General features: G+C 64.0%; 58 protein-coding genes and 2 tRNA genes (2 of these 60 cut by a window edge). 48 read left to right on the top strand and 12 right to left on the bottom strand.

Features of this window, described 5'->3' with window-relative positions; genetic code table 11:
* The 9 genes from DUGA2_RS11805 to DUGA2_RS11765 form a co-directional block, all read left to right on the top strand.
* A protein-coding gene (locus tag DUGA2_RS11805) for a DUF3472 domain-containing protein (protein WP_229214668.1) crosses the window boundary here: on the top strand, positions 1-672 show its 3' portion. Its footprint begins 651 nt before the window's first position; 672 of the gene's 1323 nt are visible here — the last part of the coding sequence; its start codon lies off the left edge, out of view; it ends in the stop codon at positions 670-672.
* A 22-nt stretch (positions 673-694) separates the two neighbouring features.
* Complete coding sequence (locus tag DUGA2_RS11800) at positions 695-2047, top strand: Gfo/Idh/MocA family protein (protein WP_070269465.1); 1353 nt, start codon at positions 695-697, stop codon at positions 2045-2047.
* Between the two features lie 107 nt (positions 2048-2154).
* A complete protein-coding gene (locus DUGA2_RS11795; protein WP_141753241.1) occupies positions 2155-3210 on the top strand; it encodes a hypothetical protein in 1056 nt (351 codons plus the stop codon).
* 69 nt (positions 3211-3279) lie between these two features.
* Positions 3280-4203, top strand: a complete 924-nt coding sequence (locus tag DUGA2_RS11790; protein ID WP_070269463.1) for a patatin-like phospholipase family protein — start codon at positions 3280-3282, stop codon at positions 4201-4203.
* Positions 4204-4239: 36 nt separating this feature from the next.
* The gene (locus DUGA2_RS11785) at positions 4240-4650 is read left to right on the top strand and encodes a heme-binding protein (RefSeq protein WP_008447352.1); all 411 of its coding nucleotides are present in this window, start codon (positions 4240-4242) and stop codon (positions 4648-4650) included.
* Between the two features lie 252 nt (positions 4651-4902).
* Positions 4903-6066 carry a glutamine-hydrolyzing carbamoyl-phosphate synthase small subunit gene (gene carA / locus DUGA2_RS11780; protein WP_070269462.1) on the top strand — a complete coding sequence of 388 codons (1164 nt, stop codon included), beginning with the start codon at positions 4903-4905 and terminating at the stop codon, positions 6064-6066.
* Position 6067: 1 nt separating this feature from the next.
* Positions 6068-9298, top strand: coding sequence for a carbamoyl-phosphate synthase large subunit (carB, locus tag DUGA2_RS11775; RefSeq protein ID WP_008447357.1), 3231 nt, complete (start codon positions 6068-6070; stop codon positions 9296-9298).
* Between the two features lie 113 nt (positions 9299-9411).
* Complete coding sequence (greA, locus tag DUGA2_RS11770; RefSeq protein WP_008447358.1) at positions 9412-9888, top strand: transcription elongation factor GreA; 477 nt, start codon at positions 9412-9414, stop codon at positions 9886-9888.
* Positions 9888-10370, top strand: coding sequence for a DUF4149 domain-containing protein (locus DUGA2_RS11765; protein WP_070269461.1), 483 nt, complete (start codon positions 9888-9890; stop codon positions 10368-10370). Before greA ends, DUGA2_RS11765 begins: the two co-directional genes overlap by 1 nt.
* Positions 10371-10433: 63 nt before the next feature.
* Here DUGA2_RS11765 and DUGA2_RS11760 read toward each other — a convergent pair whose 3' ends face one another.
* Positions 10434-10904: a YhbY family RNA-binding protein gene (locus DUGA2_RS11760; RefSeq protein WP_070269460.1), complete on the bottom strand. Its 471-nt coding sequence runs from the start codon at positions 10902-10904 to the stop codon at positions 10434-10436.
* A gap of 43 nt (positions 10905-10947) precedes the next feature.
* Between DUGA2_RS11760 and DUGA2_RS11755 the strand changes: the two genes are divergently transcribed.
* From DUGA2_RS11755 to DUGA2_RS33440, 7 genes are all read left to right on the top strand, one after another.
* Complete coding sequence (locus tag DUGA2_RS11755; protein ID WP_070269459.1) at positions 10948-11649, top strand: RlmE family RNA methyltransferase; 702 nt, start codon at positions 10948-10950, stop codon at positions 11647-11649.
* Positions 11650-11859: 210 nt separating this feature from the next.
* A complete protein-coding gene (gene ftsH / locus DUGA2_RS11750) occupies positions 11860-13734 on the top strand; it encodes an ATP-dependent zinc metalloprotease FtsH (protein WP_083296293.1) in 1875 nt (624 codons plus the stop codon).
* Between the two features lie 73 nt (positions 13735-13807).
* Positions 13808-14659 (top strand): dihydropteroate synthase, encoded by an 852-nt coding sequence (gene folP / locus DUGA2_RS11745; RefSeq protein ID WP_070269457.1) that lies wholly within the window; start codon positions 13808-13810, stop codon positions 14657-14659.
* A gap of 12 nt (positions 14660-14671) precedes the next feature.
* Positions 14672-16021: a phosphoglucosamine mutase gene (gene glmM, locus DUGA2_RS11740; RefSeq protein WP_070269456.1), complete on the top strand. Its 1350-nt coding sequence runs from the start codon at positions 14672-14674 to the stop codon at positions 16019-16021.
* Positions 16022-16092: 71 nt separating this feature from the next.
* Positions 16093-16169: transfer RNA gene (locus tag DUGA2_RS11735), tRNA-Pro, on the top strand.
* A gap of 72 nt (positions 16170-16241) precedes the next feature.
* A tRNA-Arg gene (locus DUGA2_RS11730) sits at positions 16242-16318 on the top strand.
* Positions 16319-16389: 71 nt separating this feature from the next.
* On the top strand, positions 16390-16821 hold the full coding sequence (locus tag DUGA2_RS33440; protein WP_141753240.1) for a hypothetical protein: 432 nt from the start codon (positions 16390-16392) through the stop codon (positions 16819-16821).
* A 201-nt stretch (positions 16822-17022) separates the two neighbouring features.
* Here the strand turns inward: DUGA2_RS33440 and DUGA2_RS34455 are convergent, their stop codons facing one another.
* Positions 17023-17766 (bottom strand): LexA family transcriptional regulator, encoded by a 744-nt coding sequence (locus DUGA2_RS34455; protein ID WP_141753239.1) that lies wholly within the window; start codon positions 17764-17766, stop codon positions 17023-17025.
* A gap of 42 nt (positions 17767-17808) precedes the next feature.
* Between DUGA2_RS34455 and DUGA2_RS11715 the strand changes: the two genes are divergently transcribed.
* From DUGA2_RS11715 to DUGA2_RS11595, 26 genes are all read left to right on the top strand, one after another.
* Entirely contained in the window at positions 17809-18759 is a 951-nt protein-coding gene (locus DUGA2_RS11715) for a DUF1376 domain-containing protein (RefSeq protein WP_070269453.1), read from the top strand.
* On the top strand, positions 18686-19306 hold the full coding sequence (locus DUGA2_RS11710; RefSeq protein ID WP_229214667.1) for a hypothetical protein: 621 nt from the start codon (positions 18686-18688) through the stop codon (positions 19304-19306). Before DUGA2_RS11715 ends, DUGA2_RS11710 begins: the two co-directional genes overlap by 74 nt.
* Positions 19307-19319: 13 nt before the next feature.
* Positions 19320-19922, top strand: coding sequence for a DNA-binding protein (locus tag DUGA2_RS11705; RefSeq protein ID WP_229212287.1), 603 nt, complete (start codon positions 19320-19322; stop codon positions 19920-19922).
* A gap of 154 nt (positions 19923-20076) precedes the next feature.
* Entirely contained in the window at positions 20077-20916 is an 840-nt protein-coding gene (locus DUGA2_RS11700) for a hypothetical protein (RefSeq protein ID WP_070269451.1), read from the top strand.
* A gap of 64 nt (positions 20917-20980) precedes the next feature.
* Positions 20981-22849 (top strand): phage tail sheath C-terminal domain-containing protein, encoded by a 1869-nt coding sequence (locus DUGA2_RS34195; protein ID WP_071658894.1) that lies wholly within the window; start codon positions 20981-20983, stop codon positions 22847-22849.
* A gap of 58 nt (positions 22850-22907) precedes the next feature.
* On the top strand, positions 22908-23345 hold the full coding sequence (locus DUGA2_RS11690) for a hypothetical protein (protein WP_008447387.1): 438 nt from the start codon (positions 22908-22910) through the stop codon (positions 23343-23345).
* Between the two features lie 64 nt (positions 23346-23409).
* Positions 23410-23769 (top strand): hypothetical protein, encoded by a 360-nt coding sequence (locus tag DUGA2_RS11685; protein WP_070269450.1) that lies wholly within the window; start codon positions 23410-23412, stop codon positions 23767-23769.
* A gap of 35 nt (positions 23770-23804) precedes the next feature.
* Complete coding sequence (locus DUGA2_RS34790) at positions 23805-23939, top strand: hypothetical protein (RefSeq protein ID WP_268878369.1); 135 nt, start codon at positions 23805-23807, stop codon at positions 23937-23939.
* A 23-nt stretch (positions 23940-23962) separates the two neighbouring features.
* Entirely contained in the window at positions 23963-25780 is a 1818-nt protein-coding gene (locus DUGA2_RS11680; RefSeq protein WP_141753238.1) for a hypothetical protein, read from the top strand.
* A gap of 5 nt (positions 25781-25785) precedes the next feature.
* Positions 25786-26757: a hypothetical protein gene (locus tag DUGA2_RS11675; RefSeq protein ID WP_070269448.1), complete on the top strand. Its 972-nt coding sequence runs from the start codon at positions 25786-25788 to the stop codon at positions 26755-26757.
* Positions 26754-27872: a phage late control D family protein gene (locus DUGA2_RS11670; protein WP_070269447.1), complete on the top strand. Its 1119-nt coding sequence runs from the start codon at positions 26754-26756 to the stop codon at positions 27870-27872. The genes DUGA2_RS11675 and DUGA2_RS11670 overlap by 4 nt, the downstream gene beginning before the upstream one ends.
* 14 nt (positions 27873-27886) lie before the next feature.
* Positions 27887-28561, top strand: a complete 675-nt coding sequence (locus DUGA2_RS11665; protein ID WP_070269446.1) for a phage baseplate assembly protein V — start codon at positions 27887-27889, stop codon at positions 28559-28561.
* On the top strand, positions 28558-28923 hold the full coding sequence (locus tag DUGA2_RS11660) for a phage tail protein (protein ID WP_070269445.1): 366 nt from the start codon (positions 28558-28560) through the stop codon (positions 28921-28923). Before DUGA2_RS11665 ends, DUGA2_RS11660 begins: the two co-directional genes overlap by 4 nt.
* A 3-nt stretch (positions 28924-28926) precedes the next feature.
* Complete coding sequence (locus DUGA2_RS11655; RefSeq protein ID WP_070269444.1) at positions 28927-30045, top strand: baseplate J/gp47 family protein; 1119 nt, start codon at positions 28927-28929, stop codon at positions 30043-30045.
* Complete coding sequence (locus DUGA2_RS11650; RefSeq protein ID WP_070269443.1) at positions 30045-30623, top strand: hypothetical protein; 579 nt, start codon at positions 30045-30047, stop codon at positions 30621-30623. Before DUGA2_RS11655 ends, DUGA2_RS11650 begins: the two co-directional genes overlap by 1 nt.
* 63 nt (positions 30624-30686) lie before the next feature.
* Positions 30687-31526, top strand: coding sequence for a hypothetical protein (locus DUGA2_RS11645; protein WP_070269442.1), 840 nt, complete (start codon positions 30687-30689; stop codon positions 31524-31526).
* 9 nt (positions 31527-31535) lie between these two features.
* Positions 31536-31850, top strand: coding sequence for a hypothetical protein (locus DUGA2_RS11640; protein WP_141753237.1), 315 nt, complete (start codon positions 31536-31538; stop codon positions 31848-31850).
* Positions 31851-31858: 8 nt separating this feature from the next.
* Positions 31859-33577, top strand: a complete 1719-nt coding sequence (locus tag DUGA2_RS11635) for a hypothetical protein (RefSeq protein WP_070269440.1) — start codon at positions 31859-31861, stop codon at positions 33575-33577.
* A 12-nt stretch (positions 33578-33589) separates the two neighbouring features.
* The gene (locus tag DUGA2_RS11630; RefSeq protein WP_070269439.1) at positions 33590-33844 is read left to right on the top strand and encodes a hypothetical protein; all 255 of its coding nucleotides are present in this window, start codon (positions 33590-33592) and stop codon (positions 33842-33844) included.
* Between the two features lie 2 nt (positions 33845-33846).
* Positions 33847-34299 carry a hypothetical protein gene (locus DUGA2_RS11625; protein ID WP_141753236.1) on the top strand — a complete coding sequence of 151 codons (453 nt, stop codon included), beginning with the start codon at positions 33847-33849 and terminating at the stop codon, positions 34297-34299.
* Between the two features lie 63 nt (positions 34300-34362).
* Complete coding sequence (locus DUGA2_RS11620) at positions 34363-34584, top strand: hypothetical protein (RefSeq protein WP_168167780.1); 222 nt, start codon at positions 34363-34365, stop codon at positions 34582-34584.
* Complete coding sequence (locus tag DUGA2_RS11615; protein WP_070269436.1) at positions 34581-35048, top strand: glycoside hydrolase family 73 protein; 468 nt, start codon at positions 34581-34583, stop codon at positions 35046-35048. Before DUGA2_RS11620 ends, DUGA2_RS11615 begins: the two co-directional genes overlap by 4 nt.
* On the top strand, positions 35045-35437 hold the full coding sequence (locus DUGA2_RS11610) for a DUF1353 domain-containing protein (RefSeq protein ID WP_083296292.1): 393 nt from the start codon (positions 35045-35047) through the stop codon (positions 35435-35437). Before DUGA2_RS11615 ends, DUGA2_RS11610 begins: the two co-directional genes overlap by 4 nt.
* Before the next feature lie 52 nt (positions 35438-35489).
* Positions 35490-36194, top strand: a complete 705-nt coding sequence (locus DUGA2_RS11605; protein WP_070269435.1) for a hypothetical protein — start codon at positions 35490-35492, stop codon at positions 36192-36194.
* Between the two features lie 61 nt (positions 36195-36255).
* On the top strand, positions 36256-36681 hold the full coding sequence (locus tag DUGA2_RS11600; RefSeq protein WP_070269434.1) for a YeeE/YedE family protein: 426 nt from the start codon (positions 36256-36258) through the stop codon (positions 36679-36681).
* Positions 36681-37094 (top strand): DUF6691 family protein, encoded by a 414-nt coding sequence (locus tag DUGA2_RS11595; protein WP_070269433.1) that lies wholly within the window; start codon positions 36681-36683, stop codon positions 37092-37094. Before DUGA2_RS11600 ends, DUGA2_RS11595 begins: the two co-directional genes overlap by 1 nt.
* Positions 37095-37220: 126 nt before the next feature.
* Here the strand turns inward: DUGA2_RS11595 and DUGA2_RS11590 are convergent, their stop codons facing one another.
* Positions 37221-39158, bottom strand: a complete 1938-nt coding sequence (locus tag DUGA2_RS11590; protein ID WP_070269432.1) for a CocE/NonD family hydrolase — start codon at positions 39156-39158, stop codon at positions 37221-37223.
* Positions 39159-39475: 317 nt separating this feature from the next.
* On the opposite strand from DUGA2_RS11590, the gene DUGA2_RS11585 reads away from it, so the two are divergent.
* On the top strand, positions 39476-40057 hold the full coding sequence (locus tag DUGA2_RS11585; RefSeq protein ID WP_070269431.1) for an FxDxF family PEP-CTERM protein: 582 nt from the start codon (positions 39476-39478) through the stop codon (positions 40055-40057).
* Between the two features lie 59 nt (positions 40058-40116).
* Here DUGA2_RS11585 and DUGA2_RS11580 read toward each other — a convergent pair whose 3' ends face one another.
* Positions 40117-41574 (bottom strand): aldehyde dehydrogenase family protein, encoded by a 1458-nt coding sequence (locus tag DUGA2_RS11580; RefSeq protein ID WP_286162306.1) that lies wholly within the window; start codon positions 41572-41574, stop codon positions 40117-40119.
* Positions 41575-41623: 49 nt separating this feature from the next.
* The gene (locus DUGA2_RS11575) at positions 41624-42529 is read right to left on the bottom strand and encodes a LysR family transcriptional regulator (RefSeq protein WP_070269429.1); all 906 of its coding nucleotides are present in this window, start codon (positions 42527-42529) and stop codon (positions 41624-41626) included.
* Between the two features lie 102 nt (positions 42530-42631).
* Here DUGA2_RS11575 and DUGA2_RS11570 point away from each other — a divergent pair, with 102 nt between their 5' ends.
* Entirely contained in the window at positions 42632-43477 is an 846-nt protein-coding gene (locus DUGA2_RS11570) for a type 1 glutamine amidotransferase domain-containing protein (protein WP_070269428.1), read from the top strand.
* A 6-nt stretch (positions 43478-43483) separates the two neighbouring features.
* On the opposite strand, the gene DUGA2_RS11565 is transcribed toward DUGA2_RS11570, so the two are convergent.
* Positions 43484-44212, bottom strand: a complete 729-nt coding sequence (locus tag DUGA2_RS11565) for an ABC transporter substrate-binding protein (protein ID WP_070269427.1) — start codon at positions 44210-44212, stop codon at positions 43484-43486.
* An 86-nt stretch (positions 44213-44298) separates the two neighbouring features.
* Here DUGA2_RS11565 and DUGA2_RS11560 point away from each other — a divergent pair, with 86 nt between their 5' ends.
* On the top strand, positions 44299-44934 hold the full coding sequence (locus DUGA2_RS11560; RefSeq protein WP_070269665.1) for a flavin reductase family protein: 636 nt from the start codon (positions 44299-44301) through the stop codon (positions 44932-44934).
* Here the strand turns inward: DUGA2_RS11560 and DUGA2_RS11555 are convergent.
* Positions 44928-46016 (bottom strand): type II asparaginase, encoded by a 1089-nt coding sequence (locus DUGA2_RS11555; protein ID WP_070269426.1) that lies wholly within the window; start codon positions 46014-46016, stop codon positions 44928-44930. The genes DUGA2_RS11560 and DUGA2_RS11555 overlap by 7 nt on opposite strands.
* Positions 46017-46161: 145 nt before the next feature.
* On the opposite strand from DUGA2_RS11555, the gene DUGA2_RS11550 reads away from it, so the two are divergent.
* Together DUGA2_RS11550 and DUGA2_RS11545 are read left to right on the top strand one after the other, a co-directional pair.
* Positions 46162-46509, top strand: a complete 348-nt coding sequence (locus tag DUGA2_RS11550; protein ID WP_008447435.1) for a hypothetical protein — start codon at positions 46162-46164, stop codon at positions 46507-46509.
* 66 nt (positions 46510-46575) lie between these two features.
* Positions 46576-48264 carry a cyclic nucleotide-binding domain-containing thioredoxin-disulfide reductase gene (locus DUGA2_RS11545; protein ID WP_070269425.1) on the top strand — a complete coding sequence of 563 codons (1689 nt, stop codon included), beginning with the start codon at positions 46576-46578 and terminating at the stop codon, positions 48262-48264.
* Positions 48265-48272: 8 nt separating this feature from the next.
* Here the strand turns inward: DUGA2_RS11545 and DUGA2_RS11540 are convergent, their stop codons facing one another.
* Positions 48273-49337, bottom strand: a complete 1065-nt coding sequence (locus DUGA2_RS11540) for a patatin-like phospholipase family protein (protein WP_070269424.1) — start codon at positions 49335-49337, stop codon at positions 48273-48275.
* A gap of 164 nt (positions 49338-49501) precedes the next feature.
* Here DUGA2_RS11540 and DUGA2_RS11535 point away from each other — a divergent pair, with 164 nt between their 5' ends.
* Complete coding sequence (locus DUGA2_RS11535; protein WP_070269423.1) at positions 49502-49807, top strand: hypothetical protein; 306 nt, start codon at positions 49502-49504, stop codon at positions 49805-49807.
* Here DUGA2_RS11535 and DUGA2_RS11530 read toward each other — a convergent pair.
* From DUGA2_RS11530 to DUGA2_RS11515, 4 genes are all read right to left on the bottom strand, one after another.
* Positions 49785-50897 (bottom strand): acyltransferase, encoded by a 1113-nt coding sequence (locus DUGA2_RS11530; protein WP_070269422.1) that lies wholly within the window; start codon positions 50895-50897, stop codon positions 49785-49787. The two genes, DUGA2_RS11535 and DUGA2_RS11530, sit on opposite strands and share 23 nt — an antisense overlap.
* A 17-nt stretch (positions 50898-50914) precedes the next feature.
* A complete protein-coding gene (locus tag DUGA2_RS11525; protein WP_070269421.1) occupies positions 50915-53047 on the bottom strand; it encodes a TonB-dependent siderophore receptor in 2133 nt (710 codons plus the stop codon).
* 91 nt (positions 53048-53138) lie between these two features.
* Positions 53139-54773 (bottom strand): M23/M56 family metallopeptidase, encoded by a 1635-nt coding sequence (locus DUGA2_RS11520; protein ID WP_070269420.1) that lies wholly within the window; start codon positions 54771-54773, stop codon positions 53139-53141.
* Positions 54770-55018, bottom strand: the 3' portion of a protein-coding gene (locus DUGA2_RS11515) for a BlaI/MecI/CopY family transcriptional regulator (RefSeq protein WP_070269419.1). 147 nt of this gene lie beyond the right edge of the window; only the last 249 of its 396 coding nucleotides appear in the window; its start codon lies off the right edge, out of view; the stop codon is at positions 54770-54772. The genes DUGA2_RS11520 and DUGA2_RS11515 overlap by 4 nt, the downstream gene beginning before the upstream one ends.

The raw sequence follows: 55018 nt of genomic DNA, 5'->3' as shown, positions 1-55018 counted from the left end.
GACCCGGAAGGCTCCTACTACATGGCCAACGGCTTCGGCCAGGGCTACTTCGGCATCCAGGTAAAGTCGCCGAGCGAGCGCTGGGTGCTGTTCTCGGTGTGGGATCCTGATGGCGGCGGCAAGACCTCGCTGGTCAAGAAGGGCGCGGGCGTGGTGGACAACAGCTTCGGAGGCGAAGGCACCGGCGGCCAGTCCTACCTGAGCTACAACTGGATCACCGGGAACACCTACCGCTTCATCACCCGCGCGCGGCCGGACGGCGCCGGCGCCACCGACTACTCGGCGTGGTTCTACGCTCCGGAGCTGGGCGTGTGGCGCTTCATCGCCACCTGGAAGCGTCCCGCCACGACCACGTATCTGACCGGAGCCTACTCCTTCCTGGAGAACTTCATCGATACCAAGGGCTATACTGGACGGCGTGTATCGTTCGGCAACCAGTGGGCGCGCAATGTATCGGGCGCCTGGACCGAAGTGACGAAGGCCCGCTTCACCGGCGACGCCACCGTCACCAACGTCCAGCGCATGGACTACGCCGGCGGCCTGGATAAAGGCCAGTTCTACCTGCGTAACGGCGGCTTCTTCGGCGACTACGTGCCGGTGAACCAGAACTTCACCCGCGCCGCCACCGGCCAGCAACCGGCCGTGGACGTTGCCACGCTGCCGCAGCAATAAAAAGAATTTTAAAAGGAGCACCATGAAATCAGCTTTTAATCGACGAGACTTCCTCACCGCCGGCGCGGCTTTCGCCGGCAGCCTGATGCTGCCCACGGCCTTTGCCGCCACCCGCGAGCGGGTACGCATCGGCATGATCGGCACCGGCATGCGCGGCCAGGTGCTGTTGCAGGAACTGCTGCGCCGCGACGACGTGGAAGTCGTCGCGCTGTGCGACATCGAACCTATCATGCTGGGCCGCGCGCTCAAGCAGGTGGAGAAGTTCGGCAAGGCCAAGCCGAAGACCTTCGGCGAGGACCGCGATCCGCAAGCCTACAAGCGCATGCTGGACGCCGGCACGCTGGACGGCGTGATCATCGCCACGCCGTGGGAATGGCATGCGCAGATGGCCATCGCCGCCATGCAGGCCAAGGTGCCTGTCGGTTGCGAGGTGGTGGCCGGCGTGACGCTGCAGGACCACTGGGATGTGCTCAACACGCAGCTCAAGACCGGCACGCCGTATATGCTGCTGGAGAACGTGTGCTTCCGCCGCGACGTGATGGCGGTGCTGCAGATGGTGCGTTCCGGCTTGTTCGGAGAGCTGATCCACCTGCAGGGCGGCTACCAGCACGACCTGCGCGCGGTGAAGTTCAACAGCGGCGATCCGGCCAAGCCGTATGGCGGCGGCGTGGAGTTCGGCGCCAAGGGCTGGTCGGAGGCCAAGTGGCGCACCGAGCATTCGGTGCAGCGCAACGGCGAGCTGTATCCAAGCCACGGCATCGGCCCGTGCGCGATGTACACCAACATCAACCGCGGCAACCGCTTCACGCGCATCAACAGCTTCGCCACCAAGGCGCGCGGCCTGCACGACTACATCGTCAAGCAGCCGGGCGGCGCGGCCAGCCCGAATGCGAAGACGCAGTTCAAGCTGGGCGACGTCGTCACCACCACGCTGGCCTGCGAGAACGGCGAGACCATCCTGCTGCAGCACGATACCTCGCTGCCGCGCCCTTATTCATTGGGCTTCCGCGTGCAAGGCACCGACGGCCTGTGGATGGACGTGAACAATTCCATCCACATCGAAGGCAAGAGCAAGCCGCACCAGTGGGAGGACTTCCAGGCCTACCAGGACAAGTACGACCATCCGCTGTGGCGCAAATACGCCAAGGACGCTGAGGGCGCGGGCCACGGCGGCATGGACTTCTTCGTCATCCAGTCCTTCATCGAAGCGCTGAAGGCGAGGGCGCCGATGCCGATCGATATCTACGACGCGGTGACGTGGAGCGCCATCACGCCGCTGTCGGAGCAGTCGATCGCGCAGAACTTCCAGACGCTGGACTTCCCCGACTTTACGGCCGGGGCCTGGAAGACGCGCAAGCCGATCTTCGCGCTATAGGCGAGCCCGGCGATTAAGTCGCCGCAAATTGTTTTAAAAGAATGCTTTCCATTAGGAAATTTCAAAATGATATAATGTTTTGATAATTATCTTTTGGAAAGTAATGCATGCGTTCTCTGGTAGTAATCTTCTTTAGTTCCCTGGCATTGGCTGCTTGCGGAGGAGGTGGCGGCACCGCTGTCGGCGCCGCCACTCAAACCTCGCCTGCGGTTACACCTTCGCCGCAAATCGTACAAACGAGTACAGTCCCCATGCCCTCGCAGGGCGACTATTACACATACCGCACCAACTTCGGCAGGACTCTGGCCGGAAAGACCCGCACCGACGCCACCGGCCTTTACACCAAAAGTTATTCGGACTTCGATCTTTCTGGAAATATGATCACCACCTTCGGCGATTCGGAGTTCCACTATGAGGTGAGCGCGGTCGTTGCCGGCGCTGGCATTAATGGCGGCAACGAGGTGGGCGCACAGGGTTGTGAGTATCGTTACTCACCAACCTGGTATGAGATTCCAGCCACCGTTACGGTAGGCATGGCGTGGCAAAATGCCGCGTCCAAAGCCAACGCGAATTCCAGTTGCGCGCAGAGTAACCTGCCGGTAACGGTCAGCGTCAAGGGGAGTGCAGTGGGCACCGAAACCATCGATGTGGCGGCCGGCAGATTCGATACGATCAAGCTGGTCTATCAGACGATCTGGGTGCTAAAAAAATCCACGCAGGTCAACGATGTTAGCTGCTGGCGGGATGTCGTCTCCGGCATGAACGTCAAGTGCGTCGCCGATATCAGCACTACGCCGAGCGGTGCTAACGGCGCGACGACTAAAGCCACGCGTACTGACGAATTGCTGGGCTACGCCACTGCCGCCACTGGCCGAAGAAAGGATGTTGTTGAGCGTTTTGCGGGGACCTGGACCGATGTTATGTTGCAAAGCACGACCGCTAACGACTGCGTTTTCGATATCGGTGCCACTGGAAAGTTCAACGCCACTTGTTCGTCGATTGTCAGCGGCAACATTACGGTTCCGATCAGCGGCAGTGTGAACGCGTCAGGAGAGCTTAGCCTGACGATAGATGGTCAGGACTTCTCTGGCAAGGGAGCGGACGGGCTTCAATTTTCCGGTCAGTCCAAGGCCGGAAACAGGGTGAACTTCTCGCATCGTTAGCTCTTGCCGCTGAATAGGGCTCCATTAAGTTACAATCTGCTGCGCCATAACCCAGCAGATTGACCCTACATGCCATCACGCCGCCTTTCCCTTGTCGCTTTAACCATCTTTGCCGCAGCCGCAGTCGTCGGCTGCAAGACCAATCCGGTGATCGAAACGCCGGCGCCGCCGCCGCTGGCGGTGCCGGAGCCTCTTCCTCCCAAGAAGATCAAGATCGGCCTGGCGCTGGGCGGCGGGGCGGCGCGCGGCTTCGCGCACATCGGCGTGATCAAGGCGCTGGAGGCGCAGGGCATCTACGCGGACATCGTGGTCGGCACCAGTGCCGGCTCGGTGGTCGGCGCGCTGTACGCGGCCGGGAACACCGGCTTCCAGTTGCAGAAGCTGGCGATGGACATGGACGAAGCGGCGATCTCCGACTGGGCCGTGCCGCTGTTCGGCAAGAGCTCCGGCGTGCTCAAAGGCGAGGCGCTGCAAACCTACGTCAACAAGGCGGTCAACAACCAGCCGATGGAAAAGCTGAAGATACCGTTCGGCGCCGTGGCCTCGGACTTGAAGACCGGCCAGCCGATCCTGTTCCAGCGCGGGAATACGGGGATGGCGGTGCGGGCGTCGTCGTCGGTGCCTGGCGTGTTCCAGCCGGTGGTGATCAACAACCGTTCGTATGTGGATGGCGGCCTGGTGGCGCCGGTGCCGGTGCGCTTCGCGCGCGACATGGGCGCGGACTTTGTCATCGCCGTCAACATCTCGACCCAGGCCGATGTGCAGGCCACCGTCAGCTCGCTCGACGTCATCATGCAGACCTTCAGCATCATGGGCCAGCGCATCAACCAGTATGAGTTGAAGGATGCGGACGTGGTGATCGCGCCTAGCCTGGGCAAGATGGCGGGCAACGACTTCGCCGGCCGCAACCAGGCCATCCTGGCGGGCGAGCAGGCCGCCGCGCAGGTGATGGCGCAGATCAAACAGAAACTGGAAGCCAAGCGCAGACCGTAGCAGTACAATATCCGGTCCAATAATAAGGAAGAGCACATGCAAACCAAACCTTACCTGTCGCTTGCCGACATCAAGAAAATCGCCGCCGGCGCCGAAGCCGAGGCTGTGGCCAACAACTGGCCTGTGGTGATCGCCATCGTCGACGACGGCGGCCACCTGCTGTGGTTGCAGCGCCAGGACGGCGCCGCACCGCTGTCGTCGCACATCGCTCCCGCCAAGGCGCGCGTATCGGCGCTGGGCCGCCGCGAATCGAAGATCTACGAAGACATGATCAACAACGGCCGCACCGCCTTCCTGAGCGCCCCGGCGCCGATGGCCGACGGCCTGCTGGAAGGCGGCGTGCCCATCATCGTTGACGGCCACGTCATCGGCGCCGTCGGCGTCTCGGGCGTCAAGTCGGCCGAAGATGTGCAGGTCGCCAAAGCCGGTATCGCCGCGCTGAATTAATTTACAACGTTTCTCCGAAGTGCCGCCCGACTCGCGTCCGGCGGCATTTTTTTCGTCGCAGATGCGCCAGCTGGCATTGCCAAGAGAGGGGGATTTGGTTATAATTCAAAGGTTTAGCCAATCTCACCTCTACCGTAGCGACTACCACTCACTCCATCATCAATTGACCTTCCACCCTGGCCTGCGACGGCGGGGGATACACGACGGTCGTCTGACGTGGCGCAGCTACGGTAACTTTATCAGGAGTTGCCCTTGCCGCCATTTTTTTCTGGCCCTGCCGTTCCAGCCATACTGGCCCTCGCTGACGGTACCATTTTCAAAGGTTTTTCGATCGGCGCCGCCGGTCATACAACCGGCGAAGTGGTCTTCAATACGTCCATGACCGGCTATCAGGAAATCCTGACCGATCCTTCCTACAGCCGTCAGATCGTCACCCTGACGTATCCGCATATCGGCAATACCGGCGTCAATCCGGAAGACGTCGAATCCACCAAAGTCCACACGGCCGGTTTAATCATCCGTGACCTGCCGCTGATGGCGTCGAATTTCCGCTCCACCCAATCGCTGTCCGATTACCTGAAGGCCGAGAACATCGTCGGCATCGCCGGTATCGACACCCGCAAGCTGACCCGCATCCTGCGCGAGAAGGGCGCCCAGTCCGGCGCCATCCTGGTCGGCACGCAAGGCAACGAGCCGTCGGCGTCGCAAGCGCTGGACCTGGCCCGCTCCTTCCCCGGCATCGCCGGCATGGACCTGGCCAAGGTCGTCACCGTCAAGGCGGCCTACGACTTCACCGAAACCGAATGGACGCTGGGCGAAGGCTACGGCAAACTGACGGATCCTAAGTTCCACGTGGTGGCCTACGACTTCGGCGTCAAGCGCAACATCCTGCGCGTGCTGACCGCGCGCGGCTGCAAAGTCACCGTCGTGCCGGCGCAAACCACCGCCGACGAAGTGCTGGCGCTGAACCCGGACGGCGTGTTCCTGTCGAACGGCCCAGGCGACCCTGAGCCATGCGACTACGCGATCGCCGCCGCCAAGGTCTTCATGGCCAAGAAGCTGCCGCTGTTCGGCATCTGCCTCGGCCACCAGATCATGGGCCTGGCCTCGGGCGCGAAAACCCTGAAGATGAAATTCGGCCACCACGGCGCCAACCACCCGGTGCAGGACCTGGACAGCAAACAAGTGCTGATCACGTCCCAGAACCACGGCTTCGCCGTCGACCCGGACACCTTGCCGGCCAACTGCCGCGTAACCCACAAATCGCTGTTCGACGGTTCGCTGCAGGGCTTCGCCCGCACCGACACGCCGGCCTTCTGCTTCCAGGGCCACCCTGAAGCATCGCCCGGCCCGACTGACGTCGCTTACCTGTTTGACCGCTTCATCGGCATGATGGAAGCAACGGAGAAAAAATAAGATGCCTAAACGTACAGACATTAAAAGTATTCTGATTATTGGCGCTGGCCCGATCATCATCGGCCAGGCTTGCGAGTTCGATTATTCCGGCGCACAGGCCTGCAAGGCCCTGCGCGAAGAGGGCTATAAAGTCATCCTGGTCAACAGCAATCCAGCGACCATCATGACCGACCCGGAAATGGCCGACGTCACCTACGTCGAGCCGATCACCTGGCAGGTCGTGGAACGCATCATCGCCAAGGAAAAGCCGGACGCGATCCTGCCGACCATGGGCGGCCAGACCGCGCTGAACTGCGCGCTGGACCTGCATCGCCACGGCATCCTCGACAAGTACAAAGTCGAGCTGATCGGCGCCACGCCGGAAGCCATCGACAAGGCCGAAGACCGTTCCAAGTTCAAGGACGCGATGACCAAGATCGGCCTGGGTTCGGCCAAGTCGGGCGTCTCGCACACCATGGAAGAATCGTGGGCCGTGCAGCGCACGCTGGGCTTCCCGGTCATCATCCGTCCGTCGTTCACGATGGGCGGCACCGGCGGCGGCATCGCCTACAACGAAGAAGAATTCGAGACCATCTGCAAACGCGGCCTGGAAGCTTCGCCGACCTCCGAACTGCTGATCGAAGAATCGCTGATCGGCTGGAAAGAGTACGAGATGGAAGTGGTGCGCGACAAGGCGGACAACTGCATCATCATCTGCTCGATCGAAAACCTGGATCCGATGGGCGTGCACACCGGCGACTCGATCACCGTGGCGCCGGCACAGACGCTGACCGACAAGGAATACCAGATCATGCGCAACGCCTCGCTGGCGGTGCTGCGTGAGATCGGCGTCGACACCGGCGGCTCCAACGTGCAGTTCTCGATCAACCCGGCCGACGGCCGCATGATCGTCATCGAAATGAATCCGCGCGTATCGCGTTCGTCGGCACTGGCGTCGAAAGCCACCGGCTTCCCGATCGCGAAAGTGGCGGCCAAGCTGGCCGTGGGCTTCACGCTGGACGAGCTGCGCAACGAGATCACCGGCGGCGCGACCCCGGCCTCGTTCGAACCGTCGATCGACTACGTCGTCACCAAGATCCCGCGCTTCACGTTCGAGAAGTTCCCGACCGCCGACCACCACCTCACCACGCAAATGAAATCGGTCGGCGAAGTGATGGCGATCGGCCGCACCTTCCAGGAATCGTTCCAGAAAGCGCTGCGCGGCCTGGAAGTCGGCGTCGACGGCCTGAACGAAAAAACCAAGGACCGCGAGAAGATCGAAGAAGAACTGGGCGAGCCTGGTCCTGAACGCATCTGGTACGTGGGCGATGCGTTCGCCCAGGGCTTCACGCTGGAAGAGGTGCACAACCTGACCAAGATCGATCCGTGGTTCCTGATCCAGATTAAGGAGATCGTGGACCTGGAACTGTGGATGGACACGCAGAAGCTGGACCAGATCGACAAGCCTACGCTGTACAAGCTGAAGCAAAAAGGCTTCTCGGACCGCCGCCTGGCCTTCCTGCTGCAGACCGATGCCAAGGCCGTGCGCGCCAAGCGCCACGAACTGAACATCCGTCCGGTGTACAAGCGCGTGGACACCTGCGCCGCGGAGTTCTCGACCAACACCGCCTACATGTATTCGACCTACGATGAAGAGTGCGAGTCCAACCCGACCGACAAGAAAAAGATCATGGTGCTGGGCGGTGGCCCTAACCGTATCGGCCAGGGTATCGAATTCGACTACTGCTGCGTACACGCGGCGCTGGCGATGCGCGAAGACGGCTACGAGACCATCATGGTCAACTGCAATCCGGAGACCGTGTCGACCGACTACGATACCTCGGACCGCCTGTACTTCGAATCGCTGACGCTGGAAGACGTGCTGGAAATCGTCGACCTGGAAAAGCCGGTCGGCGTGATCGTCCAGTACGGCGGCCAGACCCCGTTGAAACTGGCGCTGGACCTGGAAGCCAATGGCGTGCCTATCGTCGGCACCTCGCCGGACATGATCGACGCCGCCGAAGACCGCGAGCGTTTCCAGCAGATGCTGCACAAGCTGAATCTGCGCCAGCCGCCTAACCGCACCGCGCGCACCGAAGCCGACGCCCTGGCGCTGGCGCAGGAAATCGGCTACCCGCTGGTGGTGCGTCCTTCCTACGTGCTGGGCGGCCGCGCGATGGAAATCGTCCACGAGCAGCGCGACCTGGAGCGCTACATGCGCGAAGCGGTCAAGGTATCGCACGATTCGCCGGTGCTGCTGGACCGCTTCCTGAACGACGCCATCGAGTGCGACGTCGATTGCATCTCCGACGGCGAAACCACCTTCATCGGCGGCGTGATGGAACACATCGAGCAGGCCGGCGTGCACTCGGGCGACTCCGCCTGCTCGCTGCCGCCTTACTCGCTCGCGCAAGAGACCATCGATGAACTGAAGCGCCAGACTTCGCTGATGGCCAAGGGCCTGAACGTGGTCGGCCTGATGAACGTGCAGTTCGCGATCCAGAAGCAGGAACGCGACGGCGAACTGCGCGACGTGGTCTACGTGCTGGAAGTGAACCCGCGCGCATCGCGTACCGTGCCGTTCGTGTCGAAGGCCACCGGCCTGCAACTGGCGAAGATCGCCGCGCGTTGCATGGTCGGCCAGACCTTGGCACAACAAGGCATCACCAAGGAAGTCGTGCCACCTTACTTCAGCGTCAAGGAAGCCGTGTTCCCGTTCGTGAAATTCCCGGGCGTCGACACCATCCTCGGACCCGAGATGAAATCGACCGGTGAAGTCATGGGTGTCGGCAAGACCTTCGGCGAAGCCTTCGTCAAGTCGCAGCTGGGCGCGGGCATCAAGCTGCCGAAATCGGGCAAGGTGTTCCTGTCGGTGAAATCGTCGGACAAGCCGCGCGCCGTGAAAGTGGCGCGCGACCTGGTGGACATCGGCTTCACGCTGGTGGCGACCAAGGGCACCGCCGCCGTCATCGCGGCGGCCGGCATTCCGGTCACGCCGGTGAACAAGGTGGTCGAAGGCCGTCCGCACGTGGTCGACATGATCAAGAACCACGAAATCGTCCTGGTCATCAACACGGTGGAAGAGAAGCGCAGCGCCATCACGGACTCGCGCCAGATCCGCACCTCGTCGCTGGCTTCGCGCGTGACGACCTACACCACCATCGCCGGCGCGGAAGCGGCGGTCGAGGGCATCCGTCATTTGGACGAGTTGCAAGTGTACGATTTACAAGGGCTGCATAAAACCTTACACTAAGGTTCTTTCGTCGCCTCGGTGACGGGAAACAGTACCTTTTAACCACAGAGCTCGCGCTGCAGGTTGGCGTGGCCTCTGTGGTTTTCCATTGTAACAACAGAGTAAATATAAACATGACTTCAGTTCCACTTACCAAGTTCGGCGCAGAACTCCTGAAAGAAGAGTTGCACCAGTTGAAGACCAAAGAACGCCGTATCGTGATCGACGCGATTGCTGAAGCGCGTTCGCATGGCGATCTGTCGGAAAACGCCGAGTACGATGCCGCCAAGGAGCGCCAGGCGTTCGTCGAAGGCCGCATCGCGGAACTGGAAGGTAAGCTGAGCGCAGCACAAATCATCGACCCGACCACGCTGGACGCCGATGGCCGCGTGGTGTTCGCCTCGACCGTGGACCTGGAAGACCTGGATTCGGGCGCGAAAGTGACCTACCAGATCGTCGGCCTGGACGAAGCGGACCTGAAACTGAGCAAGGTATCGGTGACGTCGCCGATCGCCCGCGCGCTGATCGGCAAGTCGGCCGGCGACGTGGTGGAAGTGCAGGCGCCGTCCGGCCCGCGCGAATACGAAATCCTGGAAGTGCGTTATATCTGATGCTGCTCGCGCGTACACGTTTGCTGGTCGCGACGCTGTGGGCGGGCAGTTTGTGGGCAGTCGGCTATCTGGCCGCGCCGACGCTGTTCGCCACGCTGAGCGACCGGGTGCTGGCAGGCACGATAGCCGCCAGCCTGTTCAAGAATCAAGCCTGGCTGTCGATCGCCTGCGCACTGGTGATGCTGGTGCTGCTGTGGGTGAGCAAAGGCGCCGAGACGGGCGGCATCTTCGCCGGTTCGGCCGCGAACTCGGCCGCCAAGACGCGCCGCACGCTGCTGGTGGTGGTCATCGCCATGCTGGGGTGCACGCTGGTGTCGCACTTCGGCCTGCAGCCGATGATGGCCGCATTGCGTGCCGCGGCGGGGCCGGGCGGTGTGATGGAAGGCGCCGCCAAGAATGAATTCGGCATGTTGCACGGCATTTCCAGCAGCATCTACCTGGTGCAGAGCTTGCTGGCCGCGTGGCTGGTGGTGAAACAGTAATACAGTAATAACGGTAATAACAGTTTCGTCCTTTCCCAGGCGGGAAAGGACGATGCATCAGGCTTACTTCGAGCCCAGTGCGCTCTTCTTGGTCGACTTCTGCAGTGGCTTGGCGCGTTTGATATTGCCGCCTTGCGTCACGCGTTCATTTCCCTTGAGCAGTACCTTGGTAACAGACGGGCGCTTGGTGCCGCTTGGGCTAGGCTTGACGATGGTGACTTCGCGCAGGCCTTTGCCGGAGGACGAACGGACTTTTTCCGTTTCAACCTTCGGGCGGTACAGCACCAGCAGCTTGCCGATGTGTTGCACAGGAGCAGCATCCAGCTTTTCGCAGATGGTGTCGTACATGGCGGCACGGGCTTCGCGGTCGTCGCCGAAGACGCGGACCTTGATCAGGCCGTGCGAGTCCAGGCCCAGCGAGATTTCCTTGAGGACGTTGGCTGTCAGGCCGGCCTCGCCGATCAGGACGATAGGCTTGAGACCATGCGCTTCGGCGCGCAGAGCGCTGCGCTCAACAGGTGTAAGTTTTTGCATAATATATTTTTAGTGGTTCCCTTAAAGGCAGTATTCTACGCGAATGAAGAAGAAGAAATTAAACAAAAACTGGTTACACGACCACATTAACGACCCTTACGTGAAATTAGCGCAAAAAGAGGGCTACCGCGCCCGCGCCGCTTTCAAGCTCAAGGAGATCGATGAGGACGAGAACCTGATCAAGCCCGGCCAGGTCATCGTCGACCTCGGCTGCACTCCCGGCAGCTGGGGGCAATACGCGCGTCGCAAGCTGGCCGGCAAGGAGGGCGGGGGCATCAACGGCACGCTGATCGGCCTCGACCTGCTGCCGATGGAGCCTATCGCCGACTTCCACTTCATCCAGGGCGATTTCCGCGAGCCCGAGGTGCTGCAACTGCTGGAAGATCATGTCAAAGGTCAAAAAGTTGACCTGGTGTTATCGGATATGGCGCCCAATCTGTCCGGTATTCCGGATTCCGACGCCGCGCGCATGGAGCATCTGATCGATTTGGCAATTGAATTCTCCCAGGCCCATTTGAAACCGACCGGCTCGCTGCTGGTGAAGTGTTTTAAAGACATGGGTTTTAACGATATCGTGCTCAAATTCCGCCGCGAATTCAAAACTGTGATTCAGAAAAAGCCGAAAGCCAGCCGCGACAAGTCGTCCGAGATTTTCCTGCTGGGGCGCGGCCTGAAAAACCCGACCGACGGCATGTTGTCGGCGCAAGCGCTGGAATCTGACGAATTCCCCCCGGGACGCCCTTGATATTTGCCGCTCGGGCCGCACATCGGCACAGTGAGGATCAGTTTTGACTTGATCGCACCGGTATTTTGGTCAAATAATGTGTTTTTTAGGCTGGAGTTTGGCCGCACGCGTAAGCGGGCTTCTGGCACCGCCTGCTTATTGCGAGTAAAATCGGGTTTCTAGCTATAGGTAAAAGATGCGCCCTGCATCCAAGGAGTTTTCGTGAATAACATGTTTTCCAAATCAGCCATCTGGGTAGTTGTCGTACTGCTCCTGCTCATGCTGTACAAGCAGTTCGATAGCCATGGCGTCGCAGGTGGCAGCAAAACCATCGCTTATTCCGAGCTGCTGGATGAAGTCAAGGCCAAGCGGATTAAGGATGTGTTGATCGAAGGTACGGCCATCACCGCCACCCGCAGCGATGACACCAAGGTGCGCGCCACCGCCACCGGCCTCGATCGCGGCCTGGTCGGCGACCTGCGCGACAACGGCGTGCACTTCGACGTGCGTCCGCCTGAAGAGCCATCGTTCCTGCAGCAAGTGTTCGTTTCCTGGTTCCCGATGCTGTTGCTGATCGGCGTGTGGATTTTCTTCATGCGTCAGATGCAGGGCGGCGGCAAGGGCGGCGCTTTCTCCTTCGGTAAATCGAAGGCGCGCATGATGGACGAAACCAATAACACCGTCACCTTCGCCGACGTCGCCGGTTGCGACGAAGCGAAGGAAGAAGTCAACGAAATCGTCGACTTCCTCAAGGATCCAAGCAAATTCCAGAAACTGGGCGGCCGTATTCCACGCGGCGTGCTGATGGTTGGTCCTCCGGGCACGGGTAAGACCCTGCTGGCGCGCGCCATCGCCGGCGAAGCCAAGGTGCCGTTCTTCTCGATCTCCGGTTCGGACTTCGTTGAAATGTTCGTCGGCGTCGGCGCGTCCCGCGTGCGCGACATGTTCGAGAACGCCAAGAAGCATTCGCCTTGCATCATCTTCATCGACGAGATCGACGCGGTCGGTCGTCATCGCGGCGCCGGCATGGGCGGCGGCAACGACGAACGCGAACAGACGCTGAACCAGCTGCTGGTGGAAATGGACGGCTTCGAAGCCTCGTCCGGCGTGATCGTGGTGGCCGCCACCAACCGCGCCGACGTGCTGGACAAGGCGCTGCTGCGTCCGGGCCGTTTCGACCGTCAAGTCTCGGTCGGCCTGCCGGACATCCGCGGCCGTGAACAGATCCTGAACGTGCACATGCGCAAAGTGCCTATCGGCACCGACGTCAAGGCCGACATCCTGGCCCGCGGCACGCCTGGCTTCTCGGGCGCCGACCTGGCCAACCTGGTCAACGAGGCTGCGCTGTTCGCCGCGCGCCGCAGCAAGCGCCTGGTCGACATGATCGACTTCGAAGATGCCAAGGACAAGATCTTCATGGGCCCTGAGCGCAAGTCGATGGTCATCCGCGAGGAAGAACGCCGCAACACCGCGTATCACGAGTCCGGCCACGCCGTGGTCGCCAAGCTGCTGCCCAAGGCCGATCCGGTCCACAAAGTGACCATCATGCCGCGCGGCTGGGCACTGGGCCTGACCTGGCAGCTGCCTGAGCACGACAATATCTCGGGCTACAAGGACAAGATGCTGGAAGAAATTTCCATCCTGTTCGGCGGCCGCATCGCCGAAGAGATCTTCGTCGGCCAGATGTCGACCGGCGCCTCGAACGACTTCTCGCGCGCCACCAAGCTGGCCCGCTCGATGGTGACGCGCTTCGGCATGTCCGACAGCATGGGCGTGATGGTCTACGAAGACAGCCAGAACGATGGCTTCTTCGGCGGCGCCTCGAAGACGATTTCCGAAGCGACCCAGCAAATGGTCGATGCCGAGATCCGCGCCATCCTGGATCAGCAATATCAACTGGCGCGCAAGCTGCTGGAAGAGAACCGCGACAAGGTCGAAGTGATGACCAAGGCGCTGATGGAGTGGGAAACCATCGATGCCGACCAGATCAACGACATCATGGCCGGCCTGGAGCCGCGCGCGCCGAAAGCCGGCGTGACCATCCGCAAGCAGCCGCCTAGCGACGGCGGTTCGGGCGTATCGCCCAGCGTGACCGCGCCAGCCTGATACGTGGCTGGGCAGTAGCATAGAGGGGTGGGGAGCAATCCTCGCCCTTTTTTTATTTTTCTTCCGGTTACACATGCGATCCACATTACAGTTCGGCCGTTTCAACTATCCGTGGCGGGGCGATCGCGTCCGCGCCCGCGTGATGGGCATCCTCAACGTCACCCCCGATTCGTTTTCCGACGGCGGTCAGCACCAGTCGCTGGAGTTCGCCATCTCGCATGCCGAGCAGATGATATTGGACGGCGTCGACATCATCGACGTCGGCGGCGAATCGAGCCGCCCCGGCGCGCCGCCGCTGCCGCTGGAGCAGGAGCTGCAGCGCGTGATGCCGGTGCTGTACGCGCTGCGCGATATCGGCCCGGCCATCTCGGTCGACACCTACAAGCCGCAGGTGATGCGCGAAGCCATCATCGCCGGCGTCGACATGATCAACGACATCAACGGCTTCCGCGCGCCCGGCGCCATCGATGCGGTGCGCGACAGCGACTGCGGCTTGTGTATCATGCACATGCAAAGCGATCCACAGCATATGCAACTGGCGCCCAGCTACACCGACGTGGTGGCCGAAGTCAGCGCCTTCCTGCGCGAGCGCATCGAAACGCTGACGGCGGCCGGCATTGATCCGCGTCGTCTCTGCATCGATCCGGGTTTTGGATTTGGCAAGACTGTGGAGCATAATTACGCCTTGTTGAAAGCCACCGGGCAATTGATCGCGGAGCTGGATGTGCCGCTGCTGGCCGGCCTGTCGCGCAAGTCCATGGTGGGCGCGGTGACGGGCAAACCGGTCGAGCAGCGCATGGCCGGCAGCGTCGGCGGCGCACTGGCGGCGGTGGCGCAGGGCGCGCTGATCGTGCGCGTGCACGATGTGGCGGAAACGGTGGATGCGCTAAAAGTATGGCAGGCAGGATTTAACCTACAACGATAAAGAGAATACACAATGTCACGTAAATATTTTGGAACTGACGGCATCCGCGGCCTGGTGGGCGTATCGCCGATCACGCCGGACTTCGTCATGCGTCTCGGTTACGCGGCCGGCAAGGTGCTGGCGGGCAGCCGTAGCGGCTCGGCCCGGCCGACTGTTTTGATCGGCAAGGACACGCGCATTTCCGGCTACATGCTGGAAGCTGCGCTGGAGGCGGGCTTTTCGGCCGCCGGCGTGGATGTCATGCTGGCCGGCCCGATGCCGACCCCGGCCATCGCCTACCTGACGCGCGCGCTGCGCCTGTCGGCCGGCGTGGTGATCTCGGCTTCGCACAACCCGTTCCAGGACAACGGCATCAAATTCTTCTCCGGCCAGGGCACCAAGCTGCCGGACTCGGTCGAGCTGGAAATCGAAGCCGCGCTGGACGAGCCGATGGCTTGCGTGGCCTCGGAAAAGCTGGGCCGCGCCAAGCGCCTGGACGATGCGCAGGGCCGCTACATCGAATTCTGCAAGAGCACCTTCCCGAACGAGCTGGACCTGCGCGGCCTGAAGCTGGTGGTCGATTGCGCCCACGGCGCCGCCTACAATATCGCGCCGCACGTGTTCCACGAGCTGGGCGCTGAAGTCATCGCCATCGGCAACAAGCCGGACGGCTTCAACATCAACCTGGGCCACGGCGCCACCGCGCCGGACGCCATGGCCGCCGCCGTGCGCGCCCACGGCGCCGACCTCGGCATCGCGCTGGACGGCGACGCCGACCGCCTGATCATGTGCGACGCCAACGGCCGCCTGTACAACGGCGACGAGCTGCTGTACCTGATGGTGATGGACCGCCTGGCGACCGGCCCCGTGGCTGGCGCGGTCGGCACGCTGATGACCAATATGGCGGTCGAAGTGGCGCTGAAAGAGAGGGGCATCGGTTTCGCGCGCGCCAAGGTCGGCGACCGCTACGTGCTGGAAGTGATGAAGGACAAGGGCTGGCTGCTGGGCGGCGAGGGCTCCGGCCACCTGCTGTGCCTGGACAAGCACACCACCGGCGACGGCATCATCTCCGCGTTGCAGGTGCTGTCGGCGTTGAAGCGCGCCGGCAAGTCGCTGGAGCAGTGCGCCGGCGACCTGGTGATCTTCCCGCAGACGCTGGTCAACGTGCGCGTCTCGCCAGGCTTCGACTGGACCAAGAACGCCGCCATGGTCGCGGAAAAGGAATTGGTCGAGCGCGAGCTGGGCGACAGCGGCCGCGTGCTGATCCGCGCCTCCGGCACGGAACCGTTGATACGCGTGATGGTCGAAGCACGTAACGCCGACGATGCGCAGTCGATGGCGCGCCGCATCGCCGACAAGGTGGAAGCGCAACTGGCAGCGTAAAATTTCAACAGTGTAATAAATCGCCTGCCTGTCATTGACGTAGGGAGGGGCAGGCGTTAGAATACTGTCTTCGGAGTGTGGCGCAGCCCGGTAGCGCACCTGGTTTGGGACCAGGGGGTCCAAGGTTCGAATCCTTGTACTCCGACCAAGAACTTTTAAAACGGGTTGTCGAAAGACAGCCCGTTTTTCATTTCCGCGACGTGTTCTCGTCGCGATATATCTGCCCATAGCTCAGTTGGATAGAGCATCAGCCTTCTAAGCTGAGGGTCGCAGGTTCGATTCCTGCTGGGCAGGCCAGATTCCATTTCCACCCGCTGTACAGATTTTAGCCGTGGTGCGTTTCGCCCGGCTGCGTTGCTGATAGGGCCATGCCAAGTTTGAAAAATATATTGCTGACCTTAATGATCTTGGGGCTTTCTGGAGCAGCGATGTCTGCAGATGCCTTATGCTCTGGAAAATCCATCAAGCCGGTCCCTCCGTCTGTTGCCGTTGAGTCCTTGGTTCGACTCAGCGGTGAGCAATTGATGAATGCCGAGCGCATATTGGGGGAGACGAAGTTGAAAGCGGTTGATCCAGCGCGCATCGGCATGCCGGCGATTTCCGGCCAGGTCCACTATTTGGTTCGTGCCGCGGCTTTTGCACGGGCATCCAATTATTTCAAAGGCAGGATATTGGATCGCACCGTGTATGTGTCGGCACACATGCTGGGCCATGTGCGCGAAGTTGAGCCGGCTGTTGTGACGTTCTCGTCGCCGATTTCGCTTGATGCGGTGGAGTGCGCATACTTCGCAACGGAGTAAGTTTGTTTCGCGGGCAGGGTGTTGCCCAGCCTGGAAGCGAGCGTACCGCACGTTCTCTTTTGTCCCGGTTGCTTGCGACCTGCCTGGTGGCAAGCGATACGCCGCTTGGGCCGGTGCGCCTTGGCTTGCCGCTGGATGCGCTGCAATTTCTGCGGCCGGAACTCTGCTCTGAGGCCGCAGTTTCTACCACCGCTTGAGACCTTAAATCCGGTCCGTCTCCCGCCGCACCACGCGCCCGATGATGATGCACTCACCCTCGCGGCAGCTCTTGCGGCGGTGGCGTTGCTGGTCCTGGTTGTCCGAGGTCAGCCACCAGTCGCCGCGGTCGCGCGTCAGGCGCTTGACCACGGCCTGGCCTTCGTAGTTGACCGCAAACACCACGCCATCCTCCATCGCCGTGTCTGCGGTGTTGATGATCACCAGGTCGCCCGCGTACAGATTGGGCTCCATGCTCTCGCCTTTGACCGCGATGGCGATCAGCCGTTCGGGGATGTAGCCGTGGCGGTCGGCCCAGTTCTTGGAAACGCTTAATTTGCTACCGTCGTAAATCTCTGGAACAGTCTGAAAACCCGTCATACCTGCCGATAGCTGAAGTTGCACTTTGCGAATTTCGTAAAAATCTGGATCGCCCGCATCCGCCACCACCACCTGCCGATACTCCCGTTCGACGCCGCCGCTGCGCTCCCTCGGCTCGCGGCCTTCGTGCAACCATTCGAACCTGACATTGCAGGTCGCCGCCAGCTGGGCCAGCGTCTGCGTCTCCGGGCCTTTCTTGCCCACGCCCTTGAGTATGCGGTTGATCGTCGGCTGCGGTACGCCGGAGGCGCGCGCGAGGGCGCTCTGGGTGGTGAACCCAGCCTCTTTCATAGCTTCATCGAGTCTGCTTGCGATATCCATGGCACGAACTATACGTGCATGAATAAAAATACGCAATAATTTATTCATTCAGGTATTGATTGCCTATCCATTCGCGTATATTCTGTGTCCATGAATAAAAATATTTCGAATTTCCCACGTTCCAACCACCTGCCCATGCCGCTGACGCCGGGCGACTGCGACCTGCGCGACTTCACCTTCATGCCGCTCGATGTGCTGCGGCTGCGCGACAGCGATATCTCGGCCATCGTCAGCGGCGACGAGTTCCGCGCCGCCGTGCTGCTGTGGTGCGCGTCGTGGCATCAGATCCCCGCCGCCAGCATTCCCGACGACGACGTGGTGCTGGCGCAGCTGGCCGGCTACGGACGCGTCGTCCGGGAGTGGAGCAAGCTGCGCGCCGGCGCGCTGCACGGCTGGATCAAGTGCGCGGACGGCCGCCTGTACCACCCCATCGTGGCGGAGAAGGCCAACGAAGCCTGGCAGGCCAAGCGCGCCCAGCGCTGGAAGACCGAGTGCGCGCGCATCAAGAAGCACAACCAGCGCCATGGCCAGGACTTGCCGTTCCCCACGCTGGAAGCATTCCTGGCCGACGACGGCGCGCCGCTGTCCCGCGCCTGTCCCCCGGGACCGGCCTTCCAAGAGACAGAGACAGGGACAGAGACAGGGAAAAGTTTACCAGCCAGAGCACAGGCCGCAGACGACGCTCCGCCACCGCCCATGTCCCGCATCGGCGAGCTGTGCCGGCGACTGCGCCAGCTCGGCATTGCCGCCGCGCCCGGCCTGTTCGCCAAGCCGGGCTGGGCGCCGGTGCTGCAGCGGCTGGACGATGAGTTCATCGTCGCCGTGGTGGCGCAGAAGCTGCGCGCCCATCCCGGCGAACATTTCAGCGCCGCTTATTTCCTGCCGGTCTTGAGCGACTTGGTGCGCAACCCCGGCAAGCCCGCCCAACCATCTTTCGGAGGAACCCATGCAGAACGCCAGCGCGTACTTGACCAACTCACGGGCCGTCACGGCGGCGGCGAGCAGCACACCATCGACGGCCAAGCCCGTCTCGTCGGATAGCGTGGAGCGCCTGTTCGCGGAATTCGAACTGCTGTACGGCAGCCGCCTGGCCGACCTGTGGCGCGGCACCGACGTGCGCGGCGTCAAGGAGAACTGGCGCAGCAAGCTGGCCGGGATGTCGGTGGGCGAAGTGCGGCGCGGCGTGGCCGCCTGCCTGGCCCGGCCGTGGCCGCCCACGCTGCCGGAATTCCTGCAGCTGTGCCGGCCGCCGACGGATGCCGAGGCCATGTTCGCCGAGGCGCAGTGCCAGGTCAGCCGCCGCGCCTTCGGCGACGACCACTGGCCGTGCAAGGCGCTGTACTGGGCCGCCGTCGAATTTACCTTTGCCGATCTGCGCGCGCTGGCCTGGCCGAACGCCCGCGCCCGCTGGACCCGCATCCTGACCGCCAAGCTGGCGCACGAGCACGAACTGGCCGACGTACCGCGCCCGGTGCCCGCGCTGCCGGCGCCCGGCCAGGCGCTGACCGATGTGCACACCGCCCGCATGCGGCTGCAGGCAATCAAGGCGCTGTTGAAGAACAACCCAACCAATACCAGCAACACTTAAGGAGCACAGATCTATGTTCATCATCGAAGAAGAAGCACTGTTCAGCAGCGCGCACGCCGCGCTGGTTTTCGCATTCAATTTCTCCGGCCAGCAGTACGACAAGTCCATGATGGCGCGCATGGCCTCCGGACCGACCAGGGAAGGGAAGGGCCTGGGCGGCCTCGATGGCGCGGCCCAGGCCGGCATGATAAGGGCCGAGCTCGACCGCCTCGATCCGCTGCTGATGCACATCCTGATCGCGCGCGTGGCGCCGCCGGCCGTGCCTTGCGATTGCGGCCGCAACTGCTGCGCCGGCTCCAAGCCGAACAAGGTGTGGGTCGACGCCATCCTGTTCCTGACCGAGCGCGCGCTGGGCGAGATGTCCGGCCTGCTGTCGCACTACCTGCTGCGTCGCGGCATCATCGAGCGCTGCTTCGGCGTCAAGCACAACCTGGCCGACCTGGCCGACCAGTGCGGCGTGCATCGCGACACCGCCAGCGCGCACAACGCCAAGCTGGTGCGTTGGCTGAAGGGCGCGCCGGCCAAGGGCCGCATGCCGGCCGTCAGCGGCGCCGAGCACAAGGCGTGGATCGCCGTCGGCGAACTGCTGCAACAAACAAAAATGATCGATTTTTAAAAAAGTGCTTGACCGTTCCGCAAAACACGCAGAGAATAGGTCTCACTTTGATAAGTTCAAGAAGTACGTCAAAAACCCGCCCAGTGCGGGTTTTTGCATTTCTGCGGCAGTTTTTCCTCGCGCCGCTTCCTCCCTTTCTTTTCTGGTGAACTCCATGGCCGATCAAACTGATGTCGCACTAGCGCTGGTGGCGGCGATCAGCGCCGCCGTTTATCCCAACGGTACCGGCGCTGCCTCCGTCACGGGCGTTACCGCCGTGATCTACGCCGGCTGGCCCAACGCCGCCACGCTCAACGCCGACCTGAGCGCCGGCAAGGCCCACGTGTCGGTATTCCCGACCGCCACCGAACGAGTCACGCAACCGGCCTGCAGCGACTGGATGGCGCAAGCCATACCGGCCTCCACGCTGAGCCTGACGGTAGGCGCCGGCACCGTGACGGTGGCGGGTACGCCGGCGGCGGGGCAGAACGCCGCCGTGCTGGCGGACGGCCTGCCGGTGGTCTACGCGGTGCGCGCCGGCGATACGCCGACCGCCGTCGCCACCGGCCTGGCCGCGCTGCTCAATGCGCTGCGTCCGGCCAGCAATGTCGGCGCCGTCGTCAGCGTGCCGGGCGTGCGCAAGCTGGTGGCGCGGGTCGGCGTCGGCGGCAGCAATATGCGCGTGCTGCGCCGGCAGGAAAAAGTGTTCCAGATTTCGGTCTGGGCCAATAGCGCCGCCGCGCGCGATCCGCTGGCCGCCGCCATCGACGTGGCGCTGGCCGGCGCCTGGCGCGTCGCGCTGGCCGACGGCACCAGCGGCACCTTGCGCTACAAGCGCAGCGTGCAAAACGATGCGATGGAAAATGCCACCATTTTCCGTCGCGATATTCTCTATGCCGTGGAGTACGCCATCACGGATAGTGCCAGCGCAACCCAGATCGTCGCCGAGCAGCTCGGCGTCGCGATGCAGTTCGCAACAGGTGGGCAGTACGGCGCGACGACGCTGTATTCGTAACGCCGTCTTCCACCTGCTTTCTTGCCCGCCATGTGCGGGCTTTTTTTATTTTTAGGAGGCTTACATGCCGGTATCACAGCAAGGCGCCATCAACACCACGGCGCTGATCGTTCCAGATCTCTACGTACAGATAGTGCCGCCCAGCGTGTCACTGCTGAATGGCGTACCGACCAATGTGCTCGGCATTGTCGGCACCGCCCAGTGGGGCCCGGTCAATTCCGCGTCGCCGGTGGGCAGCACCGCCGACTATGCGCGCATCCACGGCTCGCTGCAAAACCGCAAGTACGACATGGGCACCGCCCTGGCGGCCGCGGTCCAGCAGGGCGCCGCCAGCATGCGCTGCGTGCGCGTGACCGACGGCACCGACACGGCCGCCACCGCGGCCATCCAGTCGGCCGGCATCGCCGCCACCGGTTCGGTGGCGTTCACCGCCAATCCGGTGGCCGCCACCACGCTGACGCTGGCCGGCACCGTGGTGACGTTCGTCGCCAGCGGCGCGGTCGGCAACCAGGTCAACATCGGCGCCTCGCTGAGCGCGACGCTGGCGACGCTGCTGGCCTTCCTGCAGGCTTCGCTGGACGTCAACATCGACAAGTTCACCTTTGCGCTCAATGCCAATACGCTGAACCTGGCGGCGCTGCTGCCCGGCGTGGCCGGCAATACGCTGACCGTGGCCACCACCGTGGCGGGCGCCACCGCGTCCGGCGCCACGCTGGCCGGCGGCGTGGCCGGCACCCCGGCGCTGACGCTGAGCGGCAAGTACACCGGTTCGCTGGGCAACAGCCTGCAGGCCACCATCGCCGCCGGCAGCCAGACCGGCACCGCCAAGGTGACGCTGGCGCTGTCGGGCTTCGCGCCCGAGGTATTCGACAACATCCCCGGCGCCGGCAATGCGCTGTGGGTGAATATGGCGGCGGCCATCAACAACGGCAACAGCGTCGCGCGTCCGGCGTCGGTGCTGGTGTCGGCGGTGGCCGGCGCGGCGGTCGGCGTGCCGGCGTATGCCAGCTCGAACTTCGCCGGCGGCACCGACGGCGCCAACAACATCACCGGCGCGCTGCTGCTCGGTTCCGACCTGGGCAGCCGCACCGGCATGTACAGCCTGCGCAGTTCCGGCGCGGCGGTGGCCATGCTGACCGATTGCGACGACATCAGCACCTTCGCGGCGCAGGCTGCGTTCGGCCTGTCCGAGGGCATCTACATGGTCGGCGTGACGCCGCAGGGCGACACCCCGGCGGCTGCGGCGGCGGCCAAGGCGGCGGCCAACATCGATTCGTATGCGTTCAAGCTGCTGCTGGGCGACTGGGTCTACTGGAGCGATCCGGTCAACGCCATCACCCGCGTCATCTCGCCGCAGGCGTTCGTGGCCGGCCTGCTGGCCAACCTGTCGCCGGAGCAGTCCAGCCTGAACAAGGCGCTGTACGGCATCGTCGCCACCCAGCGCAGCCTGCAGAACCGCGCCTACTCGGCGGCCGAGCTGCAAGTGCTGGGCCAGGCGGGCATCGATGTGATCGCCAATCCGGTGCCGGGCGGCGCTTACTTCGGTGCGCGCTTCGGCCACAACACCTCGTCCAACCCGGTCACGAACGGCGACAACTACACCCGCATGACCAACTACATCGCCTACACGCTCAACACCGGCATGGGCAAGTTCGTCGGCCGTTTGCAGTCCAGCCGTGCCGACGATCCGACCCGCCTGCAGGCCAAGGCCACGGTCGACGCCTTCCTGGCCAATATGCGGCAGCAGGGCCAGGTGGCGGACTTCTCCACCATCTGCGACCTGAGCAACAACCTGGTTCCGCGCATCGCCACCGGCTACATGCAGATGGACGCCAAGGTGCAGTACCTGTCGGTGGTCGAGAAGTTCCTGATCAATATGGAGGGCGGCCAGTCGGTGCAGGTCGCCCGCACCAGCACCGTGGCCGCCAACTAAGGCGGTTTTCACTTTCATCCATGCCGCCTGAGGGCGGCTTTTTTATTTGGAGCGACATATGTCGGCAGCAAACCAAACCCTGGGCAAGGACATCCGCGTCGTCATCACGACGGCCACCGGCAACTTGAACATTCCCACCACGGCGATCATGAAGTTCGACGCCCAACCCGTCACCACCGAGGAAAAGCGCACCGGCCTGGACGGCGAAGCGCGCCACACGGTCACGCACAACGGCTGGAAGGGTTCGTTCGAAATCGACCGCTTCGACAGCACGCTGGACGATTTCTGGGCCCAGGCCGAAGCCAATTACTACAACGGCATGAACGTGCCGTACGGCTTCATCCAGGAAACCATCCAGGAACCCAACGGCGGCGTCTCGCAGTACCGCTATGAAAAAGTGGTCTACAAGCTGACCGAGCTGGGTGCCCGCGAAGGCGACAAGACCGTCAAGATGAAACTGGAATTCATGGCCTCGCGCCGCTTGAAAGTCCAGTAAGCCCGGTGCTGCAAGGCGCGCGTCCATTCGGCCGCGCGCCATTTTTTATCGAACAGGAACTGCAATGAACAAACCAACTATTTCCATCGAGACGGTGTCGGACGACATCGTCAAGGCCGCCAATGCGGTCGCCACCGTCGCCGCCGGCGGCCTGCGCATCGGCCTGAAGAAGCCGAACGTGCTGCGCCAGTACCAGATCGTCGAGACGGTCGGCGCTGCGGCGCGCAACGAGGTCTACATGGGCATGGTCATGCCGCTGCTGTGGGTGACGCACATCGACGGCGACGACCAGCCGCCGCCATCGACCAAGCGCGAGCTCGAAGCGCTGATCTCGCGCCTGGGCGAGGACGGCGTCAGTGCCGTCATGCACCACGTGGCGGAGCAGGCCGGCGTTGCCGTGTCCGAGGCCGCCGTAAAAAACTAGCACGGAACCCCGCATTCGCCACGGTGGTGTACCTGGTGAAGAACGGGGTTCCGTTCGATGTGGCGTTGAGCCTGCCGGAAGAAGTCGGCACTGCCTGGGCGATTGCCCTGGGCGAGCAAGAGGGCGGCGAATTCGATTTCGCCGCGATGCGTTGGATGCCCAGGAAGTAAGGGCGCGATCTACAGGAGTTCCCATGGCAGGACCATACATTTCAATGATCAATCTGCGGCTGACAACCGAGACCGGCCAGGCGCTGATCGATCTCGCCAAGCGGCTCAAGGACGTCGACGACGCCGCCAGGAAGACCAAGACCGGCATGGCAGGGCTGGAAGAGGCGTTCAAGAAAATCAAGGAGAAGGGCGCGTTCGGCAAGGGCGTGGCCGGCGTGGGCTTGGGCATGTTTGAACAGCTCAAGAAGCCGTATGAGGAAGCCGCCAAGGCCGCCCAGGCCCAGGCGAATTTCGAGACGCTCAACCTGGGCGCGCAAGCCAACGCCGACGTCTACGCCAAGGCCGCCGCCGTGTCGCACCAGGTGCTGGGCAGCGGCATCGCCGACAACATCACCCGCGTGCGCGAACTGCATGGCGTGCTGGGCGATCTGCCGCAATCGCTGGCGCTGTCCGGCGACTTTGCCCAGTACGCTTTCGCGGCCACCGCCGCCAACGGCGGCAAGGAGGTCGAGGGCCAGACGGTCAACGCCGCCAAGGCCCTGTCGCTGCGCGGCGGCAACCTGAGTGCTTCCGCACCGGCGCTGCGCGAGGAGCTGGACTTGCAATCGCGGGTAAGCCTCGCCAGCGGCGGCAAGGTCGGCGGTGCGGAATTCGTTGCGGCCGGCAAGGCCGGCAAGCAAGCCTACCAGCACTACGACAAGGAATATTTGTACGGCCAGTTTTCCGCCTACATGGCGCAATCGTCGGGCGAAACGGCCGGCGCCAACGGCCAGGCCGCCTACGCGACGCTGGTGGGAGGCGGCATGGACGGCAAGGCCAAGGGCTTTCTGTCCCAGCTGGGCCTGTTGCAGGCGCAGGGCAAGGGCCATCCCGGCCCCGCCGGCCTGAGCGCGGCCAACGCCGGGCTGATGGCGCACCGGCCGGACAAGTTCATCGGCGAGGTGCTGGTGCCGGCCATGCGCAAAAAATACGGCAAGATCGGCAACGAGCAGATGGCGTCGTTGCTGGAGAAGAAATTCGACCAGCCGACCGCGCGTTTCCTGGGCGACCAGATCGTCAACCAGCCGCGCCTGCAAAACCAGGCGCAGGCTTACCAGAAGGCCGGTGGCTACGGCGGCGCCTATCAGAGTGCGCTGCAATCGCCGAAGGGTGCGGAAATGGCGGCGGCGCAGGCCTGGAAGAATCTGCTGACGGTGATCGGCAGCGCCTACCTGCCGCGCGTCGTCGGAGGCCTGACGTCGCTGGCGCACGGCCTCGACAAGCTGGGCGCGCTGCTGGAGGAGTATCCGGGGCTGACTACGGGGCTGGTCTACGGCTTCGGCCTGCTGGCCGCCGCGCTGGCGATCGGCGGCACGGTCAGCATGCTGACCGCCTGCCTGGGCGGGCTGGCCACGGCGGGCACCATCATCGTGGCGGCGCTGGCGCCTGTGGGTGTCGTGCTCGGGGCGCTTGTTTCACCGATCGGCCTGTTGGTGGCCGCGTTGGCTGGCCTGTTATACCTCGTGTTGCGCAAACCGCCGCCCAAGCCGGAGACGCCGGATGCGCAGTCGGCTGTGCGGCCGCCATTCGCTGCATCCGGGCCTTATCTGGTCGGCTCGGCGCCGCTGCGTGCGGGCACTCCGGCACCCGTCAAGCTGTCGCCCGCCGTGCCTTACCAGACCTTCAGCCCGGTGCCGCCGCCGATGCCGGCGCCGGTGTTCAAGGTCGAAAACAAGCTTGACTATCGCAACATCACCACCCGCATCTTCCAGGAGGCGGGCACGCGCATGGCGCGGCCGCCAACCGGCCCCAACACTCACGACGGCAGCATGCACGCTCCGTCGGTCGCTTACGCAGGATAGACATCATGGCCAACACAGCATTTACCCTGACCCTGGGCAGCGAAACCTTCCAGGACTTTGAGATCCCGGAGAGCATCCCGCTCGGCGGCAAGCAGCAGCTGGTGGCGCACCAGCTGCCTGGCGGCGCGCGCGTGGTGCAAGCGATGGGCGCCGAGGACCAAGCCATCCAATGGAGCGGCGTGTTCCTCGGCGCCACGGCGCTGCAGCGCGCCCGCGCCATCGACCTGATGCGGGTGGAAGGCAAGCCGCAGCAGCTGGCCTTCTTCGAATACAAGTTCCGCGTCATCGTCAAGAGCTTCCAGTACAGCGTCGAGCAGCGCTACCGCTTGCGCTATACGCTGGAGCTGGACGTGATCGAAGACAGCACCCGGCCGCGGCCGGCCGCCAAGGCCGCCGACCTGAACGCCGCCATCAGCGCCGACGTCGCCAAGGCCGGCGCCATCGCCGCCAAGGTCGGCGATCCGAAACTGACCGGCTTGATGAAGACGATGAACGACAGCATCAAGTCGGTCGCCGATTTCGTCCAGGCCGGCAGCAAGGCCATCAACGGCGTGCTGGAACCGGTGCGCGGCGTCGCCACCCAGGTCAAGGGCATGATCGCCGAGGCCGGGGCGGTGCTGCAGACTGTTACCACGCTGGGCGGCATCCTGCCCAACAACCCTGTCGCGCAGCAGGCCGCCAGGCTGACCAAGCAACTGGACGCGGCCGTCAAGCTGCCGGACCTGCACCAGTTGCAGGCCGTGGTCGGCCGCATCGAAAGCAACCTGACGCGCGCATCGGGGGCGGTGACGTCCTTGCAGAAAGTGGTGGTCGGCGGCGAGAACCTGTTCAAGCTGGCCGCCAAAACCTACGGCGACGCCACCAAGTGGATCGCCATCGCCCAGGCCAACAAGGTCACGGACCCCAACGTCAAAGGGGTGCAGAGCGTGGCGGTGCCGCCGTCGCCGGCGGATACCGGTGGAGCACCCGTCCAATGATCAACCAGGCACAAGCAACCAGCAGCGGCAGCCGGCCGCGCGGCATGGTGTATGCCAACGGCGTGCCCTTGAGCGGCGTCCACAGCTTCGAGGTGGTCAACAACGCCTTCTTCCAGGCCGACACCTTTCATCTGACCATGCTGCTGTCGGCCCAGCCGCCCGGGCGCGGTGTGGATTTCTGGTCGCGCCAGGAACAGCTGGAGCTGGAGTTCCTGCTGGGCTTCCCGGACGATCCGGACACCCCGCGCAAGTCCGACCTGACCAGCTTCCTGCTGGGCTGCGCCGACGAGATCGAGATCGACCCCGGCGCCAACACCATAGTGCTGACGGGCCGCGATCTCAGCGCCAGGCTGATCGACTTCAAGCGTACCAAGGTGTTCAGCAGCGGCCAGCTGGTGGCGTCCGACGTCGTGACCCAGATCGCCAAGGCCCAGGGCCTGACGCCGGTGGTGACGCCGACCACGGTGGCGGCCGGCGGCTACTACCAGATCGTCAAGGCGCTGGTGGCGTCGGACGTGACGTACTGGGACATCGTCACCAAGCTGGCGCAGTACGAAGGCTACCAGGCCTATGTGCGCGGACGCGAGCTGCATTTCGAGCCGCGCGTGGCCAAGAGCGCCGACCCGTACGTGCTGCACTGGCAGGCGCCGCCGGCCGATGGCGGCGCTGCGGCATCGAACGCGATGGAGCTGAGCTTCCAGCGCAACCTGTCGCTGGCCAAGGATTTGCGCGTCAAGGTCTTGTCGTTCAACAGCAAGACCAACCAGGCGGTCAGCGAAGTGGCCGAGCGCAAGCGCGTGCAGCAGCAGGGCGGCGTGGCCGTGCCGTTCGGCGGCGAGCCGCAAGAGTACGTGCGCACTTTTCCCAACCTGGACGCCAGCCGGGCGCAAGCCAAGGCCAAGGCCATCCTGCAGGAATTGTCGGCGCACGAAATGAGCCTGTCGGCCGAACTGCCGGGCGATGTGCTGCTGATGCCCACCAGCCTGATTCAGGTGACGGGCACCGGCAGCGCCTTCGACCAGGCATATTACACGGCCTCGGTCACGCGCCAGTACGCCTACGACGGCGGCTTCCGCATGAGCGTGGCCGCCAAGAACCAAACCCCGAACTCGTGAACGGAGAACCTCGCATGAACACACTCATCAACAGTATCCGGCTGGTGTCGCAGACGGCCGGGCAGGGCCTGGCGCGCACCCGCATCGGCACCGTCACCAGCTACGACCCCAACACCTACAGCGCCAAGGTGCTGCTGCAGCCGGAAGGCGTGGAGATCGGCTGGCTGCCGATCACCAGCGCCTGGAGCGGCAACGGCTGGGGCCTGTTCTGCCCGCCGACCTCGGGCGACACGGTGCAGCTGGAATTCCAGGAGGCCAGCATGGACGCCGGCCTGATCGTCGGCCGCTTCTACAGCGACCAGGCGCGGCCGCTGCCGGCGCCCAGCGGCGAGCTGTGGGCCGTGCACAAGAACGGCGCGCAGTTCAAGCTGCTCAACAGCGGCGCCGCAGTGTTCAGCGACGGCCACGGCGCCAGCATCACGCTCAACGGCGACGGCAGCATCACGTCGGCGGCGTCGAGCTGGAACCACAGCGGCACGTTCAAGCTCAGCGGTGACGCCACCATCAGCGGCAAGCTGGCCGTCAGCGCCGATGCGTCCATCACCGGCAAGCTGGCTGTCAGCGCCGACGCCAGCGTGGATGGCAAGCTCACCGTGGCAGGCGACGTCCGCGGCTCCGGCGTCAGCCTGCGCACCCATACCCATCCCGGCGTGCAGTCCGGCCCGGGGATGACGGGAGCACCGGTGTGAGCGATCTTTCCCACTACATCGGCGGCGATCTGGCGCTGTCCGTCACCGGCGACCTGGCATTGAGCAGCGGCACGCTGGAAGGCCAGCAGCGCATCCTGCGGCGCCTGCTGACCAACGCCGGCGACTACCTCTGGCACCTGGACTACGGCGCCGGCGCCTCGCAGGAAATCGGCAAGACGCTGGACGCCGGCCGCCTGCGCGCGCTGATCCGCGAGCAATTGTTTAACGAGACCATCGTCTCACACCAGCCTGATCCGGTCATCCTGATCAGTCCCATCGACCACGGCATCAGCGTGCGCATCCAGTACGTCGATGCCGAGGTCCGGCAGCCGGTCAATCTGGCATTCAACATCAACAGGTAAGCCATGACTATCACTACCAAGACCTTCTCCACGCTGGTTGCCGACCAGGTGGCCGCGATCCAGGCCAAGACGTCCAGCCTGATCGACTTCACCGTCGGCTCCATGCTGCGCGCGCTGGTGGAAACCAACGCCGCCCTCGGCCTGTGGCTGCAGGCCATCGCGGTGCAACTGCTGTCGACGATGCGCGCCGCGACCGCCAGCGACGCCGATCTCGACAGCTGGATCGCCGACTACGGCCTGGCGCGCCTGCCGGCCCTGCCGGCGGTGGGCGCCGTCACCTTCGCCCGCTTCACGCCGACCAGCCAGGCGCTGATCCCGTTCAGCACGCAGGTGCGCACGGCCGACGGCAGCCGCAGCTACACCGTCGCGGCCGACACCAGCCACCCGGCCTGGACGGCGGACGGCTATGTGCTGGCGGCCGGCGTGCCCAGCCTGACGGTGCCGGTGCGCGCCAACGTCGCCGAGGCGGCGGGCAACGCCGGCGCCGGCCAGGTCAGCGTGCTGTCGCAGGCGGTGACGTATGTCGACACCGTCAGCAACGCGCTGTCGTTCTCCGGCGGCGCCGACGCCGAAACCGACGCCGCGCTGCGGACCCGCTTCGTCGTCTATATCGCCTCGCTGTCGCGCGCCACCCGGGCCGCGATCGGCTACGCGATCAGCTCGGTGCAGCCGGGCGCGGTCTACACCATCACCGAGAACCAGCAGTACAACGGCACGGCCGATCTGGGCTACTTCTACGTGGTGGTGGACGACGGCTCCGGTGCGCCGTCGGCGGCCTTCATCAACGCCGTCAGCAGCGCCATCGAAGCGGTGCGGGCGATCACCACGCGCTTCGGCGTGTACACGCCGGTGATCGTGCCGGTCGCCGTCTCGCTGGCGGTGACGCTGGCTGCCGGCTACGACACCGTCGCCACGCGCGGCCAGGTGCAGGCCGCGATCCAGAACTACATCAACGCGCTGGCGCTGGGGCAGACGCTGACCTACACCCGGCTGGCGCAGGTGGCTTACGACACCTCGCCCGGCGTCACCAATGTGACGGCGATGCAGCTCAACGGCGGCAGCGCCGACGTCGCGGTGACGGCGCGGCAGGTGCTGAAGTTCTCGACCGTGACGGTGTCCTGATGGCGGCCGGGGACAACGGCGACATCGTCGCCCGCCTGAAGGCCACGCTGCCCACCTGGTTCAGCGACAGCACGCCGGTGCTGGACGCCTTGCTGTCCGGCTGGGCGGCAAGCTGGTCCTTCGTGTATGCGCTGCTGGCCTACGTCAGGCAGCAAAGCCGGCTGCTGACCGCCAGCGACGGCTGGCTGGACATGATCGCGGGCGACTTCTTCGGCCTTGGTTTGCAGCGCCAGCCGTACCAGACCGACCAAAGCTACCGGACCGCGATCCAGGCCAACATCTTCCGCGAGCGGGGCACGCGCGCCGGTGTGGTCAAGCTGTGCCAGGACATCACCGGCCGCACGCCCATCCTGATCGAGTCGGGGCGGCCGCAGGATTACGGCGCGTATGGCCAGCCCACCGGTTTCTACGGCCGGGGCCGTTACGGCACGCTGAGCACGACGCCTTACGAGTGTTTCGTCAAGGTGTACCGGCCGCTGCCGGGCACGCCGCAATATGGCATCGCCGACGCCGACATCTACGCCGCCATCGACGCGGTGCGGCCGCATAACGTGACGGTCTGGGTGCAGCTGCTGTAAGGGCTGCCGCGTTTTTTTATCCACAAGGCCGCTACCCGCGGCCTTTTTTCTTTCAGGAGCAGTATGGATCGCGCAACTGTTTATAACGGTGAGGAACTGATCGAGACCGACATTTTGAACGGCAACAAGTTCGCCATGGTCGGTCTCGCCAAACTCGCCCAGGCCGTGCTGGGCACGGCGCCGGTGTTGCAAGGCCTGGCGTGCACGCCGGGCACGGGCCTGACGGCGGCGATCGCCGCCGGCCAGGTGTATCAAATGGCGGCGGTCGACGCGACGCCGTATTCGTCGCTGGGCGTCGATGCGCGCCAGGTGCTCAAGCAGGGCATCCTGGCCGACCCGATCGCGCTGCCCGTGCCGGCGCCTGGCACGGCCGGCAAGTCGATCAACTACCTGGTGCAGGTGCAGTTCCAGGAGGTCGATACGGGTGCGCTGGTGCTGCCGTTTTATAACGCCAGCAATCCGGCCATCCCCTACAGCGGCCCGGGTGGTTTGGGCACGTCCAGCATGACCATCCGTTGCGGCAAATGCGCGGTACAGGTCAAGGCCGGCGCGATGGCCAACACCGGTTCGCAAGTGACGCCGACGGCCGACGCCGGCTGGATCGGCGCCTACAGCGTGCAGGTGGACTACGGCATGACCACGGTGCCGGCGCCGAACATCGTGCCGGTGGCGGGGGCGCCGTTCCTGACGCTGGCGTTGCCGCAGGCCGCGCCGCTCAACAGCCCGGCCTTCACCGGCACGCCGACGGTACCGACGCCGGCGCCGGGCGACAGCAGCCAGAAGGCGGCCAGTTCTGCCTTCGTGGCGGCGGCGGTCAGCAGCGTCAACACGTCGCTGCTGTCGGTCATCAGCAATAACAACAAGGTGCAGGTTTCTGACATGTATTTTTACGGCCAACTCTAAGAGGACAACATGGCAAGCTATGTAGCAAAAGCGTCGCCCCCGGCGGCGACCTATACCACGCTGGGCACCATGCCTGGCGATATGACGGTCAACCTGATAGCCGTGAACCGCGATCAGATTAACGCGGTGACGGTGCGGGTGGGTATTTCGGCGGCGGTGGTCGCACCGTCGCCAATTCCGAATGCCGACTACATCGAACCGCCTGATCTGGTGATCCCGGCTGGGGGCAAGCTGGAGCTGACGGGCTATGCCCTGGCAACTGGCGAGGTAGTGACGATTTTTAACAGCGCGGCCACGGTGAGCTGGCGCGTACATGGACGATAGGAGCAATCATGGGACGTTTTTTATCAGGTAATTCCGGCGGCGCCGGCGGATCGTCGGCCACGCCGGCCATCACTACCACGCTGATCGCCGGCGAAGCGGTGCAGCAAGGCGACATCATCACCCAGGGGGGCGATGGCTTGGCGTACTGGGCCACCGACCCGGCCAAGTCTGGCGCGGGGGCCGCATTGCGGCCGGTGTTTTCCCAGACCGGTCTCACCGGTGGGTTGACGGGTGCGGTGAGCGTTACAGCACTGACGTTAACGCCGCAACAAGTGGCGTACCCCGCCGCCGCCAAGTCGGCGGTGCTGTCGAATGGCAATGTCGTACACGCTTGGGGGTGCGCGACTGCGCCATGGAACTCGGTCTTCATGATCACCGATGCTACTGGTTTGACACTGGTGCCGCCTACCTATGGACAAGCCAATTCAAGCGGTGGCTACGTCGGTCTTTGCGCGCTGGTTGGCGGCGGTTTTGTGATCTCGACCGCCAGCCAGGCAAACAGCTACAACACCTACTTTACGATTTACGATAACGTTGGCAATGTCACGACCGCAGCGACACGATTCGGCAGCGGTGGCCAGGTCGGCACCGGCTCTTACGAAGTCATGGCACTGCTTGGCCTGCAGAACGGCAACTTCGTGATGGTCGCCGACCTGTTTGGAGGCGCCGGCCAGATTCCGTATATGGGCGTGTTCACGCCGGGCGGTGCTACGGTGCTAGCCGCAGCCCCACTCGCAGCGCAATTGAGCGGGGGGCCGGCATCGTTCACCACAAGCATAGTACAACTCACCGGCGGCGGTTTTGGCATTGCGTTCTCGTCGGGGAGTGGGGGGCCGTGTGTCGCGCGCTACGCCACGTTCAATGCCGCAGGTGTGCAGCAAGGCACGACCGTCAATGGACGCAGTCAGGTATCTGGTTATGGCCAGTTGCAGGCGGTGGCCCTGGCCAATGGAAATTGGATGGCGGCGGAGGTCGTCAGTGGTCAGAATCCTTATGTGTATGTCTTCACTGCTGCCGGGCTACAACTCGGCAGCACGAACACCACGATAGATCCCAGTCCGGGATGGTCGACTCAGCTTGCGAAGCCTGTCCTGCTGTCTTCCGGAAATGTATTTTTGGCCTACACCGGCAACAGCTCGGCGACGGGGGTTTCCGGTCACGTATTGACGCCTGCCGGCGCAGCCTTGATCAGCATGGTGGGTGGCAATGCGCTGTCGACCGGAACCAGTGGCGTCGCGCCTGTTGCTGTCGCTTACGGTAATGACAGCGTGATTTTATACAGCGGTCTTGGGGCGACTCTTTCGTATCTGAAGTATGGGAATTCCCCAGTCGGCCCTTTCATCAACACCGTTGCCACGTCCAGCATCGCCGGAAACGTTGCCTCCCCCGTGGGGATACGCGTGCTGCCTGTGACGTTCCCCAATCAGGTCGCCAATACGATGTCTTTCCTCATCGCGAGCTTTCTACCGACACAGGTCGTCGTCGAAGGGCACTTCGCTTACCGGCAGGCGCAAACGCCGATTGGCGTCGCCACCGCCAGCGCGGCCCAAGGCGGGGCGGTGCCGGTCCAGATAACTGGCAACGCAACGCTGCGCTTGGGCTTCAGCCAACCATACGCCGTGGACGCCAACGCCGGTTCGCCGCCGGGGCAGCGCATGGTAGTAGTCGGCAATCAAGCGATTCTGTCCGGCGCGCAGCCGCCGCAGTCTCGCCGTCAAATTAACTAAGCGGAGAAATATATGACAACAGGATTTATCGGGGCGATGGCCAATTCGGGCACCCTCGCTTATACGGCGCCTGTCGACGCGAAGCTGATGATCACGGCTTCCGCATATGGCGGTAACGGTGCGTTATCGATCAATGGCGTTGCTACGGTGTACTGCACTCCCGGCACGAATATAGCCTTCAGCCATTTCATCGGCGCCGGACAGACTGTGGTGATTTCCGTCGCTACCTATGTATGTTGTTCCGTTTCCGTATTGGAGGGGTCTTAATCATGAAACTGATTTTCGTAAAAGAGAGTCTGGTCGTTGGAATTGGTTATGCCGCCGTACCCGCCGTGGCGATCCACTCCACAATCGCGGGAACGCAGCAGTACCAGCTGATGGACGATTTGCCGGTGGATATAGGCTGGAGCTGCAAGCTAGTCGATGAAGCTCCAGTCTTCACCCCGTCGACCGCGCTGCCGCCGCTCACGCCCATGACCGTGTACATGGCCTTCACCCCCGCCGAACGCATCGCCATCAAAGCCTCGAAAGACCCGATGGTCGCCGAGTTCTGGGCCATGTACCAGCTGTCGGTGCAGCTCGACAAGCCGACCGACCCCAACCTGGCCTCGGTGCGCGACATCATCGCCTACCTGGCCAAGCCGGCGTCGCCCGGCCCCGGCGGCGGAATCTTGGCGTCGCCGGAGCGGGTGCAGCAGATCCTGGCCGGCATCCCGCAGTAAAGAGCCAACGTTCAACACCACAGCCACCTTCGGGTGGCTTTTTTATGCCTGGAGAACATGCGCATGACACACGAAACCATCGAAACCGGCGCCGCCATGCTGGCCAAGACCGCGCCGCCCATCGCCGTCGTCGGCGCCGAATACATCGGCATCACGCTGCCGGAACTGGTCCACCTGGCGACCCTGTTCTACGTCGGCCTGATGATCGTCCACAAGTGCTGGCACATGTGGAAGGAATGGAAGACCGGCAAGATCACGTCCGAGTCGGAAGGGGAGTTGCCATGACCCCCGCCGACTTCATCGCCGCCATCGGCCCCCCCGCCCGCGCCTCGGCCGCCCGCACCCGGGTACCGGCCAGCTTCGCGCTCGCCGAGGCGGCACTTGAGTCCGGCTGGGGCGCGTCGCAGCTGGCGCTGCAAGCCCGCAACCTGTTCGGCGTCAAGGCCGATCCGTCCTGGCGCGGCGACGTGCTGCTGATGCCGACCCGCGAATTCCTCAAAGGCCAGTGGCAGATGCAGCCCGCCCGCTGGCGCAAGTATCCGGATTGGCAAGGTTGCATCGACGACCACGCCGCCTTCCTGCTGGCCAACCCGCGTTACAAGCCGGCGTTTTCCTGCCGCGGCGGCGAGGCGTTCGCGCGCGCGGTGGCCGCCGCCGGCTACGCCACCGATCCGCAATACGCCGACAAGCTGATCGCCGTGATGCGCGGCCGCCAACTGTCCATCTTTGACCGTCCGGAGGCGCCATGAAATCCGCCTTCCTGACCCCGCTGATCACCGAGTGCGTCGACGACCTGGCCGCCGGCGGACGCGGCACCTGGCGCGTGATGGCGCCGTTCCGCTATCAATCTGAAATCCTCGGCCGGGTGATCGAAGTCGAAGCCGGCTTCCTGACCGACTACGCCAGCGTGCCGCGCCTGCCGGTGCTGTACCTGCTGTTCGGCGACACCTCGCACAAGGCGGCCGTGATCCACGACTGGCTCTACCATCACCACGAGGTGTGCGACGAAGCCACCGCCAACCGCGTGCTGCGCGAGGCGTCGGAGGCCGACGGCATTCCGGCCTGGCGCCGCCTGGGTATTTATCTGGGCGTCAAAATCGGCGGCACGCCGTCATGGAGGGCGGACGGCGCCGCTTAAAGCGCGCATATTATTGGTACACTGCTGCATCCGAAAATTCTGAAAGAAGAAAATGACATCCGGCCCACTGCCCAACAATGCGACCACCGAAGAAACCTGTTCCTGGTTAAGTGAACAGACCGGCACGCCATGGAACCTGGCGCGCTTGTTGGAGGCAGGCTTGACTCCCCATGTCTGGCTGGATTATTCGGAGGAATATGCCGGCTTATTTGCCGAGGGAATTACCCGCTATCCCGCACCGATATTCTTTATCGACGATACCCAGCGGCTTGCCGCCGGCAGCAGCGACGTATTAATCCGTATGACGCGCGATTCGGACAAGATAGTCTTCAAACTGAAACCGCCGGGTATCACCATGCCTTTGGATGCGCTGCGTTTCTTTCATCGGGATATAGCCAATGTATTGGAAAATATATTGAACCCGAAAGAAGAAGTTGTCGCGGCGCCTCCGAAGGAAATTCTCAAAGGGATTACCAAGGAAGAAGTGCTGCGCGTATTCGGCGGCATGGCCAAGCTGGATTGGGAAAAGTCGCTGGCGAGCGGCATCGGTATATTCGGCGATGACGGTGCGCGGGTCAGAAAGAATTCGCGCGCCGGGAAGAATACCCATCTGTGGAATCCGGTAACGCTGGCCTTGGGATTAAACGATGTCTATCGCGTACCGATGTCGCATTTGAAGAAGGCCTTCGCCACCCAGCCGGACCTGCGCCCCTGGAAACCGGCCTGGCTGGAGTCTCTGGCTCTGCTGGGAGAGTAAAATTATGCCAACAATTGGCTTGTTCGCGCCGCTTTCTGGCGCACGCCCGTAGGAGCAGCGGATGACGATAGACACGCTGAACTTCACGCCATGGTCCGCGCTGCTGGGCGGCATACTCATCGGCGCAGCGGCCGCGATGCTGATCTTGCTGAATGGCCGAATTGCCGGCATCAGCGGTATCTTGGGAGGATTATTGCGGCCCGCACGCGGCGATATTCTCTGGCGTGCTGCCTTTATTTTCGGGCTGATATTGGCGCCGATAGCCTATGGCGTATTTTACGCATGGCCCGAGATTCAGGCTGAGGCGGATACCCGAGCATTAATCATTGCCGGACTGCTGGTCGGCATCGGCACCCGATACGGTAGCGGCTGTACCAGCGGACATGGCGTTTGCGGAATATCCCGCCTGTCGCCGCGTTCCATCACGGCGACCATCGTTTTCATGGCGGCCGGCTTTGTTACTGTCTACTTGATAAGGCACTTATAATGGTTATCGCATTTCTGAGTGGACTGCTATTTGGCCTCGGCTTGATTATTTCGGGCATGGCCAATCCCGCCAAAGTACTCGGTTTTCTGGATTTGGCAGGAAAATGGGATCCTTCGCTGATATTCGTCATGTGCGGCGCCATCGCGGTGGGATTTTTTGCGTTTTTATATGCCGGCCGTCGTAAAACGACTTTGCTCGGCACTGAACTGAAATTACCCACTGCAACTAAAATCGATCGCCGTCTGGTAATCGGGTCGATATTATTCGGCGCAGGCTGGGGAATTGCGGGCTTTTGTCCCGGCCCGGCCTTGGTGGGACTCGGCATGGGCTTGCCGAAAGCGTTTCTTTTCGTGCTGGCGATGTTGGCCGGTATGGGGATTTTCGAGTTATTCGAACGCCGGCGCGGTGGATAAGTTACCGCTGCGACAAAATTGCGCAGCGGTCTATTTTGCTTTTAAAACAGTGGCTTAGCGTTGTCCAGTCCGGCTTGTTAACAAGCTTATCCACAGAATTTGTTAACAACCCGGGCGTTCAAGCAATCAGCGCAAGCCGGGCATGACCTGCACCTCGACGCCGGAGTACATCGCCGGCGCGTGATACACGCGCTGCGTAGCCTTCTGGAAGTCCTCGGGCTTGGCCTTTGGAATGTCCACGAAAGTTTGAGGATTCAGGTCCACCAGCGGGAACCACGAGCTCTGGATCTGCACCATGATGCGGTGGCCGCGCCGGAAAGTGTGGTTGACGTCGCTCATCGCGTAGTTGACGGCCTCCACTTTGCCCGGCGTGAACGGCTCCGGTTTTTCGAAGCTGTTGCGGAACTTGCCGCGCAGCGGATCGCCGCGCACCAGTTGCTGGTAGCCTGCCATGGTCAGCGTCGGTTTCGGCACGTCGGGGCCGCGCTCCTCGTCGTCGCCGCCGCCCGGATACTCGGCAGGATAAACGTCGATCAGCTTGACGACCCAGTCGGCATCGGTGCCGGTGGTGGAGACGAACAGCTTGGGCTTGACCGGCCCGGCCAGCGTGACGTCCTCTTCCAGCACCTCGCTGCGATAGGTCAGCACGTCCGGACGCGACGACGCGAAGCGCTGGTCGCCGACCATGTATTCCTTCGGCGCACCCTGTGCCGGATAGGCCGTGAACGGCACCGGCTTGCGCGGATCGGCCACGTATTCATCGTAGGCTTCGCCCGCCGCAGGCTGCTTCCAGCCCAGCGTGCCATTCGGCCCCAGGAACAGCGTGCGCGCCTGCGTTTGCTTGGGCGGCCAGGCGGCGTAGTTGCGCCAGACATTGCTGCCGGTCTCGAACGCATACACCTCCGACACGTTCTTGTTGGCCACGCCTTTGAGGTGCTGCTCGAAGAACGGATACAGGATATTGCTGCGGAATTGCTCGCCGGTCTTGGCGTCGAACTTGACGTAGCCGAGGGTTTTGCCGTCGGCGCGGCCCCAGGCGCCGTGCGACCACGGGCCCATCACCAGGCCGTTGTAGATGCCGGGATTGTTGCGCTTGATGCTGCTGTAGGTGGTCAGCGGGCCTTGCAGGTCTTCGGCGTCATACCAGCCGCCGACGGTCAGCACGGCGGCCTTGATGTTTTTCAGGTGCGGCGCGATGTTGCGGGTTTTCCAGAATTCGTCGTAGGTCGAATGCTCGATGGTCGGCTGCAGCAGCGCGCGCTGTTTTGCCGACATGGTGCCGAGGATGTTGGACAGCGTCAGGTGCTTGAGGAAGAACTCGTAGCCGTCGGCGGTGCCGTAGTCGAAGCGGTCCCAGGTTTTCGGCAGCGGCGTCGGATTTTCCGCTTCCACGAAGGCCGAGTAGAAATCGAAGTTCGCCGCCAGCATAAAGGCGCCGCCGTGATACGAGTCGTCGTTCATGTACAGGTCGGTGACGGGCGCCTGCGGCGACGCCGCCTTGATCGCCGGATGCGAATCGATGATGCTGGCCGACGTGTAGAAGCCCGGATACGAGGTGCCCAGGATGCCGACCTTGCCGTTGTTGTTGGCGACGTTCTTCAGCAGCCACTCGACGGTGTCGTGCATGTCTTCGCTTTCGTTGCCCTGGCCCTTGGCGCGGCTGGGCGCAAGGTGCGGCGTCATCTCGACCCATTTGCCTTCGGACATATAGCGTCCGCGCACGTCCTGCTTGACGAAGATGTAGCCGCTGTTCTCGAAGTCCTGCGACGGGCCGATGTGCTCGGGGTAGAAGTCGACGCCATAGTGCAGCTCGCCGCCCGACTGCACGCCCGCGCTGTAAGGCGTGCGCTGGATCAGGAAGGGATAGGTCTTGCCGGCATCCTTGGGCACGTAGACGGCGGTGAACAGGCGCACGCCATCGCGCATCGGGATGCGGAACTCGTACTTCGTGTAGTGCTCGCGCAGGCTGTATTTCGGCGACGCGCCGGCATCGGCGGCGCTGGCCTGGATGGTGAGGCAGCCCAGCATCAGGGCGAGGGCAAGGGCGGTAAGACGGGGTTTCATGAGTTCCTTGTTGGATGAAGAAGTCAAAACCCGCCTAGTGTAATGCCAGTGGATAACTTTAGCTGCGACAAATTTGCGCAACGAATATTTTCCTTTTTAAATCAGCGACTTGTCCACGCCGACCTTCCTTTGTTAACAGCCTTATCCACAGAATTTGTTAACAACCCGGATCTTCAATCGCGGTTGCACTTTTTTACAAATTTCAAGTTGTGTGAGGGATCGTACAGTTGTCCAGGGGATATCAAATTATTCTCCTTGCACCGAATAAATGTTTTCGGTAACGACAATTGCTCAACTATCTACTCCACGGAAAAAAAATGAAAATCAAAAATGTAATGCTTGCCTCGCTGTTGGTCGGCGCCAGCCTGTTCGGCTCGTCCGCTTTCGCGTTGGGGAAAAACGTGACGGTCAATCTGGCGGCCGATGGCGATGGCGGCTACAACGCCCACTTCGGCAACAACTTCAGCGGCCTGAACGCTGGCAGCCTGTTCAGCGACTTCTACAATTTTGAACTGACTTCGACGTCGGACTCGTCAGGCTCCCTCACTTCCAGCTACCTGAAATCGAGCACTGTCAAAGACTTGCTGATCACCGGCTTCACGCTGCTCCAATACAATGCTGCCGGCAGCGCTGTCATTCACACCTACTCCGGCGTCAACACCACCGGCGGCGGCCTGCACCCGACCGACAACTGGGAATTGAGCGCGCTGGGTCTTGGCGCAGGCAAATACGCGATCGAAGTTGACGGCCTGGTGGTGGGCAATGGCGGCGGTTCCTATGGTTCGGACCTGACCATTGCGATCGCCGCGGTTCCGGAACCGGAAACCTACGGCATGATGTTCGCCGGCCTGGCGCTGCTGGGCGTCGTTGCGCGTCGCAAGCAAAACAGCAAGGCGTAATTCTTCGCCTGGTTGCACCGGAACGCGCCTGAGACTACGAACTCAGGCGCGTTTTTTTATTACAGCATCGGCAGCTTCAACGAGTCGACCACCATGCGTATCAGGCGCAGGCGGCCCGAGGTGTAGGGCGGGAAGAACAGCTTGATGAGCATCAGCGGCGACGCGCGCAGCACCGCGCGTTCGTGCGAGAAAGCCTTGAAGCCGTACTCGCCGTGCGCGCTGCCCATGCCAGAATTGTTGACGCCGCCAAAAGGCAGATTGCCGTGCGCGAAATGCGTGACGCAGTGGTTGACGCAGGCGCCGCCGGAGCTGGTCTGCTTGAGCACCTGGTCGATATTGGCCTGGCGCGTGCTCCACACGTACAAGGCCAGCGGCTTGGGCGCGGCGTTGATGGCGGCGATGACCTGGTCCAGTTCGCGGTATTCGATGATGGGCAGCAGCGGTCCGAAAATTTCCTCCGACAGGATGGCGGCGCCGGCCGGTATCTGTTCGATCAGCGTCGGCGCAATGTAGCACTGCGCCTCGTCGACCTCGCCGCCGGTATGCACCACGGCCCCGCGCTGCAGCGCGTCCGCCAGCAGGCCCGCCAGGCGTTGCGTATGGCGCTGGTTGACCACGCGCGTCAGGTCGGGGTTCCGCTTTTGCGCCGCCGCGTCGGCGCCGTAGCGCTGCAGCAGCACCTGGCGGCAGGCGGCGACGAAGGCGGGCTTGACGCTGGCATGCACGTACACATGGTCGGGCGCCACGCAGGTCTGGCCGTTGTTGAGGAACTTCCCCCACATCAGCGTTTCCGCCGCCAGTTGCAGGTTGGCGGTCTCGTCGACGATGGTCGGCGATTTGCCGCCCAGTTCCAGCGTCACGCTGGCCAGGTGCTGGGCGGCGGCGGTCATCACCAGCTTGCCCACCGACGGCGAGCCGGTGAAGAAAATATGATCGAAGGGCAGCTGCAGCAGGGCGTGCGAGGTCGGCTGGCTGCCTTCGAACAGCGCCACTTCGTCGGCCGGGAACACGTCGGCGATGATGCGCGCCATCAGGGCCGACACGGCCGGTGTCATCTCCGATGGCTTGACGATGGCCGTGTTGCCGGCGGCCAGCGCCGACACCAGCGGGCCGAAGCACAAGCTCAGCGGATAGTTCCACGGCGCGATGATCAGCACCCTTCCGCGCGGCTGGTACTGCACCGACGCGTAGGTGCCGAGCATGGTGGTGGTGGGCCATGGGCGGCGCGGCTTCATCCAGCGCTTGAGCGCGCCCAGCACCTGGCGGATTTCCTCCATCACCGGCAGGAATTCTGACGCTTCGACCTCGGCCGGGGACTTGCGGTAGTCGCTCTCGAAGGCGGCGTAAAACGCCGCACGCTGCGCCATCATCGCGTCGCGCAGGCGCTTGACGCGGACGATGCGCTCGGCGGCGGCCGATGCGCGCCAGCGCAGCGCGGTGGCCTGCTGGGCGTCGAAGGCCGCTCTGATCTGCTGCACGTCCGCTTCGTTCATGGCTGCCGTCCCCGCTGTGGTCAATGTTGGAGGATCATTATTGCTGCTATTTTTGCAGCAAGCAAGTGCTTGATTAGTGGCTTTGATCGGGGGCGATGCTGTCGATCAGCGCGCGGCAGGCGGCCGACATGCGCCGGTGCGGCGCGTAGATCAGCGAGAACGGCCGGCTGCGGCCGCTCAACTCAGGCAGCAGTTCGACCAGCTGGCCGTTGCCCAGCCTTTCCTCGGCGACGAAACGGTAGGTCTGGCACACGCCCAGCCCCTGTTGCGCCAGCGACACCACGCCCAGCACATCGTCGGCCAGCCGCATGCGCGGCGGCGCCGGCCAGTCGACATCGCGGCCATCCACCCGCAGCAGCCACGGCGCCTGGCGGCCGGTGCTGGGCATGGTGAAGGGCAGGCAGGCGTGGCCGGCCAGTTCGACCAGGTCGCGCGGCGTGCCGGCCCGGCGCAGATAGTCCGGCGCCGCCACCAGGCACAGCGCCGCGTCCTCCAGCCGCCGCGCGACCAGGCCGCTGTCGGCCAGTTCGCCGAGGCGTATCGCCATGTCGTAGCCCTCGTCGACCAGGTCGACGTTGCGGTTGGCGATGCTCAGTTCGACCACGACCTTGGGATGGCGCTCCATGAACGGCCTGAGCAATTGCGGCAGCCGGTAGTGGCCGTAGGTGGTGGGCGCGCTCAGTCGCACCGTGCCGGACAGCTCGCCGCCCTGGCCCTGGATGGCGCGCTCGGCGTCGGCGATCAGGCCGAAGGCGCTGCGGGCTTGCTCCAGGTAGAGCCGGCCCGCCTCGGTGACGCTCAGGCGGCGCGTGGTGCGCCGCATCAGCTGCACGCCGAGCCGGGCTTCCAGCCGGGCCACGGCGCGGCTCAGCACGGACGGCGTGGTGCCCAGCGCCACCGCCGCCGCGCTGATCGTGCCCTTGTCGACGATGGTGACGAAGGCCTCCACATCGGCCATATGATCGAATTGCCTGCCCATTCATGCCTTTCAAGAACAAATGATTTGGTTGTGCGCGTATTTACACACTCTACAGGCATCAATAAAGTAGCGCCACTACCCCACACCCACAGGAGCATCGCCATGAACACCACCATCCTCAAAGTCGCCGCCGGTACCGCGCTCGGTCTGGCTGCCGTCGCCGCCAACGCCGCCAACGTGCTGGTCGTGCTGTCCGACGAATCGCAGCTGGCACTGCGCGACCAGCGCAGCTTCAGCACCGGTTTCTATGCCAACGAACTGATGCAGCCGGTCAAAAAACTGCTGGACGCCGGCCATACGCTGACCTTCGCCACGCCGCTCGGCAAGGCGCCGACGCTGGACCGCAGCTCGCTCGACAAAATGTACTTCGGCAATGACGAAGCCAGCATGCGCCAGCACGTCGCATTGTTGGACAAGCTGCAGCTGACGTCGGTCGAGCATTCGCCGGTGGTCAGCCTGGCGCGTGTCGAGCAGAACGGCTACGGCCGCTACGACGCCGTCTACATCCCGGGCGGCCACGCGCCGATGCAGGACTTGCTGCACAGCGCGCCGCTGGGCCGCCTGCTGCGCGACTTCCACGCCAACGCCAAGCCGACCGCGCTGGTGTGCCACGGCCCGATCGCCTTGCTGTCGGCGCTGGAGCAGCCGGCCCGTTTCACCGCCACGCTGGAGCAGGGCGCGCATGCCGCCCCGGCGCCGGCCTGGATCTACGCCGGCTACAAGATGACGGTCTTCAGCAATGCCGAAGAGGATGCTTCCAAAGGGATGTTGAATGGCGGCGCGATGAAGTTCTGGCCGCAGGATGCGCTGCAAAAAGCCGGCGGCGCCTTCAGCAGCGCGGCCAGCTGGCAGACCTGGGTGGTGGCGGACCGCGAGCTGATCACCGGCCAGAATCCCGCCTCGGCCAGCGCCGTCGCCGACCAGTTGCTGGCCCGCCTGAAGCGCTGATCCGCCTCAGTTGGGACGGAAGCGGTCGACGATGGCCTGGATCTCGCCGCGCCGTTTCAGCGCCTGGATCGCCCGGTCCAGCGCCGGCAGCGCCAGCTTGCCGCGCGGCGGCAGCGCGCAGTAGGTGTCGAAGGCAAACACCTTGTAGACCGCCGGATTGAGCAAGGCCCGCTCCGCATGGGTCTTGCGCTGATAATCGTAATACAGCGAATTGGTCAGCATGTAGCGGAAACGCATGCGCAGCAGCTTGGACAGGTTGAAGTCGTCGCTGATGGCGTCGTCGCGGGCGAACTCCTCGCCCAGCGGAATCTCCAGGTGGGCGTAACGGTAGCCGAGGATGGTGCCGATGCGCTGCCGGCGAAGCTCGGCCACGTTGCGCACCGCCGGCGTGTCGAGGCGGGTGGCGACGATCTCGTTGTTGGTGAAGATGGCGTCCGACCACAGCCAGTCCTTGCCGTCCAGCCATTCCGGCCGCAGGTCGCACAGGATGTCGGCCTGGCCGTTGGCCAGCGGCGTCTCGACCCGCTTGCGCGGCACGCTCATATAGCGCGGCGTCATGCGCAGCTCGCGCGCCAGCGCGTCGCCGAACTCCTTGAGCAGGCCGCCCACCAGCACGCCATCGCGGAAATCCGTCATCGGCATCGCGCTGCCGGTGGACACCACATAGACCAGTTCCTCTGTGCGACCAGGCAAGGCCAGCAGCAAGCTGGCGAAAAAAATAAGAATAAACCTCATCCGGCTATCATACCTGCAGTGGCAACGGGCGGCGCCGGCCTGTGCGAAAATGCTGCATCGGCGCGGCAGCGCCTTCGGGATTGAACATGGACGACCGCTATTTCTACCAACCTGCGCTGGGCCACGGCCTGCCGCACGACCCTTTCAACGCCATCGTCGGGCCGCGCCCGATCGGCTGGATTTCCTCGCGCGGCGCGGATGGCGGCCTCAACCTCGCGCCCTACAGTTTCTTCAACGCGTTCAACTACACGCCGCCGCTGATCGGCTTTTCCAGCCAGGGCCGCAAGGATACGCTGCGCAATATCGAGCAGACCGGAGAGTTCGTATGGAACCTGGCCACGCGCCCGCTGGCCGGGGCCATGAACGCCAGCTGCGCGCCGGCGCCGCCGGAGGTGGACGAGTTCGTACTGGCCGGCTTGACGCCGACGCCGTCGACCATCGTCGGCGTGCCGCGCGTGGCCGAGAGTCCGGTTGCCTTCGAATGCCGGTGCAGCCAGATCATCCGCCTGAACAACGCGGCCGGCGAGCCGACCGACGGCTGGCTGATCATGGGGGAGGTGGTGGGCGTGCACATCGCGCGGACGCTGCTGCGCGATGGCGTGTACGACACGGCGGGCTCGCAGACCATCTTGCGCGGCGGCGGCCCGGCCGATTACTTCGAGATCAAGCGGGATAGCCTGTTCCGCATGAGGCGGCCGGACTATCCCAAGACCGGTCAGTAGGTGTAGAACATGCGCTGGATGTCCTTGCTGTCGTTGGTCCGGGTCAGGGCCAGCATCAGCAGGATGCGCGCTTTTTGCGGGTTCAGCGTGTCGGAAACCACGAAGTCCAGTTCGTCGTCATTGGCTTCGCCGTTGCGCGCCACGATGCCCTGGCCGACGCGCGCCGAGCGCACGATCAGCACACCTTGCTTGCGCGCTGCCGTCAGCGATGGCAAGACCTTGGCCGCCAGGCTGCCGTCGCCGACGCCGGCGTGGATGATGCCCTTGGCGCCGGCCGCCACCAGCGCGTTCAGCGCCACCGGATTGACGTTGGCGTAGCCGTAGACGATGTCGACCTGCGGCAGCGCGTCGAGCTTGCTGATGTCAAACTCGGTGTCGATGGTGTGCTTGCGGGTCGACGCGTGGTAGAAGTAAGGCTTGTTGCCCTGGAAGTAGCCCAGCATGCCCAGCTCCGGGGTCTTGAAGCTGTCCGGGGTCGAGGTGTTGGTCTTGGTGACGTCGCGGGCGCCGTGGATCTGGTCGTTCATCGCCACCAGCACGCCCTTGCCGACGGCTTCCTGGCTGGCCGCCAGCAGCACGGCGTTGTACAGGTTGATCGGGCCGTCGGCCGACAGCGCGGTGCCCGGACGCATGGCGCCCACCAGCACCACCGGCTTGCGGCTCTTGACCACCAGGTCGAGGAAGTAGGCGGTTTCTTCCAGCGTGTCAGTGCCGTGGGTGATGACGATGCCGTCCACGTCGGACTGGGCCAGCAGCGCGTTGACGCGCTTGGCCAGCGTCAGCCAGTGCTCGTTGCTCATGTTTTCGCTGGCGATCTGGAACACTTGCTCGCCCTTGACCTGGGCCACCTTGGCCAGTTCCGGCACGGCTGCGATCAGGCGGTCGACGCCGACCGTGGCGGCGGTGTAGCCGACCGTGGTGGTGCTGGTGGCGCCGCTGCCGGCGATGGTGCCGCCGGTGGCCAGGATGGTCACATGGGCCAGTGGGGCGGCGGCTTTTTCAGCTGCCCCGGCATATGAACTCAGCAATATTGCGCAAGCCAGCAATGCTTTGAGGAACCGTGCGGGTGTCGGGTGGGACATGTGATCTCCTGATCAAGCTGTAAAGCTAGCGATAGTAACAAATACGCTGGCTGTCAACAATGCAAGCCGTTGCCGCGTTATGGGTGGCGTGAGATGATGTTTACATAGATAATTGCTGCAAGAAAATTATAAAAGAGAAAATATTATGAATTTTGCTAACACCACGCGCAGGGTCGCGGTGCTGGCGCTGATGGCGGTACTGGCCGCCTGCGGCAAGAGCGCGGCGGAAAAGCGGCAGGAAGAAGCCGCGACGCTGACCAGCCTGGGCGAAAAATACGTGAAGGAAAAGGTGCGCGAGCCGGCCTCGGCGATCTTCCGCAACCAGGTCGTCGGCAAGGGCGGCGCCACCTGCGGCGAGTTCAACGCCAAGGATGCGTTCGGCGCCTACATCGGCTATCAGCGCTACATCTCGGTGGCGCGCGACCTGACCTTGCTGGCGCAGGATGTCTCGCCGGCCGAGTTCGAACAGAACTGGAACCAGCTCTGCCGCTAGCCCTGCCTGCCGCTTCGCCCGATTAGCGCTATCATGGTCGGATACCGACTGACCACAGGCTTGAGCATGGAAACAAGAACCGCGGGAGGCAAGGGCGCACTTCCCGAAGCCGCATCGACCGACATCGGCAACCGCCGCCACCAGATCATGCCGACGCTGAGCGAGGCCGAGTTCGAGCTGCTCAGCCGCTACGGCGAGCGCCGCCACTTCAAGGCCGGCGACATCCTGTTCCGCCAGGGCGACCGCCACATCTCCATGTACGTGAACCTGAGCGGCTCGATGGAGATCGAGCGCGCATCGGCGCTGGGCACCGTCATCCTCGGCACCCACGGCCCCGGCATGTTCACCGGCGAGATCGGCACGCTGGCCGGCCGCGCGGCGGTCGCCACCGGGCGCGTCGTCACCGACAGCGAAATGATCGTCATCAGCGAGGAATCCCTGCGCACGCTGGTGATCTCCGAAGCGGCGCTGAGCGAAACCATCATGCGCGCCTACATCCTGCGGCGCGTGGCCTATATGCAGGACCATACGGGCGGCGTGGTGGTGTTCGGCGCGCGCCATTCGCAGGCCACGCTGGTGCTGCGCCACTTCCTGACCCGCAACGGCCAGCCCACCGCCTACTTCGACACCGAACTGCACGACGAAACGGCGGCGCTGATGGAGCGCTTCGGCGTGACGGCGGCCGACATTCCCGCCATCGTCACGCCGTCCGGCGAGGTGCTGCGCCAGCCGACGCTGCGCCAGGTGGCCGACAGCATCGGCCTGAGCTCGGACAATATCGACGGCCGCACCTTCGACCTGGTGGTGGTCGGCGCCGGCCCGGCCGGACTGGCGGCCGCCGTGTATGCGGCGTCCGAAGGCCTGAGCGTGGCGGTGCTGGATTCGAAGGCGCCGGGCGGCCAGGCCGGCTCCAGCTCCAAGATCGAGAACTATTTCGGCTTCCCGACCGGCGTGTCCGGCCAGGCGCTGGCGGGACGCGGGCTGTCGCAGGCGCGCAAGTTCGGCGCCGAGGTGGCGGTGCCGGTGCGCGTCAGCGCCGTCGACTGCGAAGGGCCGGATTTCGAGATCGCCATCGACAGCGGCGAGCGGCTGCGGGCGCGCTCCATCGTCATCGCCACCGGCGCGCGCTACCGCAAGCCGGACCTGCCGGGACTGGAGCGCTTCGAAGGCCGTGGCGTCTACTACAGCGCCTCGTTCATGGAGGCGACCTTCTGCGCCAACGAGGAAGTGGTGATCGTCGGCGGCGGCAATTCGGCCGGGCAGGCGGCGGTGTTCCTGGCCGCGCACGCCAAACACGTGCACATCGTGGTGCGCGCCGACGGCCTAGCCGCCAGCATGTCGCGCTACCTGATCCAGCGCATCGAGGCGGCGCCCAACATCACGCTGCACACGCGCAAGCAGATCGTCGAACTGCAGGGCGACGACAAGCTGGAACACATCAGCTGGCAGGCGGCCGGCGGCGAGGTGAAGACCGCGCCGGCCCGGCACCTGTTCCTGTTCCTCGGCGCGGAGCCTAACACCGCGTGGCTGGGCGACTGCGTGGCGCTGGATGACAAGAATTTCGTGCTGACCGGGCCGCAGGTGCCCGCGCAGGCGTGGCCGCTGGAGCGCAGCCCGCACTTCCTGGAAACCAGCCGTCCCCGCATCTTCGCCGTCGGCGACGTGCGCAGCGGCTCGGTCAAGCGGGTGGCGGCGGCGGTGGGCGAAGGCTCGGCGGCGGTGCAGTCGCTGCACCAGGTGCTGGCGGGCGACTAGCAGCCCTCTTAGACGCTGCGCAGCGGCTTGCTGTAGCGGGTGGCGCGGCGAATGGGCGGATGCTTGCCGGGCGCGTGGCCCAGCGCCTCCAGCGCGCGGTCATGGCCGTACTGCCACTGGTCGTTCATGTGCTGGACGAAGATGTCGTAGGTCGGCGGCATCGCCAGCTCGATGCGGTTGCGGCGCCAGTCCAGCTTTTGCTGCAGCTGCTGCTTGGCCAGCGCCACCGACACGTCCGAGGTATCGATGCGCATATCGGCCAGGTGGGTATTGGCGTAGCGCAGGCGCGCATTGCCGTTGATGCCCAGCACCGAGCGCCAGGCGGGAATCGCGAACACCTGGTCGAAGGCTTCCTTGAATTCCATGATGACTTCCGCACCGAGGCGGCGCGCGATCTCCACCGGGAACAGATCGAGCACGCCGCCGATGTATTCCTGGCCGCGATACTGCTGGCAGCGGAAGTAGATCATGTCAGCGATCGAGATGCGGGCGGCCTCGGTGAGCGGCACGCTGCCGTCGACCAGCAGCTCGCGGGCGACCGCATGATCGCCCCAGCGGGTGTCGCCCAGCGGCGACTGCATGCCGTGCAGCAGGGCGGCCGCGTGCTCGCCGCAGAATACCGTTTCCGCGAACAGCTTGCGGCCGGCGCGCGGCTGGCCTACTTCCGACTCATTGAACAGCAGCTTGCCGCCGATGATGGCGACATCCACGTCCGGCGTCCCGGTGGCGGGCGGGAAGGGCAGTTGCGAGGGTATCTCGAACATGTAGTCGCCGAACAGGTCGGGGATGACGGGCGCCTTGGCGGTCGACAGCTTGCGGCGGGCGGCGCGCAGCAGGCTGCCCGTCAGGTCCGCGTGCCGGGTCGATTTCAGGCTGCACCAGAACTGGTACATCTCGGGCGACGACAGCCAGGCGCGCTGCGCTTCCGGGTCGGGCAGGTTGTGGATGATGGCGGCCGCAATCGCGCCGCCGCAGCTGGCCAGCAGCACGTCCGGCGCGCGCCCGGCCTGCCGCAGCGCGGCGTACATGCCGATGTAGATGCCGAAACGGAAACCGCCGCCGCCGAGGACCATGCAGCGTTTATACGGTTTATACGATTGTTGCCAAGGTTGAATTTGTGCTTGCGTCATAAACCGAACCATACCACAGCAGGCTTCGAGCCCCTTAAATTTGATATAAACCAAATCGCCTACGAACAGCGTTTGACGGCGGCGCGTAACAGGAGAAGAATCGATGGATGGACGATCAGCTTACAAGGATAGAAAGTGCTGTGCAGGCTTTACTTGCCAGCAATGAGGCGATGCGCGTAGACATCGCGAAATTGCAGATCCAGGTAGCCTTCATCGAGCAGCACTACGCAACAAAGGCGGATATAGAAATGGTCAAGACTATGGTTGCAGGCGCAAATTCAGCGGTTTCAGACGCCAGGGGGGAGTTCTATCGAGCCATGCAGGCGCAAACCTGGAAACTGATTTCATGGATGACTGTTGTCTGTTCCGCCCTGACGACAGCAGTCTATTTTATTGCACGCAACGTTCACTAGCCGATCTGCGCCGCAGCTCCGCGTTGGCCGGTTCGGAGACGTAGCGGGCGACGAGGGCGGCCACCATCGCCGTCAGGCACAGGAACAGCAGCAGCCATGGCAGCCGGGCTGCATAACCCAGGCTTTCCTTGGTCATCACGTTGCGCATCCCGGCCAGCACGATGATGTGGAACAGGTAGATCTCGTAGCTATGCCGGCCGAACCAGCGCAGCAGCGACTTGCCCGGCGTGCGCTCCGCAGCGACAGGTTCCGCCGAACTCCCCAGCAGGAACACGCCGCTCGCCAGAGCGACCAGCGTGAAGCCGAATACTTCATGCCCATCGATGCCGCGCAGGTACAGCGCCGCCAGCGCCAGCCCGCCCATGATCCGCAGTATCCGTCCCTGAAGCGCATTCGGCGCCGCGAGTTGCGCCAGCATCGCCGTCAGGCAGCCGATGGCGATGGCGTCGAAGCAGGCCAGGTAGCCGTACATGAAGAAGATTTCATTGTCGGTATGCTGGCTGCGATAGACCGGCCCGGCCACGATGGCGGCGCAGCACAGCAGCACGATCAGCCAATTGCGGCGCAGCAGCAGGCATGACAAGGGCAGCAGCAGGTAGAACACTTCCTCCACCGACAGCGACCAGTACACGTTCAGACAGTAGTTGAAGTAGCCGGCGGTTTGCATCAGCTGGTTGTGCCAGAACGTCAGCACCGAACCGGCGGCGATAAAGAAGTAGCTGGCCGGCCGGTCCACATCGCCGTCGGAATTGGAAAAGAACGGCACGTCGAAGGTGCCCAGCACCACGATGATGGCCAACGCCAGCAGCAGGCAGGGCATGATGCGCGCGAAACGGTATAAATAGAATGTACCGATATCGATCCGCGACAGGTCGCCCCAGCGCCGCAGCGATGTCGACGTGATCAGGTAGCCGGACACGGTAAAGAACATCGTCACGCCGAAGTTCCCCTGGAACGCTGCGCGCAGCAGCCACGCCGGCAGCAGGTCGCCCAGCGGGCTGTTTTTCAGGCCGTAGGCCAGCGTAAAGTGCAGCACCAGCACGCACAGGATGGCGACGCCGCGCAGGCTGTCGATATGCTTGTTTCTCATTGAATGACGGTCTCCGTTCAAAGTTGATGCTCCAGCAGGATGCGCAGCGTGGCGCTGGTCGGCGTTTGCGCCACGCGGTAGCGGCGGCCGTATTCGTTGGCATATTCATGCGATTCGGTAGCGTCCTGGCGCAGCAGGTTGCTGGCAGAGACGCGCAGCTGCGTCCTGGCGTCCACCTTCCACAGTGCGTACAGATCCAGTTCGCGTTTCGGGCTGGTGGCCATCCTCACCAGCGCCGATTGCCGCGCCGGGCCGCCGGCCTGGTAGTTCAGATTGCCGCCGAAGGTCAGCGCGGCGCCGGCCGGGCGGTAGTCCGCGCCCAGGTTGGCAGTGAACGGCACCTGATCTTCCAGCCGGTTGTCCGGCCCCGGCACGCTCTCCACCCGCGACCAGTTGCGCGCCATGTTGGCGCGCAGGTCCAGCCGCGGCGACAGCGGCAGCTTGGCTTCCAGCTCGATGCCGCGCACATTGGCGTTGCCGCTGTTGAAGGGCGCTTCGACCCACTCGCCATCCTGCTTGAACAGACGGGTCACGGTGACGTCGCGGATGCGGCGCACGTAGGTGCTGGCGCTAAGCAATGCGCCTTCGCCGAGATAGTGCTCGTAGGCCGCATCCATGCCCCAGGCCAGCTCCGGCCGCAGATTTGGATTGCCCTGTTCATCGGGATTGGTTTCGTTATTGTTGTTGTCGTTGGTATAGCGGCGCGGCACCAGCTTGACCAGCGGCGGCGCCTTGTAGGTGCGGCTGACAGCCAATCGCAGCAGATCCTTGTTCAGCAGCTCGTAGCGCGATTGCAGCGACGGGCTCCACACCTGCGAGCGCAGGTCCAGCGCGTCTGGCGCGTTGGCGGCTTCGGCGCGGCTGGCGGTGCTCAGGCGTTCGTGGCGCAGGCCCAGATACAGGGAATAGCGCGGCGTGACCTGCCATTCGTCCTGCGCGAACAGGGCCAGGCGGTTGACGTTGGCGCGGTAGTCGGCGTTGCTGCCGCCGGTCTGCGCGCCGCTGGCGTCGAACAGGGTTTCGTTGCGGTCTTCGCTGCGGACGGCACGGCTGGCGTCCCAGCCCAGCGAGATCGCGTGGCGCTCGCCGACCGGATGGCGATAAGTGCCGCTGAGCGCGACGCTGGTCTCGGACGGGCCGGAGTCGACGTGGTGGCGGCCCGATGGCTTGCCGTCGCTGTCCATGCCGTTGAAGTCGAAGGTGCCGCTGCGGCGGTTGCTGCTCGCGCCCAGTTTGGTCTCCAGTTTGGCGCCGCTCTCCAGCAGGTGGGTCCAATTCAGGTCGCTGCGCAGCATGGCGAAATTGGCGACGAAGTTGGAGACGCTGCGCGGGTATTCGCTGTGCGGGCCGACGAGCGCCGTTTCGTTTTCGCCATGGACGTTGTCGACGCGGCGCAGATTGGCGAAGCCCGTCCAGCTCAGCGTGTCGCCGCCGGCCAGCGTCCAGTTCAGGCGCGGCGCCAGGGTGAGGGCGTCGGTGCGGCCGGATTCGGTCTTCCGCATGCGGCGCTGTTCGAGGATGGCGCCGCTGGCGTCGCGCCGTTCTTCCAGGTCGGTGGACGGCGCCTCGCTGCGCTTGTGGGTGAGCGTCGCGGCCAGGCTGTAGGCCAGGCGGCCGTCCTGGTCCGACAGCGTCGCCGACAGTGCGGGCGTATCGACGCCGGCCTGCCGCGCGACGCTGGCGCTGACCGAACGCTGGCCGCGCTTGATGGTCTTCTTCAAAATGATGTTGATCGCGCCGGCGACCGCCTGGTTGCTGAATTCCGCCGTGGCGCTGCGCATGATCTCGATGCGTTCTATCGTCTCGGGTTCTATCGTGTCCAGCGAGAAGCCCGCCGGTACCGGCTCGCCGTTCAGCATGATCTGCGTGTAGCCGTTGCCCAGGCCGCGCATGCTGATCGCGCCGCCGCGTCCCGGCACGCCGGTGATGCTGATGCCGGGCAGGCGTTTGAGCACGTCGGCCAGGGTCTGGTCGCCCTGGCGCATGATCTCGTCGTGGTTGACGACGATGCTGGTGGTGGTCTCGCGCTGGCGCTGGTCGGCGCGCTGGCCGGTGACTTTGACTTGCGGCGGTTCGGCTGTCTCGGTGTCTGCGGCGTGGGCGCCGACGGCGAGCAGCAGCAGGCTGCCGGTGAGGTAGTGTCGCTGCATATGCTTCCTTGTCTTCAAAAACGCGGGCAATAGTTCCCCTTGCCGCAGCCGGTGGGCTGCGGTTCGGAGGCGGTGATTGGGGGGCTTTAGCCTAGTAGCCTAGCTGCTGCCGGCGCACGAGCAGGGCGCGCCTGGTGGCGCGGGCGTCCAGGTTGGCCAGTTTGGCGGCCGGGTTGAGGAGCTCTTCGCCCTGCCGCACTTCGAAATGCAGGTGCGGGCCGGTGGCGAAGCCGGTTTGGCCGACGGTGCCGATCTGCTGTCCGGCCTCCACCTTGGCGCCGGGCTTGACGTTCGTGGTGGTCAGATGGGCGTACAGGGTGCGCTGCGCGCCGTGCTGCAGGATGACGGTGTTTCCATAGCGGCCTTCGTTCTCGGCCAGTTCGCCTGCACTGACGACGGTGCCGGCGGCGACCGCGTGTACCGGCGTGCCGCTGGTCGCTGCGATGTCGATGCCTTTGTGCGGCGTCACCAGCACGGTGCGGCGCACGCCGAACAGGCTGGTCACGCGCATCTTGTCGAGCGGGTCGCGCCAGGCGGGCTCGGTTTCGGCCGGCGCGGCGGCGTCCGTCCGCGCGGGCGACGGCGTAGCGTTGAGCTGCGGAGCCGCGTTGAACGCGAGCGCCGGTTGCAGCATGGCGCCGCCGGCCAGTACGACGGCCATCAGCACTGCGACTCCCCAGGCGACCGCGCTGCTGAGCACCGGCAGCGCGGCCTGCTGCATCTGGCGGATGCGCGCGGCGGCGGTGGCGCCGTTGACGCCGCCGAAGGCCACGCCGCCGGCCGGCATGGCCGCCGTCTGCGTTTTCCATTGCAGCAGCAGGGCGGCCGCATACTGCTTGCGTTGCTGCTGCGGGCGGCCTGCCAGCACGCGCTGGTCGCAGATCAGCTCCAGCGCCCATTCCATTTTTGAATTCATCCAGCGCAGCGCGGGATTGAACCAGAAGACCGTTTGCAGCAAGGCCGACACGCCCATGCACAGCGGATCGCGTGCGCGCCAATGGTGCAGTTCGTGGGCGATGATCATGTGCTGCTGCTCGGCGCCGAAGCTGCGCAGATGGCGCGGCAGCAGCAGCACGGGGCGGCGCGCGCCGATCAGCATCGGCGAAATGGCGGCGTCGGTTTCCATCACGGCCAGGCGGTGGCGGGCGATAGCCGCCAGTTGCGCGCCGTGGAAGGCGCCGTGTTCCTGCAAATCCTGTGGCGACAGGCGCTGCGAGGCGGCCAGCAAACCGCGCCATGCGCGGCGGGCGCGCAGCTGGCGTGCCAGCGTCCATGCCAGGCCGGCGGCATACACCAGCGTCCACAATGCGGGCAGCACCAGTGTGAAAGGCGGCAGGTCGATATCGCCGGCTGCTTCAGATTCGCGTGCGTCTGCGCGGGCGGGAAGGGCGACTGCGGCCGCTGCCGGCGCCGATGCGCGACCCGTCGGCTGGGCGTCCTGCGCATTGCCTGGCAACGCGGGCAGCGCCACACGGATGGCCGGCGATTCGGCCGCGTCCAGCGTCACCGTCGGCGTCAGGCTGTGTTGTTCGCTGTGCGGCAGCAGTGCCAGCAACGCGGCGCCGGCGGTCACGCCTTGCGCCGCCAGCCACACCGCACGGCGCGGCAGCAGCGCCGGCCAGCAGCGCAGCGCGGCCGCCAGCAGCGCCCACACCAGCATCCCGGCCAGCACGCAGCTGACGCTGGCCAGCATCCACTTGAACAGCACCACGTAGGCCAGCATCATGGCTTGCCGGCCTCGTCGGACGGCCAATCCTGCAGCATCTGCTCCAGCTGCGCCAGTTCATCGCTGTCGACCAGCTTGCTGCCGGTGAACATGGTGACGGGCAGCGGCGCCGCCATCTCCATCACGCGGCTGCCGAAATCATGGGCAAACGCCGCCAGCGTCCCGACCTTCTCCAGCCGCGCCACGTAGACGTTGACGCCGTGCGCCGCCTGCTGTGCCAGCATCTGCTTGTCCAGCATGCGCTC

It is taken from the genome of Duganella sp. HH101 (assembly GCF_001758795.1).
GTDB lineage: Bacteria > Pseudomonadota > Gammaproteobacteria > Burkholderiales > Burkholderiaceae_D > Rugamonas > Rugamonas rivuli.
This window is presented reverse-complemented; position numbering and strand designations above follow the sequence as displayed.

Excerpts from the sequence above, each read along its gene's own strand:
- ftsH (WP_083296293.1), top strand. The coding sequence starts at position 11,860 with ATGTTTTCCAAATCAGCCATCTGGGTAGTTGTCGTACTGCTCCTGCTC.
- DUGA2_RS11715 (WP_070269453.1), top strand. The coding sequence starts at position 17,809 with ATGAATAAAAATATTTCGAATTTCCCACGTTCCAACCACCTGCCCATG.
- DUGA2_RS11760 (WP_070269460.1), bottom strand. The coding sequence starts at position 10,904 with ATGCAAAAACTTACACCTGTTGAGCGCAGCGCTCTGCGCGCCGAAGCG.
- DUGA2_RS11640 (WP_141753237.1), top strand. The coding sequence starts at position 31,536 with ATGGCAAGCTATGTAGCAAAAGCGTCGCCCCCGGCGGCGACCTATACC.
- DUGA2_RS34455 (WP_141753239.1), bottom strand. The coding sequence starts at position 17,766 with ATGAATAAATTATTGCGTATTTTTATTCATGCACGTATAGTTCGTGCC.
- DUGA2_RS11675 (WP_070269448.1), top strand. The coding sequence starts at position 25,786 with ATGGCCAACACAGCATTTACCCTGACCCTGGGCAGCGAAACCTTCCAG.
- DUGA2_RS33440 (WP_141753240.1), top strand. The coding sequence starts at position 16,390 with ATGCCAAGTTTGAAAAATATATTGCTGACCTTAATGATCTTGGGGCTT.
- DUGA2_RS11590 (WP_070269432.1), bottom strand. The coding sequence starts at position 39,158 with ATGAAACCCCGTCTTACCGCCCTTGCCCTCGCCCTGATGCTGGGCTGC.
- folP (WP_070269457.1), top strand. The coding sequence starts at position 13,808 with ATGCGATCCACATTACAGTTCGGCCGTTTCAACTATCCGTGGCGGGGC.
- DUGA2_RS11630 (WP_070269439.1), top strand. The coding sequence starts at position 33,590 with ATGACAACAGGATTTATCGGGGCGATGGCCAATTCGGGCACCCTCGCT.
- DUGA2_RS11520 (WP_070269420.1), bottom strand. The coding sequence starts at position 54,773 with ATGATGCTGGCCTACGTGGTGCTGTTCAAGTGGATGCTGGCCAGCGTC.
- DUGA2_RS11540 (WP_070269424.1), bottom strand. The coding sequence starts at position 49,337 with ATGGTCCTCGGCGGCGGCGGTTTCCGTTTCGGCATCTACATCGGCATG.
- glmM (WP_070269456.1), top strand. The coding sequence starts at position 14,672 with ATGTCACGTAAATATTTTGGAACTGACGGCATCCGCGGCCTGGTGGGC.
- DUGA2_RS11545 (WP_070269425.1), top strand. The coding sequence starts at position 46,576 with ATGGAAACAAGAACCGCGGGAGGCAAGGGCGCACTTCCCGAAGCCGCA.
- DUGA2_RS11560 (WP_070269665.1), top strand. The coding sequence starts at position 44,299 with ATGGACGACCGCTATTTCTACCAACCTGCGCTGGGCCACGGCCTGCCG.
- DUGA2_RS11650 (WP_070269443.1), top strand. The coding sequence starts at position 30,045 with ATGGCGGCCGGGGACAACGGCGACATCGTCGCCCGCCTGAAGGCCACG.
- DUGA2_RS11555 (WP_070269426.1), bottom strand. The coding sequence starts at position 46,016 with ATGTCCCACCCGACACCCGCACGGTTCCTCAAAGCATTGCTGGCTTGC.
- DUGA2_RS11755 (WP_070269459.1), top strand. The coding sequence starts at position 10,948 with ATGAAGAAGAAGAAATTAAACAAAAACTGGTTACACGACCACATTAAC.
- DUGA2_RS11705 (WP_229212287.1), top strand. The coding sequence starts at position 19,320 with ATGTTCATCATCGAAGAAGAAGCACTGTTCAGCAGCGCGCACGCCGCG.
- DUGA2_RS11765 (WP_070269461.1), top strand. The coding sequence starts at position 9,888 with ATGCTGCTCGCGCGTACACGTTTGCTGGTCGCGACGCTGTGGGCGGGC.
- DUGA2_RS11670 (WP_070269447.1), top strand. The coding sequence starts at position 26,754 with ATGATCAACCAGGCACAAGCAACCAGCAGCGGCAGCCGGCCGCGCGGC.
- DUGA2_RS11680 (WP_141753238.1), top strand. The coding sequence starts at position 23,963 with ATGGCAGGACCATACATTTCAATGATCAATCTGCGGCTGACAACCGAG.
- DUGA2_RS11785 (WP_008447352.1), top strand. The coding sequence starts at position 4,240 with ATGCAAACCAAACCTTACCTGTCGCTTGCCGACATCAAGAAAATCGCC.
- DUGA2_RS11585 (WP_070269431.1), top strand. The coding sequence starts at position 39,476 with ATGAAAATCAAAAATGTAATGCTTGCCTCGCTGTTGGTCGGCGCCAGC.
- DUGA2_RS11685 (WP_070269450.1), top strand. The coding sequence starts at position 23,410 with ATGAACAAACCAACTATTTCCATCGAGACGGTGTCGGACGACATCGTC.
- carB (WP_008447357.1), top strand. The coding sequence starts at position 6,068 with ATGCCTAAACGTACAGACATTAAAAGTATTCTGATTATTGGCGCTGGC.
- DUGA2_RS11620 (WP_168167780.1), top strand. The coding sequence starts at position 34,363 with ATGACACACGAAACCATCGAAACCGGCGCCGCCATGCTGGCCAAGACC.
- greA (WP_008447358.1), top strand. The coding sequence starts at position 9,412 with ATGACTTCAGTTCCACTTACCAAGTTCGGCGCAGAACTCCTGAAAGAA.
- DUGA2_RS11625 (WP_141753236.1), top strand. The coding sequence starts at position 33,847 with ATGAAACTGATTTTCGTAAAAGAGAGTCTGGTCGTTGGAATTGGTTAT.
- DUGA2_RS11595 (WP_070269433.1), top strand. The coding sequence starts at position 36,681 with ATGGTTATCGCATTTCTGAGTGGACTGCTATTTGGCCTCGGCTTGATT.
- DUGA2_RS11575 (WP_070269429.1), bottom strand. The coding sequence starts at position 42,529 with ATGGGCAGGCAATTCGATCATATGGCCGATGTGGAGGCCTTCGTCACC.
- DUGA2_RS11565 (WP_070269427.1), bottom strand. The coding sequence starts at position 44,212 with ATGAGGTTTATTCTTATTTTTTTCGCCAGCTTGCTGCTGGCCTTGCCT.
- DUGA2_RS11800 (WP_070269465.1), top strand. The coding sequence starts at position 695 with ATGAAATCAGCTTTTAATCGACGAGACTTCCTCACCGCCGGCGCGGCT.
- DUGA2_RS11690 (WP_008447387.1), top strand. The coding sequence starts at position 22,908 with ATGTCGGCAGCAAACCAAACCCTGGGCAAGGACATCCGCGTCGTCATC.
- DUGA2_RS11790 (WP_070269463.1), top strand. The coding sequence starts at position 3,280 with ATGCCATCACGCCGCCTTTCCCTTGTCGCTTTAACCATCTTTGCCGCA.
- DUGA2_RS11665 (WP_070269446.1), top strand. The coding sequence starts at position 27,887 with ATGAACACACTCATCAACAGTATCCGGCTGGTGTCGCAGACGGCCGGG.
- DUGA2_RS11615 (WP_070269436.1), top strand. The coding sequence starts at position 34,581 with ATGACCCCCGCCGACTTCATCGCCGCCATCGGCCCCCCCGCCCGCGCC.
- DUGA2_RS11550 (WP_008447435.1), top strand. The coding sequence starts at position 46,162 with ATGAATTTTGCTAACACCACGCGCAGGGTCGCGGTGCTGGCGCTGATG.
- DUGA2_RS11600 (WP_070269434.1), top strand. The coding sequence starts at position 36,256 with ATGACGATAGACACGCTGAACTTCACGCCATGGTCCGCGCTGCTGGGC.
- DUGA2_RS11700 (WP_070269451.1), top strand. The coding sequence starts at position 20,077 with ATGGCCGATCAAACTGATGTCGCACTAGCGCTGGTGGCGGCGATCAGC.
- DUGA2_RS11655 (WP_070269444.1), top strand. The coding sequence starts at position 28,927 with ATGACTATCACTACCAAGACCTTCTCCACGCTGGTTGCCGACCAGGTG.
- DUGA2_RS11635 (WP_070269440.1), top strand. The coding sequence starts at position 31,859 with ATGGGACGTTTTTTATCAGGTAATTCCGGCGGCGCCGGCGGATCGTCG.
- DUGA2_RS11645 (WP_070269442.1), top strand. The coding sequence starts at position 30,687 with ATGGATCGCGCAACTGTTTATAACGGTGAGGAACTGATCGAGACCGAC.
- DUGA2_RS34195 (WP_071658894.1), top strand. The coding sequence starts at position 20,981 with ATGCCGGTATCACAGCAAGGCGCCATCAACACCACGGCGCTGATCGTT.
- DUGA2_RS11610 (WP_083296292.1), top strand. The coding sequence starts at position 35,045 with ATGAAATCCGCCTTCCTGACCCCGCTGATCACCGAGTGCGTCGACGAC.
- DUGA2_RS11530 (WP_070269422.1), bottom strand. The coding sequence starts at position 50,897 with ATGAGAAACAAGCATATCGACAGCCTGCGCGGCGTCGCCATCCTGTGC.
- DUGA2_RS11570 (WP_070269428.1), top strand. The coding sequence starts at position 42,632 with ATGAACACCACCATCCTCAAAGTCGCCGCCGGTACCGCGCTCGGTCTG.
- DUGA2_RS11795 (WP_141753241.1), top strand. The coding sequence starts at position 2,155 with ATGCGTTCTCTGGTAGTAATCTTCTTTAGTTCCCTGGCATTGGCTGCT.
- DUGA2_RS11605 (WP_070269435.1), top strand. The coding sequence starts at position 35,490 with ATGACATCCGGCCCACTGCCCAACAATGCGACCACCGAAGAAACCTGT.
- DUGA2_RS11525 (WP_070269421.1), bottom strand. The coding sequence starts at position 53,047 with ATGCAGCGACACTACCTCACCGGCAGCCTGCTGCTGCTCGCCGTCGGC.
- DUGA2_RS11535 (WP_070269423.1), top strand. The coding sequence starts at position 49,502 with ATGGACGATCAGCTTACAAGGATAGAAAGTGCTGTGCAGGCTTTACTT.